59 protein-coding genes and 1 pseudogene (1 of these 60 cut by a window edge) are annotated in these 54,073 nt (G+C 69.2%); 18 read left to right on the top strand and 42 right to left on the bottom strand.

The genetic code is table 11. The features are described 5' to 3' along the window. Nucleotides 1-204, bottom strand: a pseudogene (locus ABSF49_RS21725) (pseudouridine synthase); its annotated part reaches 870 nt to the left of the window's first position; the annotation flags it as partial. 123 nt (nt 205-327) lie between these two features. Between ABSF49_RS21725 and ABSF49_RS00590 the strand changes: the two are divergent. Beyond that, nucleotides 328-780 (top strand): nucleoside deaminase, encoded by a 453-nt coding sequence (locus tag ABSF49_RS00590; RefSeq protein ID WP_424110681.1) that lies wholly within the window; start codon nt 328-330, stop codon nt 778-780. Nucleotides 781-957: 177 nt separating this feature from the next. Here the strand turns inward: ABSF49_RS00590 and ABSF49_RS00585 are convergent, their stop codons facing one another. From ABSF49_RS00585 to ABSF49_RS00565, 5 genes are all read right to left on the bottom strand, one after another. Continuing rightward, nucleotides 958-1,572 carry a LysE family translocator gene (locus ABSF49_RS00585; protein ID WP_424110680.1) on the bottom strand — a complete coding sequence of 205 codons (615 nt, stop codon included), beginning with the start codon at nt 1,570-1,572 and terminating at the stop codon, nt 958-960. Nucleotide 1,573: 1 nt separating this feature from the next. Further along, nucleotides 1,574-1,804, bottom strand: coding sequence for a Trm112 family protein (locus tag ABSF49_RS00580; protein ID WP_424110679.1), 231 nt, complete (start codon nt 1,802-1,804; stop codon nt 1,574-1,576). Between the two features lie 105 nt (nt 1,805-1,909). Then, the gene (gene serA, locus ABSF49_RS00575; protein ID WP_424110678.1) at nt 1,910-3,490 is read right to left on the bottom strand and encodes a phosphoglycerate dehydrogenase; all 1,581 of its coding nucleotides are present in this window, start codon (nt 3,488-3,490) and stop codon (nt 1,910-1,912) included. Between the two features lie 156 nt (nt 3,491-3,646). Next, the gene (locus ABSF49_RS00570; RefSeq protein ID WP_424110677.1) at nt 3,647-4,816 is read right to left on the bottom strand and encodes a phosphoserine transaminase; all 1,170 of its coding nucleotides are present in this window, start codon (nt 4,814-4,816) and stop codon (nt 3,647-3,649) included. A 105-nt stretch (nt 4,817-4,921) separates the two neighbouring features. After that, nucleotides 4,922-5,128: a hypothetical protein gene (locus ABSF49_RS00565; protein ID WP_424110676.1), complete on the bottom strand. Its 207-nt coding sequence runs from the start codon at nt 5,126-5,128 to the stop codon at nt 4,922-4,924. Nucleotides 5,129-5,252: 124 nt separating this feature from the next. Here ABSF49_RS00565 and ABSF49_RS00560 point away from each other — a divergent pair, with 124 nt between their 5' ends. Together ABSF49_RS00560 and ABSF49_RS00555 are read left to right on the top strand one after the other, a co-directional pair. Then, on the top strand, nt 5,253-6,422 hold the full coding sequence (locus ABSF49_RS00560) for a DUF2336 domain-containing protein (RefSeq protein WP_424110675.1): 1,170 nt from the start codon (nt 5,253-5,255) through the stop codon (nt 6,420-6,422). An 85-nt stretch (nt 6,423-6,507) separates the two neighbouring features. Continuing rightward, nucleotides 6,508-6,852 (top strand): hypothetical protein, encoded by a 345-nt coding sequence (locus ABSF49_RS00555; protein ID WP_424110674.1) that lies wholly within the window; start codon nt 6,508-6,510, stop codon nt 6,850-6,852. Nucleotides 6,853-6,897: 45 nt separating this feature from the next. Here ABSF49_RS00555 and ABSF49_RS00550 read toward each other — a convergent pair whose 3' ends face one another. The 4 genes from ABSF49_RS00550 to cysQ all read right to left on the bottom strand — a co-directional run bounded on the left by ABSF49_RS00550 (nt 6,898) and on the right by cysQ (nt 10,085). Continuing rightward, the gene (locus ABSF49_RS00550; RefSeq protein WP_424110673.1) at nt 6,898-7,473 is read right to left on the bottom strand and encodes a DUF4337 family protein; all 576 of its coding nucleotides are present in this window, start codon (nt 7,471-7,473) and stop codon (nt 6,898-6,900) included. Nucleotides 7,474-7,546: 73 nt separating this feature from the next. Next, complete coding sequence (locus tag ABSF49_RS00545; protein ID WP_424110672.1) at nt 7,547-8,464, bottom strand: coiled-coil domain-containing protein; 918 nt, start codon at nt 8,462-8,464, stop codon at nt 7,547-7,549. Between the two features lie 75 nt (nt 8,465-8,539). Next, complete coding sequence (locus ABSF49_RS00540) at nt 8,540-9,112, bottom strand: DUF1134 domain-containing protein (protein WP_424110671.1); 573 nt, start codon at nt 9,110-9,112, stop codon at nt 8,540-8,542. 121 nt (nt 9,113-9,233) lie between these two features. Next, the gene (gene cysQ, locus ABSF49_RS00535; protein WP_424110670.1) at nt 9,234-10,085 is read right to left on the bottom strand and encodes a 3'(2'),5'-bisphosphate nucleotidase CysQ; all 852 of its coding nucleotides are present in this window, start codon (nt 10,083-10,085) and stop codon (nt 9,234-9,236) included. 133 nt (nt 10,086-10,218) lie between these two features. Between cysQ and chpT the strand changes: the two genes are divergently transcribed. Beyond that, nucleotides 10,219-10,872, top strand: coding sequence for a histidine phosphotransferase ChpT (chpT, locus tag ABSF49_RS00530; protein WP_424110669.1), 654 nt, complete (start codon nt 10,219-10,221; stop codon nt 10,870-10,872). Nucleotides 10,873-10,972: 100 nt separating this feature from the next. Then, a complete protein-coding gene (locus tag ABSF49_RS00525; RefSeq protein ID WP_424110668.1) occupies nt 10,973-11,338 on the top strand; it encodes a response regulator in 366 nt (121 codons plus the stop codon). 13 nt (nt 11,339-11,351) lie between these two features. Here the strand turns inward: ABSF49_RS00525 and ABSF49_RS00520 are convergent, their stop codons facing one another. The 8 genes from ABSF49_RS00520 to ABSF49_RS00485 all read right to left on the bottom strand — a co-directional run bounded on the left by ABSF49_RS00520 (nt 11,352) and on the right by ABSF49_RS00485 (nt 20,547). Then, on the bottom strand, nt 11,352-12,314 hold the full coding sequence (locus tag ABSF49_RS00520) for a DUF4167 domain-containing protein (RefSeq protein WP_424110667.1): 963 nt from the start codon (nt 12,312-12,314) through the stop codon (nt 11,352-11,354). Between the two features lie 347 nt (nt 12,315-12,661). Next, entirely contained in the window at nt 12,662-13,447 is a 786-nt protein-coding gene (locus tag ABSF49_RS00515; protein WP_424110666.1) for an LOG family protein, read from the bottom strand. A gap of 57 nt (nt 13,448-13,504) precedes the next feature. Continuing rightward, on the bottom strand, nt 13,505-14,131 hold the full coding sequence (locus ABSF49_RS00510) for a hypothetical protein (protein WP_424110665.1): 627 nt from the start codon (nt 14,129-14,131) through the stop codon (nt 13,505-13,507). A gap of 219 nt (nt 14,132-14,350) precedes the next feature. Continuing rightward, the gene (lspA, locus tag ABSF49_RS00505) at nt 14,351-14,857 is read right to left on the bottom strand and encodes a signal peptidase II (protein ID WP_424110664.1); all 507 of its coding nucleotides are present in this window, start codon (nt 14,855-14,857) and stop codon (nt 14,351-14,353) included. After that, complete coding sequence (ileS, locus tag ABSF49_RS00500; protein WP_424110663.1) at nt 14,857-17,994, bottom strand: isoleucine--tRNA ligase; 3,138 nt, start codon at nt 17,992-17,994, stop codon at nt 14,857-14,859. Before ileS ends, lspA begins: the two co-directional genes overlap by 1 nt. A gap of 56 nt (nt 17,995-18,050) precedes the next feature. Then, nucleotides 18,051-19,040, bottom strand: coding sequence for a bifunctional riboflavin kinase/FAD synthetase (locus ABSF49_RS00495; protein ID WP_424110662.1), 990 nt, complete (start codon nt 19,038-19,040; stop codon nt 18,051-18,053). Between the two features lie 70 nt (nt 19,041-19,110). After that, a complete protein-coding gene (locus ABSF49_RS00490) occupies nt 19,111-19,557 on the bottom strand; it encodes a MaoC family dehydratase (protein ID WP_424110661.1) in 447 nt (148 codons plus the stop codon). 93 nt (nt 19,558-19,650) lie between these two features. Continuing rightward, a complete protein-coding gene (locus ABSF49_RS00485; protein WP_424110660.1) occupies nt 19,651-20,547 on the bottom strand; it encodes a TIGR01459 family HAD-type hydrolase in 897 nt (298 codons plus the stop codon). A gap of 166 nt (nt 20,548-20,713) precedes the next feature. On the opposite strand from ABSF49_RS00485, the gene trxA reads away from it, so the two are divergent. Next, nucleotides 20,714-21,040 (top strand): thioredoxin, encoded by a 327-nt coding sequence (trxA, locus tag ABSF49_RS00480; RefSeq protein WP_424110659.1) that lies wholly within the window; start codon nt 20,714-20,716, stop codon nt 21,038-21,040. Nucleotides 21,041-21,314: 274 nt separating this feature from the next. Here the strand turns inward: trxA and ABSF49_RS00475 are convergent, their stop codons facing one another. From ABSF49_RS00475 to ABSF49_RS00465, 3 genes are read right to left on the bottom strand one after another with little or no spacing between them, the layout of a single operon-like run. Further along, entirely contained in the window at nt 21,315-22,697 is a 1,383-nt protein-coding gene (locus ABSF49_RS00475; RefSeq protein ID WP_424110658.1) for an ATP-binding protein, read from the bottom strand. Then, a complete protein-coding gene (locus ABSF49_RS00470) occupies nt 22,694-23,398 on the bottom strand; it encodes a response regulator (protein ID WP_424110657.1) in 705 nt (234 codons plus the stop codon). Before ABSF49_RS00470 ends, ABSF49_RS00475 begins: the two co-directional genes overlap by 4 nt. Further along, nucleotides 23,395-23,922 carry a MarR family winged helix-turn-helix transcriptional regulator gene (locus ABSF49_RS00465; protein WP_424110656.1) on the bottom strand — a complete coding sequence of 176 codons (528 nt, stop codon included), beginning with the start codon at nt 23,920-23,922 and terminating at the stop codon, nt 23,395-23,397. Before ABSF49_RS00465 ends, ABSF49_RS00470 begins: the two co-directional genes overlap by 4 nt. 122 nt (nt 23,923-24,044) lie before the next feature. Between ABSF49_RS00465 and ABSF49_RS00460 the strand changes: the two genes are divergently transcribed. Then, complete coding sequence (locus ABSF49_RS00460; RefSeq protein ID WP_424110655.1) at nt 24,045-24,932, top strand: branched-chain amino acid aminotransferase; 888 nt, start codon at nt 24,045-24,047, stop codon at nt 24,930-24,932. Between the two features lie 7 nt (nt 24,933-24,939). Here ABSF49_RS00460 and ABSF49_RS00455 read toward each other — a convergent pair whose 3' ends face one another. From ABSF49_RS00455 to ABSF49_RS00390, 14 genes are all read right to left on the bottom strand, one after another. Next, nucleotides 24,940-27,291, bottom strand: a complete 2,352-nt coding sequence (locus tag ABSF49_RS00455; protein ID WP_424110654.1) for an ATP-dependent helicase — start codon at nt 27,289-27,291, stop codon at nt 24,940-24,942. Between the two features lie 110 nt (nt 27,292-27,401). After that, nucleotides 27,402-28,379 (bottom strand): type II secretion system F family protein, encoded by a 978-nt coding sequence (locus ABSF49_RS00450; RefSeq protein WP_424110653.1) that lies wholly within the window; start codon nt 28,377-28,379, stop codon nt 27,402-27,404. 13 nt (nt 28,380-28,392) lie between these two features. Beyond that, on the bottom strand, nt 28,393-29,352 hold the full coding sequence (locus ABSF49_RS00445; RefSeq protein WP_424110652.1) for a type II secretion system F family protein: 960 nt from the start codon (nt 29,350-29,352) through the stop codon (nt 28,393-28,395). Between the two features lie 22 nt (nt 29,353-29,374). After that, on the bottom strand, nt 29,375-30,799 hold the full coding sequence (locus ABSF49_RS00440; protein WP_424110651.1) for a TadA family conjugal transfer-associated ATPase: 1,425 nt from the start codon (nt 30,797-30,799) through the stop codon (nt 29,375-29,377). A gap of 53 nt (nt 30,800-30,852) precedes the next feature. After that, nucleotides 30,853-32,121: a CpaE/TadZ family protein gene (locus tag ABSF49_RS00435; RefSeq protein WP_424110650.1), complete on the bottom strand. Its 1,269-nt coding sequence runs from the start codon at nt 32,119-32,121 to the stop codon at nt 30,853-30,855. A 2-nt stretch (nt 32,122-32,123) separates the two neighbouring features. Next, a complete protein-coding gene (locus ABSF49_RS00430; protein WP_424110649.1) occupies nt 32,124-32,852 on the bottom strand; it encodes a CpaD family pilus assembly protein in 729 nt (242 codons plus the stop codon). A 46-nt stretch (nt 32,853-32,898) separates the two neighbouring features. Beyond that, nucleotides 32,899-34,431: a type II and III secretion system protein family protein gene (locus ABSF49_RS00425; protein ID WP_424110648.1), complete on the bottom strand. Its 1,533-nt coding sequence runs from the start codon at nt 34,429-34,431 to the stop codon at nt 32,899-32,901. A gap of 13 nt (nt 34,432-34,444) precedes the next feature. Then, nucleotides 34,445-35,248 carry a Flp pilus assembly protein CpaB gene (gene cpaB / locus ABSF49_RS00420; protein ID WP_424110647.1) on the bottom strand — a complete coding sequence of 268 codons (804 nt, stop codon included), beginning with the start codon at nt 35,246-35,248 and terminating at the stop codon, nt 34,445-34,447. 121 nt (nt 35,249-35,369) lie between these two features. Next, nucleotides 35,370-35,888 (bottom strand): A24 family peptidase, encoded by a 519-nt coding sequence (locus ABSF49_RS00415; protein WP_424110646.1) that lies wholly within the window; start codon nt 35,886-35,888, stop codon nt 35,370-35,372. A gap of 81 nt (nt 35,889-35,969) precedes the next feature. Then, the gene (locus ABSF49_RS00410) at nt 35,970-36,134 is read right to left on the bottom strand and encodes a Flp family type IVb pilin (RefSeq protein WP_424110645.1); all 165 of its coding nucleotides are present in this window, start codon (nt 36,132-36,134) and stop codon (nt 35,970-35,972) included. 197 nt (nt 36,135-36,331) lie between these two features. Then, a complete protein-coding gene (locus ABSF49_RS00405; protein WP_424110644.1) occupies nt 36,332-36,496 on the bottom strand; it encodes a Flp family type IVb pilin in 165 nt (54 codons plus the stop codon). 168 nt (nt 36,497-36,664) lie between these two features. Next, nucleotides 36,665-37,033, bottom strand: coding sequence for a DUF1491 family protein (locus tag ABSF49_RS00400; RefSeq protein WP_424110643.1), 369 nt, complete (start codon nt 37,031-37,033; stop codon nt 36,665-36,667). A gap of 5 nt (nt 37,034-37,038) precedes the next feature. Further along, the gene (locus ABSF49_RS00395) at nt 37,039-37,626 is read right to left on the bottom strand and encodes a peptidoglycan-binding domain-containing protein (protein ID WP_424110642.1); all 588 of its coding nucleotides are present in this window, start codon (nt 37,624-37,626) and stop codon (nt 37,039-37,041) included. After that, nucleotides 37,619-39,418, bottom strand: coding sequence for a PAS domain-containing sensor histidine kinase (locus ABSF49_RS00390; protein WP_424110641.1), 1,800 nt, complete (start codon nt 39,416-39,418; stop codon nt 37,619-37,621). Before ABSF49_RS00390 ends, ABSF49_RS00395 begins: the two co-directional genes overlap by 8 nt. Nucleotides 39,419-39,712: 294 nt before the next feature. Between ABSF49_RS00390 and ABSF49_RS00385 the strand changes: the two genes are divergently transcribed. From ABSF49_RS00385 to ABSF49_RS00375, 3 genes are all read left to right on the top strand, one after another. Continuing rightward, nucleotides 39,713-40,009 (top strand): hypothetical protein, encoded by a 297-nt coding sequence (locus ABSF49_RS00385; protein ID WP_424110640.1) that lies wholly within the window; start codon nt 39,713-39,715, stop codon nt 40,007-40,009. Nucleotides 40,010-40,139: 130 nt separating this feature from the next. Beyond that, nucleotides 40,140-40,559, top strand: coding sequence for a SufE family protein (locus ABSF49_RS00380; protein WP_424110688.1), 420 nt, complete (start codon nt 40,140-40,142; stop codon nt 40,557-40,559). A gap of 118 nt (nt 40,560-40,677) precedes the next feature. Next, nucleotides 40,678-41,529, top strand: a complete 852-nt coding sequence (locus ABSF49_RS00375; RefSeq protein ID WP_424110639.1) for a hypothetical protein — start codon at nt 40,678-40,680, stop codon at nt 41,527-41,529. Here the strand turns inward: ABSF49_RS00375 and irrA are convergent. Continuing rightward, entirely contained in the window at nt 41,514-41,942 is a 429-nt protein-coding gene (gene irrA, locus ABSF49_RS00370; protein WP_424110687.1) for an iron response transcriptional regulator IrrA, read from the bottom strand. The genes ABSF49_RS00375 and irrA overlap by 16 nt on opposite strands. A gap of 271 nt (nt 41,943-42,213) precedes the next feature. Between irrA and fabA the strand changes: the two genes are divergently transcribed. From fabA to secB, 6 genes are all read left to right on the top strand, one after another. Beyond that, nucleotides 42,214-42,738: a 3-hydroxyacyl-[acyl-carrier-protein] dehydratase FabA gene (fabA, locus tag ABSF49_RS00365; protein ID WP_424110638.1), complete on the top strand. Its 525-nt coding sequence runs from the start codon at nt 42,214-42,216 to the stop codon at nt 42,736-42,738. A gap of 40 nt (nt 42,739-42,778) precedes the next feature. Continuing rightward, nucleotides 42,779-44,002, top strand: coding sequence for a beta-ketoacyl-ACP synthase I (fabB, locus tag ABSF49_RS00360; RefSeq protein WP_424110637.1), 1,224 nt, complete (start codon nt 42,779-42,781; stop codon nt 44,000-44,002). A 34-nt stretch (nt 44,003-44,036) separates the two neighbouring features. Beyond that, nucleotides 44,037-44,825: an enoyl-ACP reductase FabI gene (gene fabI, locus ABSF49_RS00355; protein ID WP_424110636.1), complete on the top strand. Its 789-nt coding sequence runs from the start codon at nt 44,037-44,039 to the stop codon at nt 44,823-44,825. Nucleotides 44,826-44,914: 89 nt separating this feature from the next. After that, nucleotides 44,915-46,225: a lytic murein transglycosylase gene (locus ABSF49_RS00350; RefSeq protein WP_424110635.1), complete on the top strand. Its 1,311-nt coding sequence runs from the start codon at nt 44,915-44,917 to the stop codon at nt 46,223-46,225. Nucleotides 46,226-46,308: 83 nt separating this feature from the next. Beyond that, nucleotides 46,309-47,508 (top strand): SGNH/GDSL hydrolase family protein, encoded by a 1,200-nt coding sequence (locus ABSF49_RS00345; protein ID WP_424110634.1) that lies wholly within the window; start codon nt 46,309-46,311, stop codon nt 47,506-47,508. Between the two features lie 93 nt (nt 47,509-47,601). Then, nucleotides 47,602-48,072, top strand: a complete 471-nt coding sequence (gene secB / locus ABSF49_RS00340; RefSeq protein ID WP_424110633.1) for a protein-export chaperone SecB — start codon at nt 47,602-47,604, stop codon at nt 48,070-48,072. Here the strand turns inward: secB and dnaQ are convergent. Genes dnaQ through ABSF49_RS00315 form a run of 5 tightly spaced genes read right to left on the bottom strand, consistent with a single transcriptional unit; the run spans nt 48,069 to nt 51,693 of the window. Beyond that, entirely contained in the window at nt 48,069-48,776 is a 708-nt protein-coding gene (dnaQ, locus tag ABSF49_RS00335) for a DNA polymerase III subunit epsilon (protein ID WP_424110632.1), read from the bottom strand. The two genes, secB and dnaQ, sit on opposite strands and share 4 nt — an antisense overlap. Beyond that, entirely contained in the window at nt 48,769-49,377 is a 609-nt protein-coding gene (gene coaE, locus ABSF49_RS00330) for a dephospho-CoA kinase (protein WP_424110631.1), read from the bottom strand. The genes dnaQ and coaE overlap by 8 nt, the downstream gene beginning before the upstream one ends. Further along, nucleotides 49,374-50,228, bottom strand: a complete 855-nt coding sequence (locus ABSF49_RS00325; protein ID WP_424110630.1) for a shikimate dehydrogenase — start codon at nt 50,226-50,228, stop codon at nt 49,374-49,376. The genes coaE and ABSF49_RS00325 overlap by 4 nt, the downstream gene beginning before the upstream one ends. Next, a complete protein-coding gene (locus ABSF49_RS00320; protein ID WP_424110629.1) occupies nt 50,225-50,848 on the bottom strand; it encodes a Maf family protein in 624 nt (207 codons plus the stop codon). Before ABSF49_RS00320 ends, ABSF49_RS00325 begins: the two co-directional genes overlap by 4 nt. Before the next feature lie 11 nt (nt 50,849-50,859). Beyond that, nucleotides 50,860-51,693 carry a pyruvate, water dikinase regulatory protein gene (locus tag ABSF49_RS00315; RefSeq protein WP_424110628.1) on the bottom strand — a complete coding sequence of 278 codons (834 nt, stop codon included), beginning with the start codon at nt 51,691-51,693 and terminating at the stop codon, nt 50,860-50,862. A 479-nt stretch (nt 51,694-52,172) separates the two neighbouring features. Here ABSF49_RS00315 and hemJ point away from each other — a divergent pair, with 479 nt between their 5' ends. Then, nucleotides 52,173-52,601: a protoporphyrinogen oxidase HemJ gene (gene hemJ, locus ABSF49_RS00310; RefSeq protein ID WP_424110627.1), complete on the top strand. Its 429-nt coding sequence runs from the start codon at nt 52,173-52,175 to the stop codon at nt 52,599-52,601. Between the two features lie 31 nt (nt 52,602-52,632). On the opposite strand, the gene ABSF49_RS00305 is transcribed toward hemJ, so the two are convergent. Continuing rightward, on the bottom strand, nt 52,633-52,797 hold the full coding sequence (locus ABSF49_RS00305; protein WP_424110626.1) for a hypothetical protein: 165 nt from the start codon (nt 52,795-52,797) through the stop codon (nt 52,633-52,635). A gap of 14 nt (nt 52,798-52,811) precedes the next feature. Here ABSF49_RS00305 and rho point away from each other — a divergent pair. Further along, nucleotides 52,812-54,073: transcription termination factor Rho (gene rho, locus ABSF49_RS00300; protein ID WP_424110625.1), on the top strand; the 1,262-nt coding region annotated here is incomplete at its 3' end.

Raw genomic sequence — 54,073 nt, 5'->3', positions numbered from 1 at the left:
AATCCACGCCTCCGCGTCGCGGCGCGAGCACAGGCCCGCGCGCGCCATCGCCTTGGCGATGCGTTGGCCCGGATGATGCAGCTGATCGGCGTCGGTTTCGGTCATGGCCTCGGCTTGCGTTGCGCGCCGCGCTGTCCTAGCAGCTTGCCGCGCCGCTGTCGCGAGCGCGTCCCTTCTCCCCGCTTGCGGGGAGAAGGTTAGGATGAGGGGCCGGGAGGCGAGCCGCGACGGCGCGGCCAATCGCCAAGCCCCTCACCCCTGCCCTCTCCCCGCACGCGGGGCGAGGGGGCGCCGCAACGACTGCGAGGCGTGAAGCGTCGAGGGCGCATGGGTTTGAACGACGACCCGATGAGCGTCGCCTTCGCCGAGGCGCGCGAGGCGGAAGGCCGCGGCGAGACGCCGATCGGCGCGGCGTTGGCGCGCGGCGGCAAGGTGATCGCCAGCGCCGGCAACCGCACGCGCGGCGACTCCGACCCGACCGCCCACGCCGAAATGGTGGTTCTGCGCCAGGCCGCCGCCAGTCTCGGCGCGCACCGGCTGACCGACTGCGATCTCTACGTGACGCTCGAGCCCTGCGCGATGTGCGCCGGCGCGATCAGCCACGCGCGGCTGCGCCGGCTCTATTACGCCGCGCCCGACCCGAAGGGCGGCGCGGTCGAGCATGGCCCGCGCTTCTTCTCGCAAGCCACCTGCCTGCACGCGCCGGAAGTCTACGGCGGCATCCGCGAAAGCGAGGCGGCGGCGATGCTGCGGGCGTTCTTCGCGGCGAGGCGCGGTTGAAGCGCCGGAGGGGCAGCCGGCCGACTGACGTCACGTGCCTCCTCATCGTGAGGAGCGTCGCGAAGCGGCGCGTTTCGAACGACGAGGAGGGTCGGCGTTCGTCGTGCGCGGCCGCCCTCGTCCTTCGACTCGCCTGCTTTCGCAGGCGGCTCAGGATGAGGGCGTCGATGGGCGTTCCTACGCCGGCCGCCGCGCCAGCGACAGCCAGATTCCGCCGCCGATCAGCACGGTTCCCGACAGTCGCGCCAGCAGCTTGGCGCGCGACGGGCGCACGAACCAGGCGCGGCCGAGCCCGGCGGCGACCGCCCAGGCCGTGTCGGTCGTCCCCGCCATCAGCGCCGACACGACGCACATGACCGCAAGCTGGCGCCCCGCCGGCAGCGACGGGTCGACGAACTGCGGCAGGAAGGCGGTGAAGAAGACGATCGTCTTGGGATTGGTCAGCGCCACCGCGAGGCCGCGGGCGAAATGGACGTGATCGGCGACCGGCGGCGGGTCCGCCCCCCTGGAAGCGCCGCGCCAGGCCTGGACGCCGAGATAGATCAGATAGGCCGCGCCCGCCCAGCGCATGACCTCGAACAGGATCAGCGCGTTGGCGAGCACCCAGGTGAGGCCGAGGGCGATCGCGGTCAGCAGCAGCGCGTTGCCGAGCGTCGTGCCGACGACCGTCGCCAGCGCCGGACGAACGCCGCGCGTCGCCCCGGTGGTGACGACGAGGGTGACGATCGGACCCGGCGCAATGACCAGGACGAAGGTGATCAGCAGATAGGCGGCGAAGAGCTGCGGGTTCATCTCAGTCCTCCAGCCGCCGCGCTTCGTCGGGCAGCATGATCGGGATGCCGTCGCGGATCGGATAGGCGAGCTTGGCGGCGCGAGATATGAGTTCTTGGCGCTCGGCGTCGTAAGAGAGCGTCGCGCGCGTCAGCGGGCAGACGAGGATTTCCAAGAGCTTGGGATCGGCGCCGGCGGCGCGGCGATCGGCGGTTTCGCTCGGAACGAGGGATTGGGACTGGGGCTCGCTCATATCGTCGCCTCGCGCGGGCTTGCGCCCGAAGCCTTGGATAGCGCAGGCCGGGCGCGAGCGCCATCGCGGCGGCGGCGCCTGTGCCGCGCCGCCGCCAGGCGTCGCTCAGAACTTCAGCCCCTTCGCCTGCTTGACGCCGGGGAGCTTCGCGACCTTGGCCAGCACGGCGTCCGGCGCCGGGCCGTCGATCGAGACGAGCGCGATCGCCGAGCCGCCCTCCTGGTCGCGGCCGAGCGCGAAGGTCGCGATATTGACCCCGGCCTCGCCGAGCAGGCTGGCGAAGCGGCCGATGAAGCCGGGCTTGTCCTCGTTGGTGACATAGATCATCGACGGGGTGAACTCGGCGTCGACCTTGATGCCCTTGATCGACAGGATGCGCGGCTTGCCGTCGTGGAACACCGTGCCGCCGACCGCGCGCTGCTGTTTGGCGGTGGTGACCGTGAGCGTGATGAAGCTCTCGTAGTCGCTGCGCGCCGCGCGCGTCGCCTCCTCGACGACGATGCCGCGCTGGGCGGCGACCGCCGGGGCGGAGACGACGTTGACGTCGGAGAGCGACGGCCTCAGCAGGCCGGCGATCGCCGCCGAAGTCAGCGCCTTGGTCTTCAGCCCGGCGACGCCGCCCTCGTAAGTGATCGTCACCTTCTCGATCGGGTCGTCGGTGAGCTGGCCGGCGAACGAACCGAGCCCTTCGGCGAGCGCGATGAACGGCTTCAGCTTCGGCGCTTCCTCGGCGGTGATCGAGGGGAAATTGACCGCGTTGGTGATGGCGCCGCGCACCAGATAGTCCGACATCTGCTCGGCGACCTGCAGCGCGACGTTCTCCTGCGCTTCGCTCGTCGAGGCGCCGAGATGCGGCGTGGCGACGACGTTGGGATGGCCGAACAGCGGGTTCGCCGTCGCCGGCTCTTCGACGAAGACGTCGAAGGCGGCGCCGGCGACCTGGCCGGAATCGAGCGCCGCGCGCAAGGCGATCTCGTCGACCAGCCCGCCGCGCGCGCAATTGATGATGCGCACGCCTTTCTTGGTCTTGGCGAGGTTCTCGGCCGACAGGATGTTCTTGGTCTGCGTCGTCATCGGCGTGTGCAGGGTGATGAAGTCGGCGCGCTTCAAGAGCGCGTCGAGCTCGACCTTCTCGACGCCGAGTTCGCCGGCGCGCTCGGCCGACAGAAACGGGTCGAACGCGATCACGCGCATCTTCAGCCCGAGGCCGCGCGAGGCGACGATCGAGCCGATGTTGCCGCAGCCGATGATGCCGAGCGTCTTGCCGGTCAGCTCGACGCCCATGAAGCGGTTCTTCTCCCACTTGCCGGCCTGGGTCGAAGCGTCGGCGGCGGGGAGCTGGCGCGCGAGCGCGAACATCAGCGCGATCGCGTGCTCGGCGGTGGTGATCGAATTGCCGAACGGCGTGTTCATGACGATCACGCCCTTGGCCGTCGCGGCGGGGATGTCGACGTTGTCGACGCCGATGCCGGCGCGGCCGACCACCTTCAGCTTCTTGGCGTGGTCGAGCAGCTTGGCGGTGACCTTGGTCGCCGAGCGGATCGCCAGTCCGTCGTAGTCGCCGATGATCTTGGCGAGCTCGTCCTTGTCGAGGCCGGGCTTGACGTCGACGTCGACGCCTTGCGCCTTGAAGATCGCCACCGCGGCGGGAGAGAGTTTGTCGGAGATGAGAACGCGGGGAGCCATGGGGGTCTCTTGAGTTGCAGAGTTGCGCGTCATGGCCGGGCTTGACCCGGCCATCCACGTGGCGCGGCCGAGGCGTCTCGAAGCCGATCTCACGTGGAACAAGTCAGCGTGGATGGCCGGGTCAAGCCCGGCCATGACGTTTTGAGGGTCGCCGGCCTAGGCCGCCTTGGCGAGCTTGGCCTTCTCCTGGGCGAAGGCCCAGTCGAGCCAGAGGGTCAGCGCCTCGATGTCGGCCTTCTCGACCGTCGCGCCGCACCAGATGCGCAGGCCGGGCGGGGCGTCGCGATAAGAGCCGATGTCGAAGGCGACCTTCTCCTTCTCCAGCGCGCTGGCGAGCGCCTTGGCGAAGGCCGCCTGCGCTTCGGCCGGCAGCGCCGTCACCTCCTTGTCGACCACCTTCAGGCAGACCGAGGTGTTCGATCGGGTCGCGGCAACCTTGGCGAGGAAGTCGATCCACGGCGTCCTGGCCGCCCAGTCGGCGATCGCCTTGGCGTTGGCGTCGGCGCGGGCGAACAGGCCCTTCAGCCCGCCGACGCTCTTCGCCCATTGAAGCGCGTCGATATAGTCCTCGACGCACAGCATCGAGGGCGTGTTGATCGTTTCGCCTTCGAAAATCCCTTCGATCAGCTTGCCGCCCTTGGTCATGCGGAAGACCTTCGGCAGCGGCCAGGCCGGCTTGTAGGTCTCCAGCCGCTCGACCGCGCGCGGACTGAGAATGATCATGCCGTGCGCCGCCTCGCCGCCGAGCGCCTTCTGCCAGGAGAAGGTGACGACGTCGAGCTTCAGCCAATCGAGATCCTGCGCGAACGCGGCGGACGTCGCGTCGCAGATCGTCAGGCCTTTGCGGCCGGCGGGAATCCATTTCGCGTCGGGAACGCGCACGCCGGAGGTCGTGCCGTTCCAGGTGAAGACGACGTCGTGATCGAAATTGACTTGGGCGAGGTCGGGCAGCTCGCCGTAGGGCGCCTTCAGCGTGCGCACGTCGGGGAGCTTGAGCTGCTTGACGATGTCGGTGACCCAGCCGTCGCCGAAGCTCTCCCACGCCAGCACGTCGACCGGGCGCGCGCCGAGGAGCGACCACAGCGCCATTTCGACCGCGCCGGTGTCGGAGCCGGGCGTAATGCCGATGCGATAGTCGGCGGGGACGCCGAGCGTTTCGCGCGTCAGGTCGATGGCGAGCTTGAGCTTGGTCTTGCCGACCTTGGCGCGATGCGAGCGGCCGAGGGCGGCGTCTTTGAGGGCTTCAGGGGTCCAGCCGGGCCGTTTGGCGCAGGGGCCGGAAGAGAAACGCGCGTCATGGGGCCGCGCGGCGGGCGTCGTCGTCATCGGTAGCCATCCTTTCAGATGGGCGCCTCTCGTTGGGGAGAGGTGTCCCGCCGCCGCTGCTAATCGAGACGACGATGGATGGCAAGCGGAAAATGGCGCGTCCGTCTATCCGCGCCGCTTGCGACGGCCGCCGGGGCCGCCGACGCCGCCCGATCGCGGCGCGTCCGAATCGCCGCCCTCCGAACCTAAGGCCGGTTCGGGCGCGCGCTGATACCGCACGCCGGTGAAGAACAGGATCTGCGCGGCGTCGCCGCGTTCCGCGCTTTCCTTGCGCGGCCCCACCGCAGATCGAAACAGGATCAGCTCGCCCATGGCCCAACCCCGACGCCGCGCTTTCGCGCGCCGGGGCATTACGCGGCGCCGAAGGTTAATACTTGGTCAACGAGATGCGGCTAGTCTGAAGGAAGTTTCGCCGCCGCAGAGGGGAACGCGAAGCGTGGTTTCGGATTTTTCGCCGATCGGCCTGCCGTTTCTCGACGCTTTGGCCGCCAGCCCGCGTCCCGCCGACCGCCAATTGTGGTTGCGCGTCGCCGCCGATTGCCTCCTCGCCCTGCCCGCCGGCGCGCCGCGCCGCCAGGCCGTGCTCGCCGCGGCGATCGCCGCGCTGGGCGAAGTCGACGAGGCGACGCGCTCGGCCTTCGCGCGCCGGCTCGCGCCCTATTCCGCAGCGGCCGACGCGCTGGCCGCCGTCGAGGCGATGGGCGGCGAGGCGGCGCTGGTCGCGCTCGCCGAAGCGGTCACATTGCCGCGCGAACGGCTCGCGGCGGCGGCCGCCGGCGAAGCGGCGCAGGCGCGCGCCGTCGCGCGCCGCGCCGATCTCGACGCCACGCTGGTCGCGCGGCTGGTCGAACGTGAAGAGATCGAGGTCGCGCTGGCGCTGGCGCGCAATCGCCGGGCGCCGATCGACGCCTCGCGTTTCGCCGTGCTGGCGCGCCGCGCCAAGGCGCGCATCGAAGCGGCGGGCGACCGGCGGCTCGCCGACGCGCTGCTCGAGCGCACGCCGGCGACGATCGAACAGGCGGCCTTGTTCTTCGAGGCCGACGCGCCGCACCGCGGCCGCATCGTCGCCGCCGCGCAGCGCGCGACTCTCGGTCGGCGCGATCCCGCTTTTGACGGCGGCGAAGCCGCGCGCATCGCCGCGCAACTCGAACAAGATGCGATGGCGGGCGACTGGCCGCATTTCGAGACGGAGCTCGCCGACGCATTCGGCTGCCCGCCGGCGTTCGCCGCGCGCGTCGTCGCCGACGCCTCTGGCGAGCCACTTGCGGTCGCGCTGGCCGCGCTCTACGCGCCGAACGACGCGACGGTGCGCATCCTTGCGGCGCGCGATCTCGCCGACGGCGGCGAGTACCGCCGCATCGCCGCCTTGGCGCGGCTGAAAGATGCATTGAGTCCTGCGGCCGCACGACTGACGATGGCGGCGATGATCGGCGCGCCGCAACCGACGCCGACGCGCCATCGATCGCAATACGACGCGACCGCCGCGGCGACGCCAGGTCGGCCCGCAGCCGCGATCCGCAACGCCGTCCCGACGCCGGCCGTTCTACGCCGCCGCCGCGCCTTGGCGCTGGCCGCCGGCGCGCGCGGCGGCGGCGAACGGGCGTGAAGGAAGCCGCGAGCGCGGGTCGTCAATCTGCCCTGATGCGGCCCGCCCGATTGCGGGCCGAGGTTGAAGCGAGGATAGACCGGTCATGAAGAGTTTGATCTCAGCCTTCGCCGTCGCTGCGACGGCGCTCGCCGCCGTCGCGCCGACGACCGGCGCCCGCGCCGACGACGGCGGCCGCGTCGCGGCCGGCATCGCCGGCGGCTTCCTCGGCGGCATGCTGCTCGGCGGCGCGCTCGCGCCGCGTCCGGTCTACCCGCCGCCGCCGCCGCCCTACGGCCCGCCCGGCCCGCCGCCGCCAGGCTATGTCGACTACGGCCCCGGCCCCGACGGCCCGCCGCCGCCGGCTCATTGCTATTGGACGCACGGCCAGGCGGTCTGGGACGATGTTTACGGCGTCTGGCGCCGCCCGCGCGTCCAAGTCTGCGACTGAAGCGCGACGTTCGGCGCGCCGCGCTCGCCAGTGGCGCGGCCGATCTCAACCGAAGAACGGCAGCAGCGTCGGCGCGAGATGGCCGAGGCCGAGCAGCGCCGCGCCGATGAGGCCGAGCCCGCCGGCGATCCAGGCGAGCGCCGCCACGCCGGTGATGATCGCGGCCGAGGCGAGCACCACCGCGATCTGCAGCGCGCCGCTCGAATATTCGTAGTGTTCGAGCTTGCGGTTGGATAGCTCGCGCCCTTCGCTCGCCTGTTTGGCCCGCTCCTGAATGGCGTCGAGGCTGTCTTCGGGCGTCTTGGGGTCGTTCTCGAACCTCGCCACCGCCGCCTTCCAACTGGCGATCTGCTTGTCGATCGCCGCCTGGACCTGCGGGTCGCTGACGGCGCCGCGCTCCGCCGCGAGCGCTTCCGCGGCGGTCTCGGCGATCGACGAGCGCACTTTCTTCGCCTGGTAGAAATTGTAGAGGTCCGAGGATTCGATGTTGAGCTCGGTGGCGCGGTGGTCGGCGTTCTTGGCCCCCGCTTCGGCGAGCGCGAGGAACAGCGCGAGGATCGCGATCAGCAGCGCGACCTTCTTGTCTTCGGATTCGACGGCGTCTTCGAGCGGTTCGGCCATGGATTCCCCCTGTGCGCCTTGCGCAGAGGCGCCGGCGGATTATGCACGTTCGCAGGTTGCGGAAAAGCCGGCTTCAGCCTTCGCGCGCCGCCGGCTCGCTCTGACGGATCTTGCCGGCGGGCGCAGGATGCAGCGACTGGGCGAGCGCGATCGGCTCGGCTTCGGCGACGCGCCGGCGCCGTTCGAGGCGCGCGACGTCGCGACCGATGCGGGCGATGGCGGCGCGCAAAGCCTTGTCGTGATCGGCGCTCGCCGCCGCATACGCCTTGTCGCGATCGAGGCTCGCCGCCGCCTCGGCGTTCGCCGTTGCGCCGCCGCGTTCGGCGACGCGCTCGAGCTGGCGCCGGTTCTCGAGCACCGCCTCTTCGCGCGCCGCCTCGCTACGCGCCAGCCGCGCCTCGGCGTCGACGAGCGCCGCTCTGAGCCGGTCGCGCTCCGCCGCGGCGCGCTCGGCGGCGGCGGCGGCGGCGCGTTCGACGTCGACGAGACGAATCTCGGCCGCGGCGAGCCGCGTCTCCATCGCGGCGATCTCGCCGCGCCGCTCCTCGGCGAGCGTCTCGCTGGCGTCGAGCCGCGTTTCGGCGCGACGGCGCTGCAGGTCAAATTCGGCCAGGACGCTCTGGGCCGCGCCGAGATCGCCGCGCAATGCGTTGGCTTCCCGTTGCGCCGCTTCGAGATCGCCGACGCCCGTCGTCGTCGCATCCTCCAGCGCGATGAGCCGCAAGAGTTGCCGTCCGACCTCGACTTTGCGCGCCGCAGCCGCCTCTTCGGCGGCGCGCAACCGCCGTTCGAGCCGGACGATCTCGATCGCGTGCTGGGCGCGCAGCGCGTCGCGGTCGGCGATCGCCTGCGCTTCGCTGAGCGGCGCGAGCAGGCGGGCGCGCGCCTCCGCAAGCCGGCGAGCGCGATGCGCGACCGCCGGCGCCGCGGCCAGCGCCAACAGCGTCGCAACTAGGAATCCGACGGCGGTAAAGATCGCCTGCTCGATCAATTTCGTCTCGTTGCCGGGGCGAGGTGGTGCGGCAATATCGCACGCCCGTCCCGGTCAAGCAAAGAGGCAGGCGGCTTAAAACGGGTTCCAGGTCGCGCGCGGGGTGAACTTCAGATAGCTGAGGTTGAGGCCGAGCCGGGCGCCTACGCCGGAGCGGATCGGCACGACGATGACGTTGTCCGCCCCCAGGGCGGTGAAGCCGAAGCCGCCGACGAAATAGGCCGAGCCGTCGATGCCGCCGAAGCGGCTGAAAATCGCCTCGGTCGCCGGCAGGTTGTAAACCAGCATCATCGTGCGGTCGCCGTCGGCGCCGGCGTCGAAGCCGACCGAGGGACCCTGCCAGAAGATCTTCTGGTCGCCGGCGTTGCGGGTGTACATCTTGCCCTCGCCGTAGCGCAGGCCGCCGACGAACGCCCCCGAGGCCTCCTGGCCGAGGATATAGGCGTTGGGCAGGCCCCAGCGGCGGCCGGCTTCCTGCACGACTTCGGCGAGACCGCGCGACACCGCGCCGAAGAAATGGTGGCCGCTGTCGACGACCTCGTCGAGCGAGTAATTGGCCGGCGCGTCGGCCAGCGCCGGGCGGGTGAAGGCGAAAGCCCCGACGGCGAGGGCGCCGCCGAGCCAGTCGCGCCGCGTGATCGTCGACATGTCCATGTCCTCCAAGCGCGTCCGGCGCGCCGACCGCGCCAGCAGAGGCTTTCCGGCAAATCGTGTCGCCGTGATGGCGATTCGCCAGCCGCGACTATCGCCGCGGCCGATTGACGGTTCATTAACGATGAACGGCGCGCGCCGCGGCGCGCGGGTCGCCCCAGGCGACGAAGCCGCCGTTGCGCAAGCCCGCGGCGATCTTGCCATAGAGCAGCGGCCCGCCCTCGACCGAAAGCGTCGCCCCGCCGGCGGCGCGCAGGACCGCGTCGCCGGCGGCGGTGTCCCATTCCATCGTCGGCCCGAAGCGCGGATAGACGTCGCCTTCGCCCTCGGCGATGACGCAAAATTTCAGCGACGAGCCGGCCGAACGGCGATCGGCGATCGGCAGGCCGGCGAGGAAGGCTTCCGTCGCCGAATCGCCATGCGAGCGGCTGGCGAGCGCGGTCAGCGCCGGCGGCGCGGCGCGAACGGCGAGCGCGCGCCAGGCCTCACGCCGCGGCAGATCGGCGCCGAGGGGCGCCGCGCAGGCGAAGGCGCGCGCGCCGGCGAACCACAGCCGTTCGAGCGCCGGCGCATAGACCGCGCCGGCGATCGGCCGGCCGCGTTCGATCAGCGCGACATTGACGGTGAACTCGCCGTTGCGGGCGATGAATTCGCGCGTCCCGTCGAGCGGATCGACCAGGACGAACCGTTCGGCGATGGCGATCGGAACGCCGGCGGCGGTCGCCTCTTCGGCGACGATCGGGATCGGCCCCGCCCAGGCCGCCAGACGCTCGCGGATCGTCGCCTCGGCCTGCTCGTCGGCGGCGGTCACCGGGCTGCCGTCGCCCTTGGCGCGCGCCGGGCCGCCGTGCGCGTATTCGGCCATCACCCCCGGGCCGGCGGCGAGCGCGACGCGCGCAAGCAGCAGCGCCGCCTCGTCGCGGCCGGCCTTCGCAAGATCGAGTCGCCCTGTCGTCGCCGGATCGTTCAAGCCGTCTTCCTTTCTTCGCTTGCGCTCATCGCCCAGTCGCGGGCCGACGGCGAATCAAATACGATCGCGCCCCGCAAGCCCGAAGCGCCTCGTCCGCGCCGCCCTCGGCGGCTTCAGCCACAGGAAAATTCCCATGACAATGGTCGCCCTCGCCCCGATGGACCTCGCCGCGCTGCTGTGCTCGCGGGTTTGTCACGACGTGATCTCTCCGGTCGGCGCGATCGTCAACGGCCTGGAAGTGCTGGAGGACGAAAAAGACCCCGAGATGCGCGCGGTGGCGACCGAACTGATCAAGAAGAGCGCCGCCGCCGCTTCGGCGCGGCTGCAGTTCTGCCGGCTCGCCTTCGGCGCGGCGGGCTCGCTGGGGGCGACGATCGACACCGGCGACGCCGAGACGGTGATGCGCGGCGTCATCCCCGCCGACCGCACCACGCTGGCGTGGAACCCGCCGCGCCGGTTCGCCGCCAAGAACAAGGTCAAGCTGCTGCTCAACCTCTGCCTGATCGCCCAATCGGCCATCCCGCGCGGCGGCGTCATTTCCGTCGACCTCAGCGGCCAGGACGACACGCTGGCGATGCGGGTGGAGGCCAAGGGCCCCAACCCGAGGCTGGCGAGCGGGGTCGCCGATCTCGTCGCCGGGCGGCCGGAGAGCGGCGCCGTCGACGCTCACAGCATCCAGCCTTACTTCGCCGGACTGGTGGCGCGCGAATGCGGCATGGAGGTCGCGATCACCGTCGAGGCGGAATCGGTGACCTTCGAGGCGCGGCCGACTGGCGTTAAAGCGTAAGCCGCAGCGCGCCGGTTCAATCCTTCTTAACGTCGCCGCGCCAAGATCGGCGAGCCGCCGGTCGCGCTTCGACGCGCGGCGACACGATAGGGTCCAGGCTATGAAGCAGGTTCTGGTGGTCGACGATTCGCCGGTGATCCGCAAGATCGCGCGCCGCATCCTCGAAGGCATGAACCTCGGCACGTCGGAAGCCGCCGACGGCCGGCAGGCGCTGGCGGCCTGTTCGTTCTTCATGCCCGACGCGATTCTCGTCGACGGCGCGATGCCGGTGCTCGACGGTTACGAGTTCCTGCGCGAGCTGAGGGCGATGCCCGGCGGCGAGTTGCCGAAAGTGGTGTTCTGCACCAGCGAATACGACGTCGCCCAGATCGCCCGCGCGATGCACGCCGGCGCCGACGACTTCCTGATGAAGCCGTTCGACCGCGAGCACGTGCAGGCCAAGTTCGAGAGCGTCGGCGTCTGCTGAACGGCGACGCCGCTCACTCGGAGACCGGCGCGTCGCTGGGCGGAACCGGGCCTTCGCTCTCGTCGTCCTGATTCGCCGATGGATGGAATCCGTACGGCGAGCGCAGCCGGCGACGGCGCGCCCGGCCGGGGAACCGCGGATCGCCCGAAGCCTCGAACGCGGCGTCGCCCGACTCGACCGCTCCGTTCGTCTCGGCGGCGTTCTCCTGCGGCGCCGGAACCTCGGCGTCCATCGGGCCGGGCACGCGCGGCGCGGCGGTGATGAACGAGGGCAGCGCCGCGGCGCCGTCGGCCGGGGCCGGCGGCGGATTTTCGCGCGGCGGATTGGGATCGCGGTAGGGACGGAACTCGCGCGGCTTGAAATCGCGGCGGCCCTCGCGGAACTCGCCGCGCTCCTGGCGATCGCCGTAGGGCCGATCCGGGCGCGGCCCGCGGTCCTGCTGTTGCGGCCGCATCGGCCGGTCCTGACGCTGCTGGTAGCCGCCGCGCGGGTCGCCGCCCTGCTGCGGCTGACGCTCGCCTTCGACGAAGGTCGGTTGCGGGCCGGCGCCGGGCGCTGTCGGCTGGCCCTGCACATAGGGCTGCGGCGCGAACGGAGGGGGGTTTCGTTCGGGGGGCGAAGCGAAGCGGTCGGCGACACCGCCGCCGAAGTCCTCGTCGTCCTCGATCTCGACCGCCTCGCCTTCGCCCGGGGGCCGACCGCTCTGGGCGTGGGCTTGGGCGGCCTGGGCGGCGGCGATGAGGCGAAAATAGTGCTCGGCGTGCTGCAGGTAGTTCTCGGCCGCGACCGGATCGCCGCTGGTGTGGGAATCGCGCGCGAGCTGCAGATATTTCTCGGCGATGTGGTGGGCGTTGCCGCGGATCTTCACGTCGGGCCCGTTCGATTCATACGAACGGGTCAGCGGATTGGGGCCCCGCCGATTGTTGGAGGGGCGGTTGCCGCGCATCCGCTTATTGTTGTTCTGACCAGGTCTCATCGAATGTTCCTTGATTGATCTCGACGTTCGCGGCGGCCGGGCGCGCGTTCGCGCCGTCGGGCGGAAGATCCGCGCGGCGCGGCGAAACGAAAAACGGCGCTTTCAAGCATCGGCGGATAGCGTTCTCACAGGAACGGACTGCCAGTCCCCGCTGCGTCTCGCGCGCCGATCGCCGCTTCGATCGACCCGCGCGGACGGCGCGCGAAAAAAAGGCGGTTTAGCTTCACAGCCCTTAGCCGGTCGCGAACCCCCTCAGGTTGCGTCCGCAATTCGGCTCGATCTGGGAAACCGTACGTCGTCTAGACTCAAGGCTCGACGACGAATCTGGGCGGTTTGTAGCGCCTTTTTCACGTCCCGCCAAGAGGGAAGTTGTTCACGGTGGGGGCGGCGTCGATTCCCGCCCGCTTGAGGATCGCCCAGGCGTCGGCGCCGTCGTCGGCGAATTCGACCAGACCGAGGTCGTCGGCGCTGACCATGCCGTTCTCCCGCAGCGCCCGCCAATCGATCACCTTTCGCCAATAGTCCTGATCGACCAAGACGATCGGGATGCGCGGCGTTTTTCCGGTCTGCGACAGCGTCAACAGCTCGAACAGTTCGTCGAACGTGCCGAAGCCGCCGGGAAACACCACCAGCGCCTTGGCGTGCATGGCGAAATGCATCTTGCGCATCGCGAAATAGTGAAAGCGGAAGGTCAGCGCGGGGGTGGTGTAGGGGTTGGGCTCCTGCTCGCGCGGCAGGGTGATGTTGAAGCCGATGGTCGGCGCGCCCGCTTCGTGCGCGCCGCGGTTGGCGGCCTCCATCGTCCCCGGTCCGCCGCCGGTCGCGACTACGTTGGCGTAAGGGGGCCCGCCGAGCGCGCCGCCCTCGAGCGAGGCGATGCGGCCGAAGGCGCGCGCTTCAGCGTACCAGAACGCCTGACGGCCGGCGCCGTTCTCGCGCACCCGCGCCGAGCCGAAGACGACCAGCATCGAAACGACCCCATAGGCGCGCAGCGCCTCTTGCGCCTTCTGATATTCGAGCTGGAAGCGCACGCCGCGGGTCGAATCGCCGAGCAGGAACTCCTGGTCGAGCGACGCCAGGCGATAGGCGCTGGAGGCGGCCTGGGCGGCGTTGGAGACGGGATAATCGGTCATGGATTTCGCTTGCGCCCGGCCGCTCACGCGCGAAGCCACGGCCCTGTCGAAAGAGGGCTAGTTGGTGTCGACCTTCACGCCGGCGCCCTCGACGGGCGCGCGAAAGCCGGGCGGCGGGTCGGTGAGCGACGTGCGCGAAGGCTCGGGGCCGAGCACCGTCACCGGCTTCTTCTGGATGCCGACCCAGGTCAGCGGGTTCCAGTTGAGCGCCGGCGCCGGCGCGCTGTCGCACGATTCGCCGGGGCCGACCGTGCATTTGCCGCGCAAGCTGGGGCCCATCCCGGAGGTGTAATCCGTGGTGACGACCATATGGGGATCGAGCGGCAGATGGCTGTCGCGCTTGGGGATGAAGGTCTTGTTCTTGTTCTTTTCGGCCTGATCCGCCTTCCAGCGCGCGACATCGGGGTCGCGCGGCCAGTCGGTCGCGCTGGCCCACGGCGAGGGGGCGGGCGCCGGCAAATCCGTCTTGGGCGGGACGACCAGCTTGGCGTGGTCGCGATATTCGATGTCCGGCTGCTCCTCGTCGCCGCCGAAGCCGAACACCGAGCCGATGCCGACCCACAGCGGCGCCGCGCCGTCGTCGCCGGCCGTCGCCGGCGCCGTCGACAGGCACAGCCAGACGAGACACGCCGCGCTCGCCGCAGCGGCGCCGGCCCCGACCTTCCCAAGCGTCACAGACGGCATCGCCGAAAACCCCTCCTCGCGGTCGCCGCGACGGCGTCGCGCGCGCGGAAACGACCGCTCCGCATTTCTGGTTGGCCCGACAATCCGGCGAATCCAAGGCGTGGAACGCGTCCAAGCCTCGTTTCGCCAACGCGGCCGACATCGCTCTCCTACCACGAAGAGGCGAGAAATGGGACTCCCCGAGGCCCCCGACCGCGTCCGTCAGACGGGGGAACCGATTCACGCGCCCGCGGCGCGCCCCGAGCCCGGCGCCGCCGGACGCCGCGCGCCGAAAAGGCCGTCGACGATCAGCAGCGCGACGCCGAGATTGATCGCCGCGTCGGCGAGGTTGAAGACGAAGAAGTGGCGGCCGAACGCATGCAGGTCGAGGAAGTCGACGACCGCGCCATAGACCAGTCGGTCGTAGCCGTTGCCGATCGCGCCGCCGATGATCAGCCCGAGGCCAAGGCCGACCAGCAGCGCCCGCGCGCGCCACAGCCACAGCGCGATCAACGCGGTGACGATCGCGGTCAGCGCCAGCAGCAGCCAGCGCCCGGCCGCCGATTCCTGCGCCAACAGGCTGAAGGAGATGCCGCGGTTCCAGCGCAAGGCGAGGTCGAGAAACGGCGTCAACGGGGCCGGCGCCGCCGCGGTCGCGTCGAAATCGGCGAGCACCAGCGCCTTCGCCGCGCGGTCGAGCGCGACGACGGCGACGATGGCGACGGCGCCGAGGACGCGCGCGCGCATCACGCCCGCCGCATGACGGCGAGCTCGCGCAGCGCGGCTGCGTCACGCGGGCTGACGTCGGGATAGTCCGGGTCGGCGGTCGTCGGATCGAAATAGCGCCAGGAGCGCGCGCATTTGACGCCCAGCGCACGCTCGACGACGACCGCGACGCCGGGAACGTCCGTCAGGCGGAAGGCGTCGGCCGGCGTTTCTGCGCCGGAGGCGAGGACGAGACCGGAAGTGATGCACACTTCGGCGAAATCGACCTCGGCGAGCGCCGCCTTCAGTTCGGAATCTTCGACGTAGACGCGCGGGCGCGCTTCGAGCGACGAGCCGATCGCCTTGGCCTCGCGCGCCTTCTCCAGCGCGCCGGTGACGACCGAACGGGCGCGGCGGATCGCGTCCCAGCGGCTGGCGAGCGCGTCGTCGAGCCATGCCGCCGGCGCGGTCGGGAACTGCTCGAGATGAACCGAGCCGGCGGTTGGATCGCGCGACGCCCACCCCTCTTCGCAGGTGAAGGCGAGGATCGGCGCCAGCCAAACGGTCACATAGCGGAAGATGCGTTCGACCGTCTCGAGCGCCTCGCGCCGCAGCGCGCTCGACGGCGCGTCGCAATAAAGCGCGTCCTTGCGGATGTCGAAATAGAACGCCGACAGATCGACGTTCATGAAGCTCGACAGCGTCGCGACGACCTTGGCGTAGTCGAAGTCGGAATAGGCCTTGCGCACGATCGGATCGAGCTGGGCGAGGCGATGCAGCATCAGCCGCTCAAGCGGCGCGCGCGGCAGGGCGTCGCCGAGCGGCGCGAGCGGCCGATGGGCGAGCGTGCCGAGCATCCAGCGCAGCGAGTTGCGCAGCTTGCGGTAATTGTCGGCGACGCTTTTGAGGATTTCCGGGCCGATGCGCTGGTCGTCGGAATAGTCGACGCTCGCCGCCCACAGCCTGAGGATGTCGGCCCCCGAGGCCTTGATGATGTCCTGCGGGAAGGTCTGGTTGCCGAGCGATTTCGACATCTTGCGGCCCTTCTCGTCGAGCGTGAAGCCGTGCGTCAGCACGACGTCGAAGGGCGCGCGGCCGCGTGTGCCGCAGCTTTCGAGCAGCGAGGACTGGAACCAGCCGCGGTGCTGGTCCGAACCTTCCAGATACATCACCTCGTCGTCGCCGCCGTCGCGCCGGCGCTTGATCCCGGCCAGACCGGGGAAGTGGACCGGGTCCTCGAGCACGTAGGAATGGGTCGAGCCGGAATCGAACCAGACATCGAGGATGTCATCGACCTTCTCGTAATCGGCCGGATCGTATTCAGGCGCGAGGAAGCGGCGCGCCGCGCCCTCCTCGTACCACGCGTCGGCGCCCTCCTGTTCGAACGCCGCGGCGATGCGCGCGTTGACGCGATCGTCGATCAGGATTTCGTGGCCGCCCTTCTTGACGAACACCGCGATCGGCACGCCCCAGGCGCGCTGGCGGCTCATCACCCAATCGGGCTTGGCCGACACCATGCCGCGGATGCGGTTTTCGCCCGCGGCCGGCGCCCAGCGCGTCTCGCCGATCGCGCGCAACGCCGTCTCGCGCAGCGTTGGACTGTAGACGCGGTCGGCGACCGCGTCTGGTTCCGGCAAAGGCGGCGCTTCGCGCCTGACGCGGTCGGCGACCGCGTCTACAGCGCCGGCGATCGGCTTGTCCATGGCGATGAACCATTGCGGCGTATTGCGGAAGATGATCGGCTTCTTCGACCGCCACGAATGCGGGTACTGGTGCTTGAGCTTGCCGCGCGCGATCAGCGCGCCCGCCGCGATCAGCGCGTCGATGACGGCCTTGTTGGCGTCGCCTGGCTCGCCCTTGTCGGTGAGCACGCGCTTGCCGGTGAAGCCCGGCGCCTCGTCGGTGAAGGCGCCGTTCTCGTCGACGGTGTATGGGATGCGCGTGTCGATATGGCGCGCCGCGAGTTCGCGACCGCTCGCCATCCACAGCTCGAAGTCCTCGCGGCCATGGCCGGGCGCGGTGTGCACGAAACCCGTGCCCGCGTCGTCGGTGACGTGTTCGGCGGCGAGAAGAGGGACGTCGAAGCTATACGCATCGATGGCCGTGCGGAGTGGATGCTGAAGAATCAGGTGCGCTAAATCATCTGCCGTAATGTCTTCGACCCGGTGGAATTCCTCGACCTTGGCAGCCCTAAAAAAGTCGCGCGCCAGCTTGTCGGCAAGGACGTAGCACGCGCCGGCAGCAGCCCAGTTGCCTTCCGGTGCTGACGTGACTCGATAGAGCCCATACTCAATACGCGGCGAGTAGGCGACCGCGCGGTTGCCGGGAATCGTCCAAGGCGTTGTTGTCCAAATGACAATCGAAGCATCTTTGAGGCGCGTCTTCAAGCTGGCACTGCGATCTAGCGCAGCTTGAATTTGTTCATGCGGCGCGTGGACGAAAAAGCGCTCGTCTGCATCCGTTGCCGTTGCCACGACTTTCGTCCGCGCCGGAAATGCCACATAGATCGTGTCGCTGACGTAATCTTCGTATTCGACTTCCGCTTCGGCGAGCGCGGTCTTCTCGACCACGCTCCACATCACCGGCTTGGAGCCGCGGTAGAGCAGGCCGTTGGCGGCGAACTTGTGGATCTCGCGCGCGATTTGCGCTTCGGCGGGATAGGTCATCGTCAAATAGGGATGATCCCAGTCGCCGACGACGCCGAGCCGCTTGAACTCCTCGCGCTGCACCGAAACCCAATGCTCGGCGGTGGCGCGGCATTCGCGGCGGAAGGCGACCATCGCCTTGGCGTCGCTGAAGTCGGGCTTCACCTTGCCCTTGCGGCGGTAGTTCTCCTCCTCGACCTTCCACTCGATCGGCAGGCCGTGGCAGTCCCAGCCGGGCACGTAGTTGGAATCCTTGCCCGCCATCTGCTCCGAGCGGACGACCAGGTCCTTGAGGATCTTGTTGAGCGCATGACCGATGTGGATGTTGCCGTTGGCGTAGGGCGGGCCGTCGTGCAGCACGAATTTCGGCCGCCCCTTGCCGCTTGCGCGCAGCGCCGCGTAAAGCCCTTCGCGCGCCCAGCGGGCGAGAATTTCCGGCTCTTTCTGCGGCAGACCGGCCCGCATCGGGAAATCGGTCTTGGGCAGATAGAGCGTGTCGGAATAGTCGGGGCCTTGGGCGGACGCTTCGGTCATGGCGAACAGGTCAACATGCGGGAATGAGGGAAGCTCCGGGCTTCGCGGCGCACGGATTAGATGATTTGGCCGGAATCGCCAAATGGGCGGGACGCGACGACCGCGCGCGCCGCGGCGAGGTCGAGCGCCATTTGCGCCTTCAGCGCGTCGAGCGAAGCGAATTTGCGCTCTTCGCGCAGCCGGGCGAGGAACGCGACCTCCATCTCCCGACCGTAGAGGTCGGCGGAAAAATCGAACAGGTGGACCTCGAGCAGCGGCGCGCCGGAATTGACCGTCGGACGCACGCCGAAGCTGGCGACGCCGCCGTGGATCTTGCCGCCGACCGCCGCCCTGACCGCATAGACGCCGAAAGCGAGCCGATTGGTCGGCTCGAGCGCCAGATTGGCGGTCGGAACGCCGAGCGTACGGCCGACCCGCTGGCCGGGAGCGACGATCCCGGCGACGACGTAGTCGCGGCCCATGCCGCGCGCCGCCGCCTCGACGTCGCCGCGCTCGAGCGCGCGGCGGATCGCCGAGGACGAAACGACTTCGGCGCGGCCGTCGATCGGCGCCTCGACCTTTTCGACGATTTCGACCGCGAAACCGAGCCGCGCCCCGGCGCGCACGAGATCAACGGCCGCGCCGGCGCGCCCGCGACCGAAGTGGAAGTCCCAGCCGACCACGACCGCGCCGACGTCGAGCCGCGCCACCAGCGTCTGTTCGATGAATTCGTCCGCCGTCAGGCCGGCGAGCGCCGCGTCGAAGGTCAGCGCCGCCGCGCCGGCGAGGCCGAGCGAGCGGAAGATGTGCGCCTTGATCGGCAGCGGCGTCAGGCGAAAGACGACCGGCCGGCCGGCGAAATAGTCGGCCGGATGCGGCTCGAAGGTGAGGACGGCGGCGGGCGCGCCCCGTTCGGCGGCGAGCGCCAGGGTGCGGGCGATGACCGCGGCGTGGCCGCGGTGGACGCCGTCGAAATTGCCGACCGCGTAGACCGCTCGTTCGAGTCCGGCCGGCGGCCGCGCCGGGTCGATCGCCAGCGCGAAGGATCTCGTCGGGGCTTGAATCAAGGCTGCATCCGGCGCCGCGGCGCGACTTTGGTTTGAGGCGCGCGGAAACTGCCTCGCGGCGCCGGCAGGGTCAAGGCGCCGACGCTTGGCCCTTCGGCACGCTCAACACGCCCTCGCCGTCGAGCACCACTCTGCCGTCGACCAGGCACTCGCACTTGAGCCGCACCCGCCGTCCCGTCTCGACAAGCTCAATCACCTCGACATTGACGTCGATCACGTCGCCGATTTTGACCGGCCCGCGAAAGTTGAGCGTCTGGGAGATGTAGACCGAGCCTGGGCCCGGCAGGCGCATGCCGATCACCGCCGAAATCAGGCTCGCGGTGTAGAGACCGTGGACGATGCGCTCGCCGAAGCGGGTCTTGCGGGCGAAATGGTCGCTGAGATGGATCGGATTGTGGTCGCCGGTCAGTTCGGCGAAGCCGACCACGTCTTCGCTCTCGACCGTCTTGCGCAGGGATTCGCGCATGCCGAGCGCGAGGTCCTCGAAATAGAGGGTCTGCAATCCCAGACTCGGCATGGCGGCGCGCTCCTGGCGCTGGCGGCTTGGCGGCGACTATGCCCGCTCCGCGCCGCCGCGGCCATTCGACATTGGCGCCGGTGGGCCTGTTCGCTAAGGGACGAGCGCGCGGATGGCGGCGACCGGCCGCGGCGCGGGCGACGCCAGCAGCCGCTGCAGCGCGTCGTCGGGCGCGCCGGAACCATAGAGTTCGCCGCGATGGATGCCGTCGGCGACGAACAAGGCGTCGAGCCCGGCCGCGACGGCGCCGGCGAGGTCGGTGCGCAAGGCGTCGCCGATCGCCAGCGCCCGCGCCGGCGCGACCGGAGCGCCGCGCAGCGCCGCGATCCGCTCCAGCGCCGCTTTGTAGATCGGCCGATGCGGCTTGCCGGCGTAGATCGTCTCGCCGCCGAGCGCCTCGTAGACCTCGGCGAGCGCGCCGGCGCAATAGACGAGCTTGTGGCCGCGATGGACGACGAGATCGGGATTGGCGCAGATCATCGGCAGCCGGCGCTCGGCGAGCCTCGCCAGCCGACCGGCGTAATCCTCGGGCGTCTCGGTCGAATCGTCGAACAGGCCGGTGCAGAGGACGTAGGCCGCCTCGTCCGGCCCGACCAGCGCCGGCGCGACGCCGCCGCGCTCCGCCGCCGCGGCGATCAGCGCCAGATCGCGCGGCGGGCCGATGTGATGGAGCGGCGCGCCGCCGCGCGCGGCGATCATGCCGATCGCGACGTCGCCGGAGGTGACGACCGCATCGAAAGCCTCCGGGGCGACGCCGAAAGCGAGCGCCTGGTCGCGGATGATCGGATTGGGGCGCGGCGCGTTGGTGATCAGGACCACCGTCCCGCCGTCGCGGCGGAACGCGGCGAGCGCCTCGGAGGCAGGGCGGAAGGCGTCGCGGCCGTTGTGCAGCACGCCCCAGATGTCGCACAGGATCGCGTCGTAGCGGCCCGACAAGGCGCCGAGCCCGTCGATCAGCGGGATGGGATCGTCTGCGATGTCGGCGGCCATGGCGCAAGCGGTTAGGTTGCGTGGAGGACCGCGTCAAGCGGGCGGATCAAGCGGCGCGCATCCCCCGGGCTCCGTCCTAGGTCGTCTTGACGCTGCTCCAAGGGGTTCCTACCTATTGGATATCCTTGAGGGCGCGATTCCGCCCGCGCTTGCCCGGAGTGCCGCCATGTCCGCCAACACCTCGAAAGTCACCGACGCCAGCTTCGACGCCGACGTCCTCAAATCCAGCGAGCCGGTCGTCGTCGACTTCTGGGCCGAGTGGTGCGGCCCCTGCCGCATGATCGCCCCGGCGTTGGAGGAAATCGCGGTCGAGATGCAGGGCAAAGTCAAGATCGCCAAGTTCAACGTCGACGAGAACCCGAGGATCGCCTCCGAACTCGGCATCCGCTCGATCCCCACGCTGATGGTGTTCAAGGGCGGCCAGCGCGTCGCGGTCAAGACCGGCGCCGGCCCGAAGAGCGAACTGTCGCGCTGGATCAGCGCTTCGCTCTGATCGGACCGCTCCATCTCCAGGCCTTGCGAACGCCGGCGACAAGCCGGCGTTTTGCGTTTCGGCCCAGGTTGACGCTTCTGGGAAAGAGGCCGACCGATCCTCCTCATCGTGAGGAGCGCCGCGCCAGCGGCGCGTCTCGAACGACGAGGAGGATCGACGCGCCACGATTTGCAGCGAGCGCCTCCTCGTCCTTCGACTCGCCCGCTTCGCGGGCGGCTCGGGATGAGGAGGTTTTTTGGCTGTCGACGCGGCCGATGACCGCGTCCGCAGGCGCCTAGATCGGCAATCGCACGCAGGCGCGCAGGCCGCCGAGCGGGCTGGTCGACAGCGTGATCTCGCCGCCGTGCGAGCGCGCCACGTCGCGGGCGATCGCCAGGCCGAGGCCGGAGCCGCCTTCGTCCTGGTTGCGCGCCTCGTCGAGCCGGTGGAACGGCCGGAACACGTCCTCGCGATGTTCGGGGGCGATGCCAGGTCCGTCGTCGTCGACGCAGATGTTGACGAAGCGCTGCTCGCGCGCCGCCTTGAGCGCGATCGTCTTGGCGTGGCGCTCGGCGTTGGCGACCAGATTGCCGAGACAGCGCTTGATCGCGATCGGCCTGACCCTGACGTTGAGGTCGCCCTTGGCCTCGACTTCGACGCGCGCGCCATGGCGCTCGGCGTCGGCGCGCAAGCCGTCGAGGACGCCTCTGAGATCGGTCAGCTCGGTCGGCTCGCCGGCGTCGCCGCGCGCGAAAGCGAGATAGCCCTCGAGCATGCGCTGCATTTCGTCGACGTCCTTCTGCATCGGCTCGACCTCGGCCGATTCGTCGATGACGGCGAGCGACAGCTTGAAGCGGGTGAGCATGGTGCGCAGGTCGTGGCTGACGCCGTTGAGCATCGCCGTGCGCTGCTCGGTGGCGCGTTCGATGCGCCGCTTCATCTCGATGAAGGCGTAGCCGGCCTGGCGCACCTCGCGCGCGCCGCGCGGATGGAACTCGGCGTCGCGGCCCTTGCCGAAGTCCTCCGCCGCGTCGGCGAGCCTGAGGATCGGCCGGATCTGGTTGCGCAGGAACAGGATCGCCACCGTCACCAGCACCAACGACGCGCCGAGCATCCACAGGATGAAGATATGGACGTTCGGCTCGTAGGCGAGCGTGCGGCGGGTGATGAAGCGCAGCACCCGCCCGCCGAGGTTGACGCGGATTTCCATCAGCCCGGAGCGGCCGACGGTGTCGACCCAGAACGGCAGCCTGACCTGGGCGCCGAGCTCCTCCGGCAGGGCGCGGGTCAGCGGATCGAGCACGTTGAAGAAGGTTTCCGGCGTCTTCGGCGGCAGCGGGCCGGGCGGCAGCGTTTCGACGTCCATATGGAAGCGCGCGGCGATCGCGTGCAGCTTGGGATCGTCGACCCCCGGCGGCAGGGCGCCGTAGAGATCGACCATCGCCCCCACGTCGCGGGCGACGGCGGCCGACAGGCGGTGGGTGACGATGTCCCAGTGGCGCTGCATGAACACATAGGCGACTGCGGTCTGCAGCAGCACCATCGGCACGATGACGATCAGCAGCGAGCGCGCGTAGAGGCCCTTGGGCAACAGCTCAGCGACGCTGCGCGCGACCCAGCGCCAGGCCCGGCGGAGCTGCGAAAGCGCGGTGAGCGCCGAACTCGCCGCGGCGATCATCCGTCGGCGAGCAGGCGATAGCCTGATCCGCGCGCCGTCTGCAGGTAAACCGGATTGGCGGGGTCGACCTCGATCTTGCGGCGCAGCCGGTTGATCTGGACGTCGACCGTGCGCTCCTGCGCCGACGCGCCGGCGCCCGACAGCGCCTCGCGCGACACGCTGGCGCCGGCGCTCGCGCACAGCAGGCGCAAGATCTCGCGTTCGCGCTCGGTCAGGCGGACGATCTCGGCGCCGTTGCGCAGTTCGCCGCGTTCGAGCGAGAAGGTGAACGGGCCGAAGCGCGCCACCGCGCTGTCGCTCTTGGGCGCCGGCGCACGGGTGCGGCGCAGAACCGAGCCGATGCGCAGCAGCAGTTCGCGCGGCTCAAACGGCTTGGCGAGATAGTCGTCGACGCCGATCTCGAGGCCGCGCACCCGGTCGGCTGCGTCGGAGCGCGCGGTCAGCATGACGATCGGCACGTCGGAGCGCTTGCGCAGGCTTTCGGCGAAGGCGAAGCCGTTTTCGCCTGGCATCATCACGTCGAGAACGATCAGGTCGAAGGAGAGGTTGGCGAGGAAGCCGCGCGCTTCGGCGGCCGAGGCGGCGACGGTGACGCGGTGGCGGTGCTTGGACAGATAGGCCGAAAGCAGGTCGCGCAGGCGGCGGTCGTCGTCGACCACCAGCAGATGGGCGGCGTCGTCGGCGAGCTCGGCGGCGCTCATTTGGCGCCGCCCCGGCCGGAGGCGATCAGCGCCATCACCCGTTCGCGCTCCGGCGCGTCGATCATCGCTTGCAGGAACGTCGACGCCATCGCTTTCGCCCCCGGCCCAACTTCGTCGAGCGCGGCGGCGAAGCGGCGGGTCTGCAGCTTGGCGAGGTCGCGGGCGAGCTTTTCGCCCGCTTCGGTGGCGTAGAGCTGGCGATGCCGACGGTCGGTCGCGCCGGCGCGCGCATCGATGAAATTCTTGGCGAGGAGTTCCTTGAGCACGCGATTGAGGCTCTGCTTGGTGATCTTGAGGATGTCGAGCAGCGCCGCGATGGTCAAGCCGGGGTGGCGGCTGACGAAATGCAGCACGCGATGATGGGCGCGGCCGAAACCGAAGGTCTCCAGCAGCCGATCGGCGTCGCCGACGAAATCGCGGTAGGCGAAGAACAGCAGTTCGATCAGCTCGTAGAGCGGCGCCTCCTCCCGCGCCGCGGCCGAAGACGTCGCGGCCCGTCCGCCCATGCGCGTCGGTTCGGCCATTTAGGTCAGCAATGTTGACATATTGCCCGGCTCCTGCTAGCCATTGCCGCCAGACCTGCGGGGCTATTTAATCCGCGCCGGGATAAAATCAAAATCTAACCGGCCAATCCAAGGAGCGCGCTATGGCGGCCCAGACATTTGACGATCGCGACGGCTGGATCTGGTACGACGGCAAGCTTGTCCCGTGGCGCGACGCCAAAGCGCATGTTCTGACCCACGCGCTCCATTACGCCAGCGCCGTCTTCGAGGGCGAGCGCGCCTACGGCGGCAAGATCTTCAAATCGACCCAGCATTCCGAGCGCCTGCGCCATTCGGCGCGCGTCCTCGATTTCGAGGCGCCCTACAGCGCCGCCGAGATCGACGCGGCCAAGGCCCAGACGCTGCAGAAGAACGGTTTCGTCGACGCCTATGTGCGGCCGATCGCCTGGCGCGGCTCGGAGATGATGGGCGTCTCGGCCCAGCACAACAAGATCCATCTCGCGATCGCGGTGTGGGACTGGCCGAGCTATTTCGATCCCGCCCAGCGGATGAAGGGCATCCGCCTCGACCTGGCCGAATATCGCCGGCCCGATCCGGCGACCGCGCCCTCGCTCGCCAAGGCGGCGGGCCTCTACATGATCTGCACCATCTCCAAACATCGCGCCGAGCGGCGCGGCTACGCCGACGCGATGATGCTCGACTGGCAGGGCCGCGTCGCCGAATGCACCGGCGCCAACATCTTCTTCGTCAAGGACGGCGTCATCCACACGCCGACCGCCGATTGCTTCCTCGACGGCATCACCCGCCAGACGGTGATCGAGCTGGCGCGCCGGCGCGGCGTCGAAGTCGCCGAGCGACGCATCATGCCCGAAGAGCTGGCTGGCTTCAGCGAGTGCTTCATCACCGGCACGGCGGCGGAAGTGACCCCGGTCGGCGAAATCGCCGGGCGCAAGTTCACGCCCGGCGCGCTGACCGCGGCGCTGATCGACGATTACGCCGCCGAGGTGACGCCGAAGTCGAAGGCGGCCTGAGCCGCCTTCACCCCACCGCGCTGACGAAGCTGTCGAGCACCATCTTGCGGCCGGCGCGGTCGAATTCGACCGTCAGCTTCGGCCCGTCGACGGCGACGACGTCGCCGTTGCCGAACTTGATGTGGAACACCCGCGCGCCGACGGCGAACTGCGCCGACGGCCCGTCGCGGGCGACGACCCGGCCCTCGATGACGCGCGGCGGCGCTTTCGTCTCACGCCCGGCGTCGGCCTGGCCCGCATTGGCTTGGGCCGAATTAGCTTGGGCGCGCCGCCAGCCCGGCGTCTCGTAGCGCGAAGCGAAGGCCGGGTCGCGATCGAAGCGCGCGGCGGCGAAGACCTCGGGCCCGCCCTGGGCCCCGACTGCCTCGACATGATCGGCCGGCAGCTCGTCGATGAAGCGCGACGGCGCCGAGCTCTGCCACAGACCGTGCACGCGGCGATTGGCGGCGAAATAAATCTTCGCCGCGCGGCGCGCGCGCGTCAGGCCGACATAGGCGAGGCGACGCTCTTCCTCGAGCCCGGCGCGACCGTTCTCGTCGAGCGCGCGCTGATGCGGGAACAGGCCTTCCTCCCAGCCGGGCAGGAAGACGACGTCGAACTCCAGCCCCTTGGCGGCGTGCAGCGTCATGATCGACACGCGATCCTCGCCCTCGCCGCTCTCCGCCTCCATCACCAGCGAGACGTGCTCGAGGAAGGCGGCGAGGCTGGGAAATTCGCCCATCGACCGGGTGAGCTCCTTGAGGTTTTCCAGCCGTCCTTCGGCGTCGGCGGTGCGCTCGGCCTTCCACATGTCGATCAGGCCGCTCTCCTCGAGAATGGTTTGGGCGAGTTCGTCGTGCGGCGTCGTTTCGACCGCCGCCGCCCAGCGATCGAAATCGCGCAGCAAATCGCGCAGGATGTGGCGCGGCCGCGCCTTGAGCTCTTCGGTCTCGATCATCGCCCGCGCCGCTCGGGTCAGCGAAACGCCGGCGTTGCGTCGATAGACATGCAGCAGGTTGAGCGTCGCTTCGCCCAAGCCGCGCCGCGGCGTGTTGTGGATGCGCTCGAAGGCGAGGTCGTCGTCGGGTTGGACGACGCAGCGCAGGTAGGCGAGCGCGTCGCGAATTTCCGCCCGCTCGTAGAACCGCGGGCCGCCGATCACCCGATAGGGCACGCCCAGCGCGATGAACCGTTCCTCGAACTCGCGCATCTGGAACGAGGCGCGCACCAGGATCGCCATCTCCCTGAGCGGCGTGCCGGCGCGCTGCGCCGCCTCGATCTCGTCGCCGATGACGCGCGCCTCTTCCTGGCTGTCCCACAGCCCGCCGACCGTCGGCTTCTCGCCCATGCCGGCCTCGGTGTAGAGCGTCTTGCCGAGGCGGTTGCGATTGTGGGCGATGAGACCGGCCGCGACAGCGAGAATATGGCCGCCGGATCGGTAGTTGCGCTCGAGCCGGATCACCGTCGCGCCGGGGAAGTCGCGCTCGAAGCGCAGGATGTTGTCGACGTCGGCGCCGCGCCAGCCGTAGATCGACTGGTCGTCGTCGCCGACGCAGCACAGGTTGCGATGGCCCTGGGCCAGCAGCCGCAGCCACAGATACTGGACGACGTTGGTGTCCTGGTATTCGTCGACCAGCAGATAGCGCCAGCGCCGCTGGTAGTCGGCGAGGACTTCCGGCCGCTCGCGGAACAACCGCAGCCCTTCGAGCAGCAGATCGCCGAAGTCGACGGCGTTGAGCGACTTGAGCCGTTCCTGATAGAGGCGGTAGAGCGCCGCGCCGCGGCCGTTGGCGAAGCCGGCCGATTCGTCGGCCGGCGCGCGCTTGGGATCGAGGCCGCGGTTCTTCCAGCGGTCGATCAGCGCCGCCAGCGCGCGCGGCGGCCAGCGCTTGTCGTCGACGTTCTCGGCCTGCAGGACCTGCTTGAGCAGGCGCAACTGATCGTCCGTATCCAGAATGGTGAAATTCGGCTTGAGGCCGACCAGTTCGGCGTGGCGGCGCAGCACTTTCGCGCCGACCGAGTGAAAGGTGCCGAGCCACGGCAGGCCGTCGGCGACGCCGGTCAACAATCCGACCCGCTCGCGCATTTCGCGCGCCGCCTTGTTGGTGAAGGTGACGGCGAGGATCTCGTGCGGCCGCGCGCGCCCGGCGGCGATGAGATGGGCGATGCGGGTCGTCAGCACCCGCGTCTTGCCGACGCCGGCCCCCGCCAGCACCAGCACCGGCCCGTCCAGCGCCTCGACCGCGCGGCGCTGCTCGGGATTGAGGCCGGCGAGATAGCGGACGCCGAGATGCGCGGCGGCGCGCGCCGACAGCCGGGCCTCCGCCGCTGGCGCGACGGGATCGGGCCAGAGCGGGGCTGGAGAGGAATCGCGGACCATGGCGAATCATGCTTCGCCAGGCCGCGCCAGGCAACGAGAATCGCCGCGCCAGGCGACGAGAAAAGGCCGCGCCGAGCGGCGGGAAGCGGTTTTCCCCGCTCGCCTTGGGGTCAATTCCAGTTGTTGATCTGGATCGCCGCCGGGGTGAGGATCGCCGCGAACAGGCCGGGCAGGAAGAACAGGATCATCGGCACGGTCAGGGTCGGCGGCAGCGCCGCGGCCTTCTTCTCCGCCGCATTCATGCGCTGGTCGCGGCTCTCCTGGCCGAGCACGCGCAGCGCGGAGCCGAGCGGCGTGCCGTAGCGTTCGGACTGGATCAGCACGGTGGTCAGCGAACGGATCGATTCGAGGCCGGTGCGGGCGTTGAGATTCTCGAATGCGGTGCGTCGGTCCGGGAGATACGACATTTCAGCCGAGAGCAGCGTCAGCTCTTCGGCCATTTCGACGCTTTCGACGCCGATTTCGCCGCTCACCTTGCGCACCCCGTGCTCGATCGACATGCCCGATTCGGCGCAGATCAGCATCAGGTCGAGCGTGTTGGGATAAGCGCGCTCGATCGACTTCTGGCGTTTCGTGGTGGCGTTGCGCAGATAAATCTCCGGCGCCTTGACGCCGAGGTAGACCGCCGCCATCACGCCGCCGAGCTTGATCGCCAGCGGCTGCTGCCAATCGGCGAAGCCGAAGATGTAAACCGCCGCGATGATCGCGAAACTGATCGGGGCGATGAGACGGCCGGCGACGAAGGCGTATTCGGCCCCGGCGCCGCGGAAGCCGGCCTTGGCCAGCTGTTCCTTGGCCGTTTCGGTGCTCAGCCAACTCGTCAGGTTGAGCGTGTCGACCAGCCGCTTGAGCATCGAGCTCGGGCGCGACCGCAATTGGGTCCGGTTGTCTTTGGCGGCGAGGCGTTCGCGCTCGCGCTGGCGGATGCGCTCGCGCTCGTCGGAGACCGCGCGGATGCGGCGCGACAGATTGTCGGTCTGCAGCATCGGCACGACGACGGTCAGCGCCGTCGCCGCGCAGCCGAGCGCGGCGAGCAGGAACGCCATGAAGTGCCCGTCGCCGAGCCTGTCGATGACCAGATCGAGCATCGCCTGTCTCCGCCTAGAAGTCGAAACTGATCATCTTGCGCATCATCACCACGCCGATGCTCATCCAGAAGCAGGCGATGGCGGCGACGATGCGCCCGTGCTGGGTCATCCACAGCAGGCTGATGTATTTCGGCGAAGAGAGGTAGAGCAGCGTGGTGACGACGAACGGCACCGCGCCGATGATCGCCGCCGAGGCCTTCGCCTCCATCGCCATCGACTTGATCTTGCCCTTCATCTTCTTGCGCTCGCGCAGAGTGCGCGACAGGTTGCCGATCGCTTCGGACAGGTTGCCGCCCGACTTGCTCTGGATGCCGATGACGATCGAGAAGAAATTGGTCTCGCTGATCGGCACGCGCTCGGCGAGCTTTTCCGCCGCCTCGGGAAGCGGCAGGCCGAGCGCCTGCGCTTCGACCAGTTTGCGGAATTCGGAGCGCACCGGCTCGGGCGATTCGTTGGCGATGATCCTCAGCGTGTCGCCGAGCGGCAGACCGGCCTTGACGCCGCGCACGATAATGTCGAGCGCGTTGGGGAAGATGTCGACGAATTTGTTGATGCGCCGCATGCGCAGCCGCGACAGCACCAGGTTGGGAAGGCCGAGCGCGGCCATCAGGCCGACCAGCCCGGCGAGCGGCAGGCTGCCCGATTTGATGAAGACGGCGAGCGTAACCACGACGGCGACCGCCGCCGAGATCATCAGGAACTGCCGCTTGTCGATCGGCAGGCCGGCCTGGGCGATGCGGGTGGCGAGGTCGGGGCCTTTGCGTTTCGACTTCTTTTCGAGGTCCTTGAGGCTCTCGGAGATCTTCTTCTTGTTGGCGGCGCGATCGGCGACGGCGGCGTTGGCCTTCTCGTCCGTCTTCTGCACCGAGGCGCGTCGCACGTCGGCGCGCGAATTGCCGCCGGCGAAGACGAACGCCATCCCGCCGAGGGCGAAAATCGCCAGGCCCGCCGCAAGAACCGTGTGGTTTATCATCGCTCCGCCCTCGACTCGAACGCTACGGCTCCACGCGGACTTCCGACTCGTCGAGCGCAGCCGCCAGCCGCTGCTCTTCGCCGAAATATCGCGCGCGATCCCAGAAACGCGGCCGACCGACGCCAGTCGAGCGATGCCGGCCCAGGAGCTTGCCCTGCGCGTCCTCGCCGAGAATGTCGTAAACGAACAGGTCCTGGGTGATGATGACGTCGCCTTCCATCCCCATCACTTCGGTGACGTGGGTGATGCGACGCGAGCCGTCGCGCAAGCGCGCCGCCTGGATGATGACGTCGACCGAGGAGACGACCATTTCGCGGATGGTGCGCGAGGGCAGCGAGTAGCCGCCCATGGTGATCATCGATTCGATACGGCTCAGCGCCTCGCGCGGCGAGTTGGCGTGCAGCGTGCCCATCGAGCCGTCGTGGCCGGTGTTCATCGCCTGCAACAGGTCGAACGCTTCCGGACCGCGCACCTCGCCGACGATGATGCGCTCGGGACGCATGCGCAGACAGTTCTTCACCAGATCGCGCATCGTCACCTGACCAACCCCTTCGAGGTTGGGCGGCCGCGTCTCCAGCCGCACCACGTGGGGTTGCTGCAGCTGCAGTTCGGCCGCGTCTTCGCAGGTGATGACCCGCTCGTCGGGCTCGATGTAATGGGTGAGGCAATTGAGCAGCGTCGTCTTGCCGGAGCCGGTGCCGCCGGAGATGATGACGTTGCAGCGCACGCGGCCGATGATCTTGAGGATTTCCGCGCCAGCGGGCGAAATCGAGGCGAACCGGACGAGCTGGTCGAGGGTCAGCTTGTCCTTCTTGAATTTGCGGATCGTCAGCGCCGCGCCGTCGATCGCCAGCGGCGGAGCGATGACGTTGACGCGCGAGCCGTCGAGCAGGCGCGCGTCGCAGATCGGCGAGGCCTCGTCGACGCGGCGGCCGACCTGGCTGACGATGCGCTGGCAGATGTTCATCAGTTGGGCGGCGTCGCGAAACCGGACATTGGTCAACTGGATCTTGCCGCCGACTTCGATGAAAGTCCGATTGGGGCCGTTGACCATGATGTCGGCGATGTCGTCGCGCGCCAGCAGCGGCTCGAGCGGGCCGTAGCCGAGCACGTCGTTGCAGATGTCGTCGAGCAGGTCTTCCTGCTCCGAGATCGACAGAACGAGGTTCTTGATCGCGACGATTTCATGGACGATGTCGCGGATTTCCTCGCGCGCGCTTTCCGGATCGAGCTTGGCCAACGCCGCGAGGTCGATCGCCTCGATCAGCGCGCCGAAAATCATCGACTTGGTCTGGAAATAGCCGTCGGAGCGACGTTCCTGCTGGCTATGGACGGCCGGCTCCGGCGCGGCGGCGGCGGGCGAGGTCGCTTCGACGCGCGGCGGCGGCGGCGCGACCGTGACGGGCGTCGCCGGGCTCAGGCCGGGATTGGAGCGCTTGCCGAACATCTCTCTTTCCCTGCGTCAGCGTCCGCGCCGGCTGGCGCGGCGACCGGCGGCGGTCAACCTTTCTTGCCCATCAGCTTGGCGAGAAACGGATCGAACAGGCCGCGCTTGGCGCCGCGCGCTTCGGCGCGGCCGGCGAGCTTGGCGGCGAGTTCGCCGAACGTCTCGGCGACTTTTCCCTTCGGCTCGATTTCGGCGATCATCTGGCCATTGTTGGCGGCCGCGCCGAACAGCTTGGGGTCGTGCGGAATGGCGGCGAACGGCTCCGCCTCGACCGTCTTGGCGAAATCGGCGAGCGCGATTTCCGGCCGCTTTGGCATGCCGAGGCCGTTGATGACCAGTCGCGGCGGATAATCGTTGGGCCGCGCGCCGCGGATCGTGTCGATGATGTTCTTGGCGTTGCGCAGGTTGGCGAGATCGGGCGCGGCGACGACGATCACTTCGTCGGCGGCGATCAGCATCCGCCGCGTCCAGCCGGTCCAGGCATGCGGCAGATCGAGTACGATCCACGGCGCGGCGGCGCGCATGGTGTCGACCACCGAATCGAACGAAGTCTCGCTGAAGTCGTAGACCCGGTCGAGCGTCGCCGGCGCGGCGAGCAGGTGCAGCCGATCGCCGCACTTGGACAACAGCCGATCGATCAGATTGGAGTCGACGCGCTCGGGAGCGAACACCGCCTCGGCGACGCCCTGGGGCGGATCCTGATTGTAGTCGAGCCCGGCGGTGCCGAATCCGAGGTCGAAGTCGGCGACGATCGTCGGCGACTCCAGGTCGCCGGCGAGCGCCCACGACAGATTGTGGGCGACGGTCGAGGCGCCGACGCCGCCCTTGGCGCCGATCACGGCGACGACGCGGCCGAGCGGCTTGGCCCCGGGAGCGCGGAACAGGTTGGAGACAGCCTGGACGAATTCGACCGCGGTGAACGGCGCGACCAGATATTCGCTGACGCCGCGCGCCATCAAATCCCGGTAGAGGACGATGTCGTTGACCCGGCCGAGCACGATGACCCTGGTGCCCGCGTCGCAGAAGTTCGACAGCTCCTCGAGCTGCTCGATCAGCAGCTCGCGGTTGGCGGTCGCCTCGAGCACGACCACGTTGGGCGTCGGCGCGCTGCGATAGGCTTCGACCGCCGCTGCGGCGCCGCCCATATTCTGCTTGACGTGGGTCTTGGCCATGCGTCGGTCGGCGATCGCGGTCTGGACGATCGCCGCGGTCTCCGGCGTCTCGCAGAACGCCTGGATCGACACGCGCGGCACCGGGTCGATTTGCGGGATGGCGACCGGCCGCTGCGACGGATCGATGGAATCGACTGCCTGAACGCGCATCGTCAACCTCCCCCGCCAACCTGGCCGATCGGCGTGAGCTTGGTCGCCCAGTTGGTTCCGGGGTCTGTGCCGTTGCGCACGTCGCCGATCGCCCTCAGCCGCATCGAGACGTCGCCGGGGCCGCTGGCGCGGCTCTGCGCGAGATCGCGCGGGTCGGCGACCTCGGCGGCGAGCGTTGATTGGGTCGCGCAGCCGAAATTGGGGTAGGAATCGTTCTTCCACCCTTCGATCGTGCCGCCCGAGGCGAGGTCGGTCGGCCAAATGCCGCATTGCCCCGCCACCGTCGCCTTCAGGCCCTGAAACACCAGCCTGATCGGCGAAGCGCGGTTCGCGGCGGCGTCGGGATAGGAACCGACCGAGACGTAGCCGCGCAGGCCGGCGCCGGCCAACGCGCGTCGGATCTGGTCGATCGTCCGCCCGTCGCGGCCGCGCTCGCCGGCCGGAGCGAGAATGGCGATCCGCCCATCGCCGAACTCGCGGTAGCGTTGAGCGAAGGCGCGGATGTTGTCGATCGACTGCTGGTCGAGCGCGTCGCCAGTCGGATAGACGTCGAGGGCGGTCGGCGCCTCCGCGAGAGCGATCGGATAGCGCGCGTGGTAGTCCCCGGGCGGAACCGAATCGTTGGAGGCGTAATTGACGCCGCAGCCGACCAGCGTTGTCGCCGCCGCGACGAACAACGCCGCGCAGCTGAACGGGCGGGCGGAGGAGCGACGAGGAAGCAGCGAAGACATCGGGAGGCTTTCCTTGGCGATGGACGGCATGGCTTTCGTGTCCGCGTCAGTCGGTGATGAAACCCACCCGGCCGGAATAGCCGGGCATGGGTTGCAGGGCGCCGGAAGTCGAATAGATGCGGTTGACGCGTCCGAGCAGCCACGTCTGCGGATCGCTGGCGTCTTTGAAATTGGCGTCCGGACGCACCACCTGGTTGGGATCGATCGCGTGAACGATGTAGGGCGTGACGATGATCACAAGTTCGGTCTCCTGCCGCAGATAGTCGCGCGAGCGAAACAGGCTGCCGAGAACCGGAATGTTCATCAGGCCAGGAACGCCGTCGATCGCCTGCTGCGACTGGTCCGAAATCAGGCCGGCCGAGGCGATCGAGCCGCCCGACGGCAATTCGACCGTCGTTTCGTTCTTGCGGGTGCGGAACCCGGGAATCGAAGTTTCGGCGACAAGTATGGTGTGCGACGAATCGATGTCGGTGACCTCGGTGGCGATGTGGAGCTGAATGCGGTTTTGCGACAGGACGATCGGGGTGAAGTTCAGCGTCACGCCATAGGGCTGCTGAATGAAGCTGAGCATGCAGGTGCCGGCGCTGCACGATTCGCCGTTGGAAACCGGGATCGTGCCGCCGGCGAGGAACTTGGCCGACTCGCCAGAGACCGCGGTCACCGTCGGTTCGGCGATGGTGCGCGCGACGCCCTGGCGCTCGAACGCCTGGAGGGTCGCCGACAGGTTCATGCCGCCCATGACCCAGCCGAGCGTCGCCGACGAAGACGGCGACGTGGGGTTGACGCTGAACAGGTTGGTTGTCGCGAAGCCGCTCGCGCCGCTGCCCGTTCCGGCCATGTTGACGCCGAGCTGCTTGATGATGTCGCGGCGGATTTCGCTGATCGTCACCTTCAGGCTGACCTGATCGAGGCCGCGGATGGTGAGCGAATTGATCACCTTGCCGGTCAGCGGGGTTCCCGATGGCGCGACGCTGACTTGCATCGACGTGCCGGCGGCGGGCGCCGCCTGGGGGGCGTTCGAGGCTCCGCCCAGCACCGAGGTGCCGACGAAGCCGCTGGCGATGTCGAGCGCCTTCTGCGCTTCGCCGGCTGAGGCGACCGAGCCCATCAGGATGATCGAATCGGCGACGGTCTTGACGGTGATGTCGTTGCCCGGCAGCGCGACGTTGAGCAGCTCCTGAAGCTCGCCGATGTCGCGGCCGACCGTCACTTCGATCGCCGCGATCTTGCTGCCGTCGGCGGCGAGGGCGAAGATGGTCGTCTGGCCGTTGGCGACTGCGGCGACATAGAGGCGCCGCGCCGAGCGCACCACGGCGTTGGCGACCTTCGGATCGCCGACGAAGATTTCCGTGGCGTCCTGCGGCAGATCGACGATGACCGAGCGGCCGACGCCGAGCTGCAGCGTCTTCCTCGCTTCACCCGCCCCGACGACATAGGAATTGGGCGTGGCGCCGTCGCCCGCCAGCGCGATCTGCGGCGTGAAGGCGGCCAGCGCCGCCGCAAGGGCGACCGACGGCGCGATCAGGCGCGCGAAGCCGAGCGTATCCATTCGTCGTGTCCCCGTCATGTCGAAGGCCATCGCCGCCTCATCGTCACTGCGCCGCCGTTTGCGGCGCGCCGAACCGCACGATCGTCAGGCCTGATCCGCTGGCGTCCTGGTCGCCGACCGTCTGGGCCGGACCGGCGCTGTCGACGAGACTGCGCAACACGAGATGCAAATTGGCGTTGCCGGCGCGTTCGGCGAGAATCACCTGCTCGGCCTGCTGCGGATCGAGCTCCAGCGTCGCATTGCCGCCGACGACGACCTTCTTGCCATTCTCCTCTTGCACGGCCTGGCCGATCGCCAACACCTTGACGTTGGTGAGAATGGTCTGGGCGCCGAGCACTTCGACGCCGCGCGCCTTGGTCGCCTCGTCGTCGCGATAGATCTTGATCACGTCGACGCGGTCGTTGGGCAGAATGAAGCCGCCGGCGTAGTCGTCGCCGGCATTGTCGACCTTGATCGCGACCGCGCGCAGGCCCGAAGGCAGGATCGCCGACATGAAGCCGCCGGCGCCGGCCTTGACCAGTTTGTCGCGGCGCATCGGTTCGCCGCGGATGAATGCGTCGCGGGTGAGCGAGCCCTTGACGTCGTCCATCGCGTTGGGGCCTGACGACTTGACGATCATGAGTTCGGAGATTGCCGCTTTGGGCCACATCTGCCAGGCGACCGAAGCGTCGCTGATCGCCGTGCCCATCGGAATGTCCTGGGCGGCGACGAGGACCTCGTCGGTGGAGAGCTTGGGCGCCTCGGCGACGCGCTGCGGCGCCGGCGCAGGCGCGCTGTTGAAGAGAACATAAGCGCCGCCGAATGCGACAAGGGTCGCGCCGAGAACGGCGATTTGCACTTTGTTCATGAAATCAGGCCCTTCCGCGCCTCAAACGCTACGCAAGGGCAATATGGCCCGCCAATCGTCAAATTACGGTTAATCAGGCGTATCCAACTGGTTAGCAAATTCTGAAGGCTTCGTCGCAGCGCTACAGGCCAGCCGCGGCGCGCCAGATTTCGGTGTGCGGATAGAACATCATCCCCGCGGCGGCGAGCGCGACCCCATAGGGGACGCCGGTTTTCGAATCGTGCAGGCGGGCGATCCAGGCGTGGCGCGACAACCACAACGGCAGCGCCTGCCGGCGGCCGAGCAGAATGACAATGGTCAGCGCGCCGCCGTAGATCGCCGCCGAAAGGCTGTAATCGAGCAGCACGCCCCAGCCGAGCCACAGCGCGATCGCCGCCGCCAGTTTGGCGTCGCCGCCGCCGATCCAACCCAACGCGAACATGGCGAACATCAGCGCCAGAACCGCGACGCCGCAGGAGACGTTGACGAGGATCGTGTGCGCGGGAAGGCCGACAGCGACGGCGAGGACGAAATAGCCGATCGCCAGCGCCGCGCAGACGCGGTTGGGGATCGTCATCGTCACCACGTCCATCGACGCCGCCAGGGCCATCGCGGCAGGGAAGAAGAACACGCTCGCCGCAATGAGGATCGTCGCCGCCATAGTCCATCCGTCGCAATCGAGGGCTTCGCCGGCGCCAAACCTAGCCGCCAAAGCTTGCCCCGCGGTTACCTGGACCGCCGGTTAGTTCATGGCGGCGCCGATCTGGGCGAACTCACTGCTCATATTGGTGCCGAGCGCCGACAAGGCGCCGATGAGGAAGACGGCGATCAGGGCGGCAATCAGCCCGTATTCGATCGCAGTCGCGCCGGATTCGTCGCTGGCGAATGATTTGAGAAGGATGTTCATGGCCGTGCTCTTGCAGGGAAGGCCGAAGACCAGCGCTGCGCGTCCCTGGCGTTCCGCCGCGCGCGACGGTCAATCTCCTTGGCGACGCGTTGCGCCTTTGTTGGGTGCGCGTCGACAATTCTAGAGGTCGTACAACCCGGCGCCGATGCGGTTGGCGCCGGGTTAATGCGATCGCGGCGGTCGGCCGCGAACGCTGGTTATTTGAGCGCCGCGCCGACTTCAGCGAATTCACTGCTGAGATTGGTGCCGAGCGCCGCCAGGGCGCCGATGAGGAAGACGGCGATCAACGAGGCGATCAGCGCATATTCGATTGCCGTCGCGCCATCTTGATTCGAAAGGAAAGCTTGGATTGTCCTGATCATGCCGAACCCCTTCTGCAGGGCGCGGACCCGCGCGGCGCGCCGACCCGGCCTTGGCGGACCCTCGCGTGCAGAAATTTCCCGAGAGTAAAGACCGTCCTGGCAATTGAGTTCTGTAACGGCTGATCGCGCGCTCGCGATGCCGATTCGGCGGCGACAGTTAATTCGCCGTCAAGTTCGGCGCGCAGACGGCGCCAGCGGCTCGGCGAGGTCGAGCCAGCAGCGGCCGTCGCGGTCCTCGACCTCGACCAGCCACAGGTCTGGGTCGAATGCGACCTCGCGGGCGACGCGCCGCTCCGTCTCCTCGGGCGCGACCCATTCTTCGGAATGAGCGCGCAGCCACAGCCGCTCGATCCCGCGCTCGCCGGATTCGGATTGCGGCGCCGGCCCGTAGAGCGCCGCGCGACCATCGAGTCGGTCGACCTTGATCCAGATCGCGCCGGCTTCCGCCGCGCCGCGCCGGCGCAACGCGGCGGCCGCCCCTTCGACGGCGACGCGGCGCAGATAGGCGGCGACCCATATGTCCGAGCGCAACCGCATCGGCTTCAGCGACCGGCGACGTTCACGGCGGCGGACAGCGTCTTGAGCAGGCGCGGGGTGACGTCGTTCGACGGCGGCAGGCCGTGGGCGCGCTCGAAGTCGCGCAGCGCCGTGCTCGTCGCCGCGCTCGGCTCGCCGTCGGCCTTCAACACGTAGCCGAGCTTGACCAGCGCCGTCTGCGCCGCCGCAAGGCGCTTCTGCGCCTCCTGTTCCTGGTCGGCGCGCAACATGTCGGCGATCGCGTCGTCGCCGCCGAGCTGCGCCGGTCGCGTCGGCGGCGTCGGCGCGGTGGGCGTTTCGGCGGCGGTCGGGGCGAGCGCCGCCGCCGGGGTCGGCGTGGGGGCCGCCGCGACGACCGGCGTGCGGGCGAAAAAGGGCGCCGGATGACGCGCGTGCTGGAGCGCGAGCGCGTTGACGACGATGCCGACCAGCGCGGCGGTCAGCGCCGCCGCGGCGTAGCCGCGCGCCGGGGTCGCGCCGAGACGTCTCCACAACGAGACGACGACGGCGGCGAAGGATTTGCGCCCGGCCTCCGACCGGGACCGGCCGGCGAGCGTCGGATCGGAGCGAAGACGCGCTGAGGCTTCAGGCAATTCTTTTCTCCTTGGCCGCGGGCGGGTCGGCGTCGTCGACCGCGGCGCCCAGGCGCGCTTCGGTCTCCAGCGGCGCCGGCGCGCCGGTCATCGCGTCCGGCCGGCAGACGCGCGGCAGCCGCACGGTGACCCGGGTTCCGACGCCGGCGATGCTCTCGACCCTGAGGGCGCCGCCGTGCAGCCCGACCAGACCGCGCACCAGCGACAGGCCGAGGCCCGCGCCTTCGAAGCTGCGGTCGTAGTCGTTGCGCACCTGGAAGAACGGGTCGCCGAGCCGCGACAGGCTGTCGGCGGGGATGCCGAGGCCGGTGTCGGCGACGAAAATGTGCGTCTGGTCGCCGTGCGCGGCTGCGCCGACGACGACGCGCCCGCCGCGATCGGTGAACTTGACCGCGTTGGCGAGCAGATTGAGCAGGATCTGCCGGCAGGCGCGCTTGTCGGCGACGAGGTCGCCCACGTCCGCGCTCGGCGCCCGCTCGAGCCTGACGCCGCCCGCCTCCGCCTTGAGGCGGACCATGTCGCAACAGTCGGCGATCAGCGGCTCGAGCGCGAACGGCTCGGGCAGGATGCGGAACGTGCCGGCGGCGATCTTCGACGTGTCGAGGATCAGATTGACCATCGACAGAAGATGCTCGGCCGAAGCGTGGATGATCTTGGCGTATTCGCGCTGCTTGGCCGGGTCGCTCGGCGCAAGCGCGGGGTCGCCGAGGATTTCGGCGAAGCCGAGGATCGCGTTGAGCGGCGTGCGCAGCTCGTGGCTGACATTGGCGAGCAGGCGATCCTTCCAGGCGTTGGCGACTTCGGCCTCGGCGCGCGCCGCCTGCAGCCGCTCTTCGGCGGTCTTGGCGGCGCTGACGTCGCGCACGACCGACATCGTCGCGGCGCCCTCGACATCGGCGGCGATCCGGCGCGCGCGCAGCTCCGCCCAGCGGAACTGGGGCTCGCGCTCGTTCGTCCCGGCGCGCAGGCGCACCGTCGCGGCCGCTGCGCGATCGCCGCGCGCCGCGCGGTCGAGCGCGTCGAGATAGGCGGGCCGATCCGCGACATGGACGAGGTTGAAGAAGCCGCGGCCGATGAAGCTCGCGGCGTCGTGGCCGAACAACGCCGGCCCTTCGCCGTTGGCGGCGAGCACGCCGCCGCTGCGGTCGTGGCGCAGGACGAGATCGCCGATCGCGCCGGCGAGCGCCGCATAGCGTTCGGCGCCGCCGACGGCGGCGCGCCGGCGGGCGCGCGCGCCGGCGATCAGATGCAGCGCCGCATAGGCGGCGGCGGGCGCGGCGACGGCGGCGAGTCCCAGACCGCCGAGCGGCGGCGCGGCGGCGCCGAACCCCCAGCCGTGCGCCAGCGCGATCAGCAGCAGCAGCGCGATCGCCAGCAGGTTGGCGAAGCGCAACAACGAGGCCGAATCGGCGATCGCCGCTTCGAGCGGCAGCAGCAGCAGCCAGCCGAGGCTCATCTCCGGCGACAGCCGCGCGCCGACGACGACGACGCCGACGAGCAGCGCCAGCGAGAACAGCGAAATGAGCTGCGCCTCGACGAGATCGCCGGTGCGGGCGAGGTGGACGACCGCCGCCAGCGGCAGCAGCAGCCACGCGAGGGCGCTGATCTTCCACAGCGGGTCCGCCCCGACGGCGGCGAGATAGCGCGGAACGAGGACAGCGACGAGGACGATCGTCGCCAATCGGGCGAAGATGAACAGTTCGTGGCGAGCGCGATCCGGCGCGCGGACTCGAGCGTCCGGATGGACGAGAGCCGCGACGCGTCGACGCGCGCTGGCGAACGGAAACTCCAACCTCGGCCTCCGCGGACCTTGGGAATCGACTCGACCCCGGGCGGACGATCCCAGCCGCCGCTTAAATCAACGCTAAGGCGAACCAACGCATCGCGCGCGGAACGAGCTGCGCGGCGGGCGGCGAAGGTTTTGCCTCCCGACATGGTTGATAGGCAGTTAAGATCGTTCCGCTTACGATCCGGTTGCCGCGATCGCTCGCATTTGTCGGGTTTCCGGCGCCGGGACGCAACGCGAACGCGCTAGGGTTCGTTCCGCCGTCGCAGGAATCGACGGTGAAACGGCGTGACGGACTCCATGCGGTTCCTTCTGCGATCGGCGTTCTGGCTCGGCTTGACGTTCCACGCGATGCCGTGGGGCGACGCGAAGCTGACCGACGCCCTTCCCGACGCGACGCCGGCTGTGGTCAGCCTCGCGGTGGCGAGCGCCAGCGGCGAGGGCGCGGTCGGCGCCCTGGCGCGCGGCGCGTTGCGCGGCGCGCTCGATCTCGACGGGCCCGCCGCGGCCAAGCCGCAACGGGCCGCGCTCGACACGCTGTCGCCCGCGGATCGGCTGCCGCCCTGGCGCGGTCCGCTGCTGCGTTCCTCCCTCTAGGCGATCCTTTCACCGGCGACGGCGGCGCCGCGGCGCGAAGCCGCGCCCCGCGCTTCAGCCGCGAGGGTGGCCCTCGGCGGCGGCGCGCGGCTATAATGGCGGCCAATCCCCTCGAGCCGAGAGCGATCCGCTGGCTTCGATCGAAACCATTCGCGCCGATTTCGCCTTCCTCGACGATTGGGAGGACCGCTACCGCTATCTGATCGAGCTCGGCCATACGCTGGAGCCGCTTGCCCCGGAGGCCCACAACGAGACCACCCGGGTGCGCGGTTGCGTCAGCCAGGTGTGGATCGAGCGCGAAACGCGCCGCGACACGAACGGCCGTACGATCCTGCACTTCCGCGGCGACAGCGATTCGCATTTGGTGCGCGGATTGGTGGCGATCGCCGTCGCCCTCTATTCCGACCACACGCCGGAGGAGATTCTCGCCACCGACGCGCCGGCGGCGTTCCGCGAGCTCGGGCTCGAGCAGCATCTGACGCCGCAGCGGTCGAACGGGGTCCGGTCGATGATCGAGCGCATCCGCGCCGACGCCTACGCGCCGGTCTGAGACGGCCGCTTCAATCCCGCCACGATCTTTGCCCGCCACGGTCGCAATCGGTCAACGATCCGTTAATCCGATCGGTCGAAACTCCGCTCACGATCCGCGTCCGCACGGAAACGCCCCGATGAGCGACAGCCAACCGACCTCCGGCGATTCGCCGCGCGTAGAGCCCTCGTTCGACGGCGACCCGGCGCCAAGCGTCGACCCGCCGCGCCTCGAGCTCCTGCCCTATGCGCTCACCGACCGCGCGCCGCCGCGCGCCGGCCTCTCCAGGGCCGTCGTCTGGGCCTCCTCGCTCGCCGCCGGCCTGGCGCTGATCGCCGGCGTCGCGGCGGCGGCGCTCTACGACCATGCCCGCGAAACGAACCTCATTGCCGCCAAGAGCGAAGAAACGCGCAGCCTCGCCCAGACGGTCAAGACGTTGAAAGATCGCATCGACGCGATCGAAGCGGCGCGGACCCGCGACGAGAGCGCCGACATGCGCAAAATCGCGGCGGAAATGAAGGGCGAGAGCGCCGGCGTGCGCGACCTCTCCGCCAACCTCGGCCAGACCAACGCGCGCATCGACAAGCTCGAACGCGACCACGGCGCCCGCCTCGACAAGCTCGCCGACCGCTTCGACCATGAAACCGCCGGCAAGCTCGCCGATCTCTCGGGCCGTCTCGACAAGCTCGAGAAGCGGCCGGTCGCCGCCGCCCCCGTCGCGCCCGCGCCGCCGGCCAAGCCGGTTCCCGCCGCCGCCATGGTCTCCAACGAGACGACCGGCTCGATCGATCGGCCGAAACTGCGCGGCTATTGGTTGGTCGAGGCCGACGAAGGCTATGCCGTGATCGACGGCCGCGACGGACCACAGCAGGTCGCGCCGGGCGACGTTCTGCCGGGAATCGGCCGGGTGCAGCGGATCGAGCGGCGCGGCCGCGATTGGGTGGTGGTGACCAGCGCCGGCGTCATCGCCGGCGATCAGCCGGCCTTCTGACGCGAGCGGCGCACCCGCACGACGACGTCGACCCCGGCAATCTCGCAGCCGGCCGGCGGCGGCGGTAATTGCCCCATGGCGATGTCGCGGTCGGGGATGTCGACCAGCGCGCCCGTTTCCTCGACGAGGAAATGGTGGTGCGGGGTCGGATTGGTGTCGAAATAGGCGCGCGCGCCTTCGACCGCGATTTCGCGCAGCAATCCGGCGGCGGTGAACTGGTGCAGCGTGTTGTAGACCGTCGCCAGCGACACCGGCAGCTTGGCCGCCCGCGCCTCCTCGAACAGCATTTCGGCGGTCAGGTGGCGGTTGCCGCGGCCGAACAGCAGCCAGCCCAGCGCGATCCGCTGCCGGGTCGGCCTGAGGCGCGCCTGGCGCAATTTGCCGCGCAGCGAGTGAACGGGGCAGGCGCCCATGGCGCCGCTGCGGCGGGAGGCTGAAACGGACTGGGCGGCGGGAGGGGACACGGCGGCTCGAAACGTCCTGATCAATGCGCTTTTCCAACGGGCGGACCCTCTGCCCTTACCACAGCCCGACGCTTCCGTCAGCCGTTACGATCGACGATGCCGAAGGTCTGATGACGGACGCGGCGGAGCGCTTTCGAGACGCCTGCGCCTGTGTTACGAAGCGGCGACGCGGACCGAGCGCCGTCTGGCTGTCCGCCTTCACGAGGGAACGCGAAAGAGCATGTCGGAACGGCGTTCACAATTCGCCTTCGAGGAGCTGCTGGCCTGCGGCCGCGGCGAATTGTTCGGAGCGGGCAACGCGCAACTGCCGCTGCCGCCGATGCTGATGTTCGACCGCATCGCCGACATCAGCGAGGATGGCGGCGCGCACGGCAAAGGCGGCGTGCGGGCGGAGTTCGACATCAAGCCCGAACTCTGGTTTTTCTCCTGTCATTTCAAAGGCGATCCCGTCATGCCGGGCTGCCTGGGGCTCGACGCCCTGTGGCAGTTGACCGGATTCTTCCTCGGCTGGCTCGGCTTGCAAGGCCGCGGCCGGGCGCTCGGGGTCGGCGAGGTCAAATTCATCGACCAGGTGCTGCCGACGATCAAGAAAGTGATCTACGGCGTCGACGTAAAACGCGTTTTCAAGGGCAAGCTGATCCTTGGCATCGCCGACGGTTGGCTGGAGGCCGACGGCAAGCGCATTTACGAGGTCAAGGACATGCGCGTCGGCCTGTTTGGCGCCGCCGCCCAGAGCCACGCTTAAGTTGCGCCGGGCTCGTTAGCGGCGATGGTGGAGTAAGGCAATGAGGCGCGTCGTCGTCACCGGCATGGGCATCGTCTCGTCGATCGGCGCCAATGCCCAGGAAGTCTTGGCGAGCCTGCGCGAAGCGAGGTCGGGCGTCACCCGCGCCGACCGCTACGCCGAACTCGGGTTCCGCAGCCAGGTCCAAGGCGCGCCGACCGTCAAGCCGGAAGAGATGCTCGACCGCCGCGCGATGCGCTTCCACGGCGGCGGCACCGCCTGGTGCCACGTGGCGATGGATCAGGCGATCCGTGATTCCGGGCTCGAGCCGGGTGACATTTCCAACGAGCGCAGCGGCTTGATCATCGGCTCGGGCGGCCCGTCGACGCGCGCGATCGTCGAGGCGGCCGACGTCGCCCGTTCCAAGGGCCCGAAGCGGGTCGGCCCCTACGCGGTGCCGAAATCAATGTGTTCGACCGCATCGGCCAATCTGTCGACCTGGTTCAAGATCAAGGGCGTCGCCTATTCGATTTCGTCGGCCTGCGCGACCTCCAACCATTGCATCGGCGCGGCGGCCGAACAGATCCTGCTCGGCAAGCAGGACCTGATGTTCGCCGGCGGCTGCGAGGATCTCGACTGGACGTTGTCGGTTCTGTTCGACGCGATGGGCGCGATGTCGTCGGCCTACAACGCGACGCCGGAGCGCGCCTCGCGCGCCTACGACAAGAACCGCGACGGCTTCGTCATCTCCGCCGGCGCCGGCGTGCTGGTGCTGGAGGAATATGAGCGCGCCAAGGCGCGCGGGGCCCGCATCTACGGCGAGGTCGCCGGCTACGGCGCGACGTCCGACGGCGCCGACATGGTCGCGCCGTCCGGCGAAGGCGCGGCGCGCTGCATGCGCCAGGCGCTGGCGACGGTGAAGGTTCCGATCGACTACATCAACCCGCACGCGACCTCGACCCCGGTCGGCGACCAGAAAGAGATCGAGGCGATTCGCGCGGTGTTCGGCTCGGGCGACAAATGCCCGCCGATCTCGGCGACCAAGTCGCTGACCGGCCATTCGCAGGGCGCGACCGGCGTCCACGAGGCGATCTATTCGCTGCTGATGATGCAGAACGGCTTCATCGCCGAGAGCGCGCATATCGACGAGCTCGACCCCGAGTTCGCCGACATGCCGATCGCGCGGCGGCGCATCGACAACGTCAGCATAGGCGCGGCGCTGTCCAATTCCTTCGGCTTCGGCGGGACCAACGCAACGTTGGTGTTCAAGCACGTCGACGCCTGACGACCAAGAGACGAGCAGGATGAATCCAGGCCTGATGAGCGGCAAGCGCGGCCTCGTGATGGGCGTCGCCAACGACCATTCGATCGCCTGGGGCATCGCCAAGGCGGTCGCCGCCCAGGGGGCCGAACTCGCCTTCACCTACCAAGGCGACGCCTTGGGCAAACGCGTCCTGCCGCTCGCCGAGAGCCTCGGGTCGACGCTTTCGCTGCCCTGCGACGTCGAGGACGTCGCCTCGCTGGACGCGGTCTTCGCCGTCCTCGCCGAGCGATGGGGCGATCTCGATTTCGTCGTCCATTGCATCGGCTTCTCCGACCGCAACGAGCTGAAGGGCCGCTACGCCGACACGACGCGCGAGAACTTCGTCCGCACGATGGTCATTTCCGCCTTCTCCTTCACCGAGATCGTCAAGCGCGCCGCGGCGCTGATGCCGCGCGGCGGCTCGATGTTGACCCTGACCTTCGGCGGCTCGACGCGGGTGATGCCGAACTACAACGTCATGGGCGTCGCCAAGGCGGCGCTGGAGGCGAGCGTGCGCTATCTCGCCGCCGACTACGGTTCGGCCGGCGTCCGCGTCAACGCGATTTCCGCCGGCCCGATCCGCACGCTCGCCGGCGCCGGCATCGCCGACGCGCGCTTCATGTTCAACTTTCAGCGCCACCATTCGCCGTTGCGCCGCACGGTGACGATCGAGGACGTCGGCGGGGCGGGGCTCTACCTGCTGTCCGACCTCTCCGCCGGCGTGACCGGCGAAACCCATTTCGTCGACGCCGGCTACAACATCATCTCGATGCCGCGCCCCGACGACATCAAGGGCGACGGCTGAAGGGCCGTCCACGCAGGCCAATATGGTTAATGCCTTCGCAACGGCTCGCCGCTAGCTTAAGCGCGCGCCGACCTGCGAGGATGATGGCCATGACCCGCTTCGCTTCGACCGTCTGGGGCCGCCTCGCTGCGGCCGCCGCGCTCGCCGCCGCGCTGGGCCTCGCCGTCGCGCCCGCCGACGCCGCGACGCCGCGAAAGCCCGCCGCGGCGGCGGCGAAGAAGGCCGCAGCGGCGATAGCGGCGAAAAGGGCCGCGGCCGAAGCGGCGCGCAAGCAGGAGGCCGCCTTTCGCGCCTTCGTCGCCGGGCTGTGGCCGCTCGCCGAGGCGCGCGGCGTCAAGCGCGCAACCTTCGACGCCGCCTTCGCCGGCGTAAGTTTCGATCCCCAGATCGTCGCCCACACCACGACCCAGGCCGAATTCGTCCAGCCGATCTGGGTCTATCTTGCCAACTCAGTTTCTGCGGCGCGCGTCGCCCACGGCCGCGCCAAGATCGACGATTTGCGCCCCTGGCTCGCCAAGGCGGAGAAGACTTATGGCGTCGATCCCGCCGTATTGATGGGCGTCTGGGGCATGGAGAGCGAGTTCGGCGCCTTCACCGGCGGCGATTCGGTGATCCGCGCCCTCGCCAGCCTCGCCTTCGTCCATTACCAGGGCGACTATTTCCGCGACGAGCTGATCGCGGCGCTGGCGATCCTGGAGGAAGGCGACGTGGCGCCCAGCGACATGAAGGGCTCGTGGGCCGGCGCGATGGGCCAGACCCAGTTCATGCCGTCGAGCTTCCTCGCCTTCGCGGTCGATTTCGAGGGCCACGGCCGCCGCGACATCTGGGCGAGCGCGCCCGACGCGATCGGCTCGACCGCCAATTTCCTCGCCAAGCGCGGCTGGATCGCCGGCGCGCCCTGGGGGTTCGAAGTGCGGCTGCCGGAGGGGTTCAAGCTGACCGCCGCCGATTCGGCGCGCTTCGTCCCGTTCTCCGCTTTCGCCGCGCGCGCGGTCGCGCGCGCCGACGGCGGCGCGCTGCCGAAGAACGGCGAGGCCGAATTGTTGATTCCCGCCGGTCTGAAGGGGCCGATCTTCCTCGTCACCGCCAATTTCAGGACGATCAAGACCTATAACAACTCGACCGCCTACGCGCTCGGGGTGGCGTTGCTCGGCGATGCGGTGATGGGCGGCGACGGTCTCAAGACGGCCTGGCCGGTTCGAAACAAGCCGCTCGCCGAGAGAGACGTGCGCGAGCTGCAGCGCGAGCTCGACCGGCGCGGCTACGACGTCGGCGACATCGACGGCCGGGTTGGCGACCGTCTGCAGGCGGCTGTGCGCGACTACCAGGAATCGATCGGCGCGCCGCCGGACGGCTATCCGACGCTCGCCCTGTTGCGCCGATTGCGGCGACGCGGCTGAGGGGCTTGCGTTCCGCGCCGGTTTTCCGCCTAATTCGCCCTCTAGCGTGAAGGTTGGGCCGCTCGCGGCCGCAGTTGGCGCCAATGTCGTTTGCATTCGATCGCCCGTTCGTCACGCGCGCGCTGCGCCTTGCCGCCGTCGCGGCGTTCGCCGTCGCCTTGGCGGCGCCGGCGGCGCCGGCCCAGGAAGGCGGGCTGGGCGGCTTCTTCCAGCAATTGTTCGGCGGCGGCCAGCCGCCGAAGCCGCCCGACGCGGCCCCCGCCAAGCCGAAGAAGAAGGTGCGCGACTTCGTCCCGGCGACCACGACGCGCGAGCCGGGCACGCCGGGCGGCGCGGCGGTGCAGCCGACCTTCTTCATCGACGTCATCGGCGACAGCCTCGCCTCGCTCGCCGCCAGCGGCCTGACCGAGGCCTTCGCCGACAAGCCGGAGATCGCCGTCGCCGACAAGTCGCACGACGCCTCCGGCCTGGTGCGCGCCGATTATTTCGACTGGCCGAAGGCCGCCCACGATCTGGCGACCGGCAAGGACCATATCGACTTCGTCGTCGTCATGGTCGGCATCAACGACCTCCAGGCGATGCGCGACGGCGCCGACAATCTCGACCCGTTGAGCGACCGCTGGAAGGCGGCCTATACGGCGCGCATCGACGCAGTGCTCGCCCCGTTCCAGGCCGCGAACATTCCGGTCGCCTGGGTCGGCATGCCGCCGATGCGCACCGACCGCTTCAACGCCGACATCGTCAAGCTCAACGAGATCGACCGCGCCGAAGTCGAAAAACAGGGCGTCAAATATATCGACATCTGGGACGCCTTCGCCGACCAGAACGGGCAGTACGACGCCTCCGGCCCCAACGTCGACGGGCAGATCGTCAAGCTGCGCGGCCCCGACGGCATTCATTTCACCAAGGCCGGCGGACGCAAGGTCGCCCACTTCCTCGAGGCCGAGATTCGCCGCGTCTTCGACAAGGGGCGGCCGCAGAGCGCGACCGCCGACCTGCCGCCCGACATCGAGCAGGCGGCGGGCGACATCAACGCCCAGATTCGCCGCGAGATGGGGGCCCCCGAGGCGCCGGGCGCGCCGGCGACGCTGGAGCCGCCCAAACCGCTGGCCGGACCGATCCTGTCGCTGACCGGACGCCCGCTTTCGCCAGGCGGCGCGCTCGCCTCGCGCGAGCCGACCCCGCCCGGAGAGACCGACCTGGTGGCGCGGGTGCTGCGTCAGGGCGAGCCCGCCGATCCGCGCAGCGGCCGCGCCGACGATTTCTCCTGGCCGCGGCTCTGAGCCGCAGCGCCCCTCCGCCGCGCTTGTTCGGGCCGACGGCGCGTGTTAGGCGACGCGCCGAAACGCAGGGTCGAGCGGCTGGGAGTTGAAGCGATGGCCGAAGAGAACGGCAACGGCGGAGGGGACGCGGCGGCGCCGCGCTTCTCGGTCGTCGCGCAATACGTCAAGGACTTCTCGTTCGAGAACCCGAATGCGCCGCGCAGTTTCGGCCAGCAGCCGGCGGGCCTCAACCTTCAGGTCAACGTCAACGGCCGGCAGATCGCCGCCACCGACTACGAGGTCGAACTGCTGCTCGAAGGCGGCGCGGGCGAGGGCGCGAGCGTCGTGTTCAAGTTCGAGCTCCACTACGCCGGCGTGTTCCGCATCGAGAACGTCCCCGCCGATCAGGTCCAGCCGCTGGCGATGATCGAAGGCCCGCGCCTGCTGTTCCCGTTCGCGCGCCAGATCATCGCCGACGCGGTGCGCAACGGCGGCTATCCGCCCCTTTACGTCGATCCGATCGACTTCCACCGCCTCTATCTGCAGCGGCAGCAAGCGGCTGCCGCAGCGCCGGCGAACGCCTAACCCTTGCTATCCGTCGGCGGCGCGTAACGGCGCCAAATCGCCGATTCGCCGAGCGAATCGACGAGCGCGGCATGGGCGTCGCGTTCGGCCTGGCTCGCGCGCTCAGGCAGCGGCGTCGGCCGCGCGCGCTTGGCCGTCGCGACCGGCCCGTCGCTCCGCGCCGCGTCGGCGATCGCGAACGACAGCGAGCGCTGGCGACCGCCGGTCAGCTCGCCATAGACCTCGACCAGAATCTCGGCGTCGAGCAGCGCGCCGTGGCGCACCCGCTTCGAGCGGTCGATGCGATAGCGGTCGCACAGCGCGTCGAGGTTGTTGGGCGCGCCGGGGTGCTTGCGGCGCGCGAGGAGAAGCGTGTCGGTGACCCGATCGGCGGGTATGGACGGGCGACCGAGCGTCGCCAGCTCGGCGTTGAGAAAGCGCAGGTCGAATTCGGCGTTGTGGATGACGAGGCGATCTTCGCCGATGAAAGCGAGGAAATCGTCGACCACGACGGCGAAGACCGGCTGGTCGGCGAGCGAGGCGGTCGAATGGCCATGGACGCGGAACGCCTCCTCCGGCACCTCGCGCTCGGGATTGATCAGGGTGTGAAAAACGGCGCCGGTGGCGATCTGATTGACGATCTCGACCGCGCCGATTTCGACCAGCCGATCGCCCTTGCCGGGGTCGAGCCCGGTCGTCTCGGTGTCGAGGACGATTTCACGCATCGGTCGGCCTCCGGCCGGGGACGGGGGCCAGCGCCCGCAGCACGGCGGCGACCTGGGCGCGAGTGGCTGGATAGGGGCCGCGCGTATCGATCACCCAATGGGCGCGGCGGCGCTTTTCGGCGTCCGGCGTCTGGCGGGCGAGGATCGCGGCGAACTTCGCCTCGCTCATGCCGGGCCGCGACAGCGCGCGCGCGCGTTGCGCCTCGAGGCCGGCGCTGACGACGACGACAAGATCGACCGTCTTCTCCCCTCCGGTCTCGAACAGCAGCGGCACATCGACGATGGCGAGGCGTCGCCCCGCCGCCGCGGCGGCGGCGAGGAAGGCCTGGCGGCGGCGCGCCACGTCGGGGTGGACGATTCCCTCCAGGCGCCTCAGCGCCGCCGGGTCGCCGAGCGTGGCGGCGGCGAGCAGGCCGCGATCGACGTCGCCGTCGATCCGAACCCCAGGAAAGGCGGCTTCGACCGCCGCGGCCTCGTCCGAGCGATAGAATTCGCGCACCGCGGCGTCGGCGTCGAACACCGGCGCGCCGAGTTCGGCGAACATGCGACCGACCGTCGATTTGCCCATCGCGATCGAGCCGGTCAGTCCGGCGACGATCACGTTCGGCCTTTTTCCGCGGCGCGCAGGTCGGCCTCGACCAGCGCCCGCAATTCCGCCGTCACCTCGGGCGTCCTGCCGAACCAGCGGGCGAAGCCGGGCGCCGCCTGGCGCAGCAGCATGCCGAGCCCGCCGACCGCGACGCAGCCGCGCCGCCACGCCGCTTCGACCAGCGGCGTCGTCAGCGGAACGTAGACGACATCGGCGACCACCGCTTCCGCCGTCAGCGGCGCCAGATTGACGTCGAGCGGCGGCTGGCCCGCCATGCCGAGGATCGTCGCGTTGGCGAGCAGGCCGGCCTTGGCGAGCAGCTGCGGCAATTCGTCCCAGGTCGCCGCGCGCGCCGCCGGGCCGAAACGATCGGCGAGCGCGGCGGCGCGCGCCCGGGTGCGGTTGACGATGGCGACATGCTCGACGCCGCGCGACACCAGCCCATGGACGATCGCGCGCGCCACGCCGCCCGCCCCCAGCACCACCGCGCTGTCGACGCGGTCGCGCCAGCCGGGCGCCTCGGCGTCGAGGCTGGCGAGGAATCCGGCGACGTCGGTGTTGTCGCCCCACAGCGCGCCGCCTTCGCGCCACAGCGTATTGACCGCGCCGGTGGCGCGCGCCGAATCGGTCAGGCGATCGCAGGCGGCGAAGGCGGCCTCCTTGTGCGGCACCGTGACGTTGGCGCCGACCAGGCCGTCGACGCCGATCGAGGCGGCGAACTCGGCGAATCCGAGCGGCGGCACCGCGAAACGCTCGTAGGCGCCTTCGAGATGATAGCGCGCGAGCCAGTAGCCGTGGATCAGCGGCGAGCGCGAATGGGCGACCGGCCAGCCGCAGACGCCGGCGCGACGGATGGCGCTCATAGCGCGAGGAGCCCAAGGCCGCGCAGCGCGGCGAGAAGTTTCAGCATCGGCAGCCCGAGAATCGTGGCGTAGTCGCCAGAGATCGTTTCGAACAGATGCGCGCCGAGGCCCTCGATCTGGTAGGCCCCGACGCTCGCCAGGACCGCAGGCCCGGCGATGTCGAGATAGCGGGCGATCTGCGCCGCGTCGAGAGCGCGCATCGTCATATCGGCGCTGTCGCTGTCTTCGGCCAGGATCGCGCCGTCGCGCGCCAGCGCGAAGGCGGAGGCAAGGCGATGCGTACGGCCGCTCATCGCCTGAAGCGCGGCGGCCGCCGCCGCCCGCGTCGGCGCCTTGTGCATCGCCTGGCCGTCGAGGGTCAGGGTCTGGTCGGCGCCCAGCGTCAAGGCCTGCGGCCGCCGCGCGCTGACCGCCAGCGCCTTGGCGCGCGCCAGCGCCAGCGCGAGGCCGTCGCCAGCGTCGCCGCGCTGGGTCAGCGCCTCCTCGACGCCGCGCTCATCGATGCCGGCCGGTTCGACCTCGAACGGCAGGCCGACGCCAGCCAGCAGGGCGCGGCGGCTGGCGCTTTTCGAAGCCAGGACGATCGGCGAGGCGCCGATCCACAGAGACGGGGTGGGCATAGGGGCCGATTTCAGCCGTGGGCGATGAACTTCTGTTTGTGCTCGCGATAGAGGTCGAGAATCGCCGCCGCGGTCTCTTCGATCGAGCGGCGGGAGACGTCGATGATCGGCCAGTTGCGCTCGCCGAACATGCGACGCGAATCGTTGACCTCGTGCGCGACGGCGATGCGGTCGACATATTCGGTTTCAGGATTGGCTTGCAGCGCCAGCAGACGATTTTGGCGAATCTGAACAATTCGGTCCGGCGAAGCGACCAGGCCGACGATCAGCGGCCGGCGAAGATGGTCGAGCGCGGCGGGCGGCGGCACGCCGGGCACCAGCGGAATGTTGGCGGTGCGATAGCCGCGATTGGCGAGGTAGATGCTCGTCGGCGTCTTCGAGGTGCGGCTGACGCCGAGCAGCACGATGTCGGCGCTCTCCAGCGTCTCGGTCAGCTGGCCGTCGTCGCACATCATGGTGAAGTTCAGCGCGTCGATCCGCTTGAAATATTCGGGATTGAGCATGTGCTGGGCGCCGGCGCGCGGCGTCGAGCTCTGGCCGAGATAGGATTGAAACAGGGTCAGCACCGGCCCGAGCACCGACAGGCACGGCGAGCCCGATTCTTCGCAGGCCGTCTCGAGGCGGCGCGACAGATCGGGGTCGACCAGGGTGAACAGCACGATGCCGGGCGCATTGTCGATTTCGGCGACCACGCGCTCGAGCTGGGCGCGGGTGCGCACCAGCGGATAGACGTGCTCGATCGAGGCGACGCCCTGATATTGCGCGGCGGCGGCGCGCGACGCGGCGATCAAGGTCTCGCCCGTCGAATCGGAGACGAGATGAAGGTGAAAATAACTGCGCCCCATCGACTGCTCCGCTGGCGAGAGGCCCCCATATAGCCCGCCGTGACGCCTGTGGACAGACGTGGAGAAGCCGCAGCTTCGCCGCCGCCGCGGCCGGCGCAGCGGGTTTCGGTCCGCCTCGGTCCACAGGCGAATGCGGGGCGCCGATCATGACGCCGGTGGGCGCCGAACCGGGAATTACGGGGACGACGGCTCTCTATTCACATCCGCGCCGCCACCGGCGACATTGAATCGGTTAACGATTCGTTAACCAATCCCCAGCCGCCGTTGCGGGCGCCCCGGCGCGTCCCGCCGGCGCGGAGCGATCCTGCGCGGTGGACAGGATTGCCTGCGCGCTTTCGGCCGCTAAGAAGAATCGAATCTAAGAGTCAGATTCCTAGATTCCTTTGGCGGGCCTCCTGTGGGAATCGCGCTCGGCTTTGCCCTCGCCGCGCTCGCATGGCAAGTTGGCCCCTCTCGGCGCAACAGCGGTCTCCTCACGCATGAATTCGATCGATCTCTGGATCAAGGTCCTGCATATCGTCGCGGTCATCTCGTGGATGGCGGGCATGCTCTATCTGCCGCGGCTGTTCGTCTATCACGCGGAGGCGGAGCCAAAGTCGGCAACCTCCGAGCAGTTCAAAGTCATGGAGCGGCGGCTGCTCAGGGGCATCGTCAACCCGGCGATGATCGCCGTCTGGATCACCGGGCTGCTGCTCGCCTGGCGCGAAGGTTATTTCCTCTCGCCATGGCTCCACGCCAAACTGGCGTTGGTGCTGCTGTTGACGGGGCTGCACGGCTTCTTTTCGGCCCGCGTCCGCGCCTTCGCCGAGGACCGCAACCGCCATTCGTCGCGTTTCTACCGCATCATCAACGAAGCGCCGACGGCGATCATGATCCTCGTCGTCTTCCTGGTGGTGATGAAGCCGTAAGCGGCGGCGGCCCGGAAATCGCTCCGCGAAATCAGTCGTTGAAAGATTCGTCGAAGCCGTTTAAACGGGGGCCCTCGCCTTCCACGGGCGCCCCCGCCGGCGCGCGGATCTCCCCGATCCCGACGACGCCGGCCGAAGCGGTCAACCGCTTCGACTTGGGTCCCGCGCCCATCTTTCCCTTGCCCTCGCCGAACATCCGAGACCATCCCAATGCGGGAAATCAAACTCCAAGACCTCAAGAAGAAATCGCCGACCGAACTCCTCTCGTTCGCCGAGGAGAACGAGGTCGAAAACGCCTCGATCATGCGCAAGCAGGAGCTGATGTTCGCCATCCTCAAGCAGCTGGCGGCGCGCGAGGTCGAAATCATCGGCGAAGGGGTGATCGAGATTTTGCAGGACGGCTTCGGCTTCCTACGCTCGCCCGACGCCAATTATCTCGCCGGTCCCGACGACATCTACGTTTCGCCGTCGCAGATCCGTCGCCTTGGCCTGCGCACCGGCGACACGGTCGAAGGCGTGATTCGCAGCCCCAAGGAGGGCGAGCGCTATTTCGCGCTGCTGAAGTGCAATGCGATCAATTTCGAGGATCCGGAAAAGACGCGCCACAAGGTGCACTTCGACAACCTCACGCCGCTCTATCCCGACGAGCGCCTGAAGCTCGAGGTCGACGATCCGACCCGTAAGGACATGTCGGTTCGGGTAATCGACATCGTTTCGCCGATCGGCAAGGGCCAGCGCGCGCTGATCGTGTCGCCGCCGCGCACCGGCAAGACGGTGCTGCTGCAGAACATCGCCCATGCCATCACCGCCAATCACCCGGAATGCTACCTGATCGTGCTCTTGATCGACGAGCGGCCGGAGGAAGTGACAGACATGCAGCGCTCGGTCAAAGGTGAGGTGATCTCCTCGACCTTCGACGAGCCGGCGGCGCGCCACGTCCAGGTCGCGGAAATGGTGATCGAGAAAGCCAAGCGTCTGGTCGAGCACGGCCGCGATGTCGTGATCCTGCTCGATTCGATCACCCGGCTCGGCCGCGCCTACAACACCGTGGTGCCGTCCTCCGGCAAGGTGCTGACGGGCGGCGTGGACGCCAATGCGCTGCAGCGCCCGAAGCGCTTCTTCGGTGCGGCCCGCAACATCGAGGAGGGTGGCAGTCTGACCATCCTTGCCACCGCGCTCATTGATACCGGCTCGAAGATGGACGACGTCATCTACGAGGAGTTCAAGGGCACCGGCAACAGCGAAATCCACCTCGACCGGCGCGTTTCCGAAAAGCGGGTCTTCCCGGCGGTCAACATCAACCGTTCCGGCACGCGCAAGGAAGAGCTCATCACCGACCAGGGCGAGCTCGCCAAGATGTGGATTCTGCGCAAGCTCCTGCACCCGATGGACGAGCTGTCGGCGATCGAGTTCCTGCTCGACAAGATGAAGGACACTAAGTCCAACAGCGAGTTCTTCGAGGCCATGAAGCG

This window comes from Roseiarcus sp., assembly GCF_049514155.1.
Classification (GTDB): domain Bacteria; phylum Pseudomonadota; class Alphaproteobacteria; order Rhizobiales; family Beijerinckiaceae; genus Roseiarcus.
This window is presented reverse-complemented; position numbering and strand designations above follow the sequence as displayed.

What these genes read in the sequence shown, in the direction of transcription:
- ABSF49_RS00585 (WP_424110680.1), bottom strand. Translation starts at nt 1,572, where the DNA reads ATGAACCCGCAGCTCTTCGCCGCCTATCTGCTGATCACCTTCGTCCTG.
- hemJ (WP_424110627.1), top strand. Translation starts at nt 52,173, where the DNA reads ATGAATTCGATCGATCTCTGGATCAAGGTCCTGCATATCGTCGCGGTC.
- ABSF49_RS00470 (WP_424110657.1), bottom strand. Translation starts at nt 23,398, where the DNA reads ATGAGCGCCGCCGAGCTCGCCGACGACGCCGCCCATCTGCTGGTGGTC.
- secB (WP_424110633.1), top strand. Translation starts at nt 47,602, where the DNA reads ATGGCCGAAGAGAACGGCAACGGCGGAGGGGACGCGGCGGCGCCGCGC.
- ABSF49_RS00415 (WP_424110646.1), bottom strand. Translation starts at nt 35,888, where the DNA reads ATGGCGGCGACGATCCTCATTGCGGCGAGCGTGTTCTTCTTCCCTGCC.
- ABSF49_RS00445 (WP_424110652.1), bottom strand. Translation starts at nt 29,352, where the DNA reads ATGATAAACCACACGGTTCTTGCGGCGGGCCTGGCGATTTTCGCCCTC.
- ABSF49_RS00580 (WP_424110679.1), bottom strand. Translation starts at nt 1,804, where the DNA reads ATGAGCGAGCCCCAGTCCCAATCCCTCGTTCCGAGCGAAACCGCCGAT.
- ABSF49_RS00410 (WP_424110645.1), bottom strand. Translation starts at nt 36,134, where the DNA reads ATGAACATCCTTCTCAAATCATTCGCCAGCGACGAATCCGGCGCGACT.
- ABSF49_RS00510 (WP_424110665.1), bottom strand. Translation starts at nt 14,131, where the DNA reads ATGCCGTCTGTGACGCTTGGGAAGGTCGGGGCCGGCGCCGCTGCGGCG.
- ABSF49_RS00305 (WP_424110626.1), bottom strand. Translation starts at nt 52,797, where the DNA reads ATGTTCGGCGAGGGCAAGGGAAAGATGGGCGCGGGACCCAAGTCGAAG.
- fabB (WP_424110637.1), top strand. Translation starts at nt 42,779, where the DNA reads ATGAGGCGCGTCGTCGTCACCGGCATGGGCATCGTCTCGTCGATCGGC.
- ABSF49_RS00570 (WP_424110677.1), bottom strand. Translation starts at nt 4,816, where the DNA reads ATGACGACGACGCCCGCCGCGCGGCCCCATGACGCGCGTTTCTCTTCC.
- ABSF49_RS00375 (WP_424110639.1), top strand. Translation starts at nt 40,678, where the DNA reads ATGAGCGACAGCCAACCGACCTCCGGCGATTCGCCGCGCGTAGAGCCC.
- ABSF49_RS00460 (WP_424110655.1), top strand. Translation starts at nt 24,045, where the DNA reads ATGGCGGCCCAGACATTTGACGATCGCGACGGCTGGATCTGGTACGAC.
- ABSF49_RS00465 (WP_424110656.1), bottom strand. Translation starts at nt 23,922, where the DNA reads ATGGCCGAACCGACGCGCATGGGCGGACGGGCCGCGACGTCTTCGGCC.
- cpaB (WP_424110647.1), bottom strand. Translation starts at nt 35,248, where the DNA reads ATGAACAAAGTGCAAATCGCCGTTCTCGGCGCGACCCTTGTCGCATTC.
- ABSF49_RS00490 (WP_424110661.1), bottom strand. Translation starts at nt 19,557, where the DNA reads ATGCCGAGTCTGGGATTGCAGACCCTCTATTTCGAGGACCTCGCGCTC.
- chpT (WP_424110669.1), top strand. Translation starts at nt 10,219, where the DNA reads ATGACAATGGTCGCCCTCGCCCCGATGGACCTCGCCGCGCTGCTGTGC.
- ABSF49_RS00540 (WP_424110671.1), bottom strand. Translation starts at nt 9,112, where the DNA reads ATGTCGACGATCACGCGGCGCGACTGGCTCGGCGGCGCCCTCGCCGTC.
- ABSF49_RS00590 (WP_424110681.1), top strand. Translation starts at nt 328, where the DNA reads ATGGGTTTGAACGACGACCCGATGAGCGTCGCCTTCGCCGAGGCGCGC.
- ABSF49_RS00315 (WP_424110628.1), bottom strand. Translation starts at nt 51,693, where the DNA reads ATGGGGCGCAGTTATTTTCACCTTCATCTCGTCTCCGATTCGACGGGC.
- trxA (WP_424110659.1), top strand. Translation starts at nt 20,714, where the DNA reads ATGTCCGCCAACACCTCGAAAGTCACCGACGCCAGCTTCGACGCCGAC.
- ABSF49_RS00325 (WP_424110630.1), bottom strand. Translation starts at nt 50,228, where the DNA reads ATGAGCGCCATCCGTCGCGCCGGCGTCTGCGGCTGGCCGGTCGCCCAT.
- ABSF49_RS00350 (WP_424110635.1), top strand. Translation starts at nt 44,915, where the DNA reads ATGACCCGCTTCGCTTCGACCGTCTGGGGCCGCCTCGCTGCGGCCGCC.
- ABSF49_RS00385 (WP_424110640.1), top strand. Translation starts at nt 39,713, where the DNA reads ATGCGGTTCCTTCTGCGATCGGCGTTCTGGCTCGGCTTGACGTTCCAC.
- ABSF49_RS00450 (WP_424110653.1), bottom strand. Translation starts at nt 28,379, where the DNA reads ATGCTCGATCTGGTCATCGACAGGCTCGGCGACGGGCACTTCATGGCG.
- ABSF49_RS00400 (WP_424110643.1), bottom strand. Translation starts at nt 37,033, where the DNA reads ATGCGGTTGCGCTCGGACATATGGGTCGCCGCCTATCTGCGCCGCGTC.
- ABSF49_RS00520 (WP_424110667.1), bottom strand. Translation starts at nt 12,314, where the DNA reads ATGAGACCTGGTCAGAACAACAATAAGCGGATGCGCGGCAACCGCCCC.
- ABSF49_RS00320 (WP_424110629.1), bottom strand. Translation starts at nt 50,848, where the DNA reads ATGCCCACCCCGTCTCTGTGGATCGGCGCCTCGCCGATCGTCCTGGCT.
- ABSF49_RS00430 (WP_424110649.1), bottom strand. Translation starts at nt 32,852, where the DNA reads ATGTCTTCGCTGCTTCCTCGTCGCTCCTCCGCCCGCCCGTTCAGCTGC.
- ABSF49_RS00475 (WP_424110658.1), bottom strand. Translation starts at nt 22,697, where the DNA reads ATGATCGCCGCGGCGAGTTCGGCGCTCACCGCGCTTTCGCAGCTCCGC.
- dnaQ (WP_424110632.1), bottom strand. Translation starts at nt 48,776, where the DNA reads ATGCGTGAAATCGTCCTCGACACCGAGACGACCGGGCTCGACCCCGGC.
- ABSF49_RS00345 (WP_424110634.1), top strand. Translation starts at nt 46,309, where the DNA reads ATGTCGTTTGCATTCGATCGCCCGTTCGTCACGCGCGCGCTGCGCCTT.
- ABSF49_RS00435 (WP_424110650.1), bottom strand. Translation starts at nt 32,121, where the DNA reads ATGCGCGTTCAGGCAGTCGATTCCATCGATCCGTCGCAGCGGCCGGTC.
- ABSF49_RS00550 (WP_424110673.1), bottom strand. Translation starts at nt 7,473, where the DNA reads ATGGCCGAACCGCTCGAAGACGCCGTCGAATCCGAAGACAAGAAGGTC.
- fabA (WP_424110638.1), top strand. Translation starts at nt 42,214, where the DNA reads ATGTCGGAACGGCGTTCACAATTCGCCTTCGAGGAGCTGCTGGCCTGC.
- ABSF49_RS00515 (WP_424110666.1), bottom strand. Translation starts at nt 13,447, where the DNA reads ATGACCGATTATCCCGTCTCCAACGCCGCCCAGGCCGCCTCCAGCGCC.
- ABSF49_RS00525 (WP_424110668.1), top strand. Translation starts at nt 10,973, where the DNA reads ATGAAGCAGGTTCTGGTGGTCGACGATTCGCCGGTGATCCGCAAGATC.
- ABSF49_RS00440 (WP_424110651.1), bottom strand. Translation starts at nt 30,799, where the DNA reads ATGTTCGGCAAGCGCTCCAATCCCGGCCTGAGCCCGGCGACGCCCGTC.
- ileS (WP_424110663.1), bottom strand. Translation starts at nt 17,994, where the DNA reads ATGACCGAAGCGTCCGCCCAAGGCCCCGACTATTCCGACACGCTCTAT.
- ABSF49_RS00455 (WP_424110654.1), bottom strand. Translation starts at nt 27,291, where the DNA reads ATGGTCCGCGATTCCTCTCCAGCCCCGCTCTGGCCCGATCCCGTCGCG.
- ABSF49_RS00405 (WP_424110644.1), bottom strand. Translation starts at nt 36,496, where the DNA reads ATGATCAGGACAATCCAAGCTTTCCTTTCGAATCAAGATGGCGCGACG.
- lspA (WP_424110664.1), bottom strand. Translation starts at nt 14,857, where the DNA reads ATGCGCGCGCGCGTCCTCGGCGCCGTCGCCATCGTCGCCGTCGTCGCG.
- ABSF49_RS00485 (WP_424110660.1), bottom strand. Translation starts at nt 20,547, where the DNA reads ATGGCCGCCGACATCGCAGACGATCCCATCCCGCTGATCGACGGGCTC.
- ABSF49_RS00425 (WP_424110648.1), bottom strand. Translation starts at nt 34,431, where the DNA reads ATGGCCTTCGACATGACGGGGACACGACGAATGGATACGCTCGGCTTC.
- fabI (WP_424110636.1), top strand. Translation starts at nt 44,037, where the DNA reads ATGAGCGGCAAGCGCGGCCTCGTGATGGGCGTCGCCAACGACCATTCG.
- serA (WP_424110678.1), bottom strand. Translation starts at nt 3,490, where the DNA reads ATGGCTCCCCGCGTTCTCATCTCCGACAAACTCTCTCCCGCCGCGGTG.
- ABSF49_RS00555 (WP_424110674.1), top strand. Translation starts at nt 6,508, where the DNA reads ATGAAGAGTTTGATCTCAGCCTTCGCCGTCGCTGCGACGGCGCTCGCC.
- irrA (WP_424110687.1), bottom strand. Translation starts at nt 41,942, where the DNA reads ATGGGCGCCTGCCCCGTTCACTCGCTGCGCGGCAAATTGCGCCAGGCG.
- ABSF49_RS00565 (WP_424110676.1), bottom strand. Translation starts at nt 5,128, where the DNA reads ATGGGCGAGCTGATCCTGTTTCGATCTGCGGTGGGGCCGCGCAAGGAA.